The 43,024-nt window shown below is 54.1% G+C and carries 42 protein-coding genes; 17 read left to right on the top strand and 25 right to left on the bottom strand.

Annotated elements, in window-relative coordinates:
- Nucleotides 1–30 precede the first annotated feature (30 nt).
- The 3 genes from prc to HB631_RS25400 all read right to left on the bottom strand — a co-directional run bounded on the left by prc (nt 31) and on the right by HB631_RS25400 (nt 3,396).
- Entirely contained in the window at nt 31–2,082 is a 2,052-nt protein-coding gene (prc, locus tag HB631_RS25410) for a carboxy terminal-processing peptidase (protein ID WP_213993973.1), read from the bottom strand.
- A gap of 19 nt (nt 2,083–2,101) precedes the next feature.
- Entirely contained in the window at nt 2,102–2,803 is a 702-nt protein-coding gene (proQ, locus tag HB631_RS25405; protein ID WP_213993972.1) for an RNA chaperone ProQ, read from the bottom strand.
- A gap of 95 nt (nt 2,804–2,898) precedes the next feature.
- Nucleotides 2,899–3,396 (bottom strand): GAF domain-containing protein, encoded by a 498-nt coding sequence (locus HB631_RS25400; protein WP_213993971.1) that lies wholly within the window; start codon nt 3,394–3,396, stop codon nt 2,899–2,901.
- A gap of 234 nt (nt 3,397–3,630) precedes the next feature.
- Here HB631_RS25400 and yebS point away from each other — a divergent pair, with 234 nt between their 5' ends.
- The 4 genes from yebS (at nt 3,631) to HB631_RS25380 (ending at nt 8,712) form a co-directional block, all read left to right on the top strand.
- Entirely contained in the window at nt 3,631–4,878 is a 1,248-nt protein-coding gene (gene yebS / locus HB631_RS25395) for a paraquat-inducible protein A (RefSeq protein WP_213993970.1), read from the top strand.
- Entirely contained in the window at nt 4,850–7,477 is a 2,628-nt protein-coding gene (locus HB631_RS25390; protein ID WP_213993969.1) for a PqiB family protein, read from the top strand. Before yebS ends, HB631_RS25390 begins: the two co-directional genes overlap by 29 nt.
- Nucleotides 7,478–7,651: 174 nt before the next feature.
- Entirely contained in the window at nt 7,652–7,897 is a 246-nt protein-coding gene (locus tag HB631_RS25385; RefSeq protein WP_213993968.1) for a DUF1480 family protein, read from the top strand.
- 311 nt (nt 7,898–8,208) lie between these two features.
- On the top strand, nt 8,209–8,712 hold the full coding sequence (locus HB631_RS25380; protein WP_213993967.1) for a hypothetical protein: 504 nt from the start codon (nt 8,209–8,211) through the stop codon (nt 8,710–8,712).
- 467 nt (nt 8,713–9,179) lie between these two features.
- Here HB631_RS25380 and fbaB read toward each other — a convergent pair whose 3' ends face one another.
- Complete coding sequence (fbaB, locus tag HB631_RS25370) at nt 9,180–10,232, bottom strand: class I fructose-bisphosphate aldolase (protein ID WP_213993965.1); 1,053 nt, start codon at nt 10,230–10,232, stop codon at nt 9,180–9,182.
- 409 nt (nt 10,233–10,641) lie between these two features.
- Between fbaB and HB631_RS25365 the strand changes: the two genes are divergently transcribed.
- Complete coding sequence (locus HB631_RS25365; RefSeq protein ID WP_213993964.1) at nt 10,642–10,902, top strand: DUF6429 family protein; 261 nt, start codon at nt 10,642–10,644, stop codon at nt 10,900–10,902.
- A gap of 257 nt (nt 10,903–11,159) precedes the next feature.
- Here the strand turns inward: HB631_RS25365 and HB631_RS25360 are convergent, their stop codons facing one another.
- The 3 genes from HB631_RS25360 to HB631_RS25350 form a co-directional block, all read right to left on the bottom strand.
- Complete coding sequence (locus tag HB631_RS25360; protein WP_213993963.1) at nt 11,160–11,444, bottom strand: hypothetical protein; 285 nt, start codon at nt 11,442–11,444, stop codon at nt 11,160–11,162.
- 94 nt (nt 11,445–11,538) lie between these two features.
- On the bottom strand, nt 11,539–11,880 hold the full coding sequence (locus HB631_RS25355; RefSeq protein ID WP_213993962.1) for a hypothetical protein: 342 nt from the start codon (nt 11,878–11,880) through the stop codon (nt 11,539–11,541).
- Between the two features lie 666 nt (nt 11,881–12,546).
- Entirely contained in the window at nt 12,547–12,765 is a 219-nt protein-coding gene (locus HB631_RS25350; protein WP_213993961.1) for a hypothetical protein, read from the bottom strand.
- A gap of 435 nt (nt 12,766–13,200) precedes the next feature.
- On the opposite strand from HB631_RS25350, the gene HB631_RS25345 reads away from it, so the two are divergent.
- Nucleotides 13,201–13,398 carry a hypothetical protein gene (locus HB631_RS25345; RefSeq protein ID WP_213993960.1) on the top strand — a complete coding sequence of 66 codons (198 nt, stop codon included), beginning with the start codon at nt 13,201–13,203 and terminating at the stop codon, nt 13,396–13,398.
- A gap of 51 nt (nt 13,399–13,449) precedes the next feature.
- On the opposite strand, the gene HB631_RS25340 is transcribed toward HB631_RS25345, so the two are convergent.
- From HB631_RS25340 to ftnA, 5 genes are all read right to left on the bottom strand, one after another.
- Entirely contained in the window at nt 13,450–13,749 is a 300-nt protein-coding gene (locus HB631_RS25340) for a hypothetical protein (RefSeq protein ID WP_213993959.1), read from the bottom strand.
- 806 nt (nt 13,750–14,555) lie between these two features.
- Complete coding sequence (locus tag HB631_RS25335; protein WP_213993958.1) at nt 14,556–14,900, bottom strand: YebY family protein; 345 nt, start codon at nt 14,898–14,900, stop codon at nt 14,556–14,558.
- A gap of 45 nt (nt 14,901–14,945) precedes the next feature.
- Nucleotides 14,946–15,830: a copper homeostasis membrane protein CopD gene (gene copD, locus HB631_RS25330; RefSeq protein WP_213993957.1), complete on the bottom strand. Its 885-nt coding sequence runs from the start codon at nt 15,828–15,830 to the stop codon at nt 14,946–14,948.
- Nucleotides 15,831–16,202, bottom strand: coding sequence for a CopC domain-containing protein YobA (yobA, locus tag HB631_RS25325; protein ID WP_213993956.1), 372 nt, complete (start codon nt 16,200–16,202; stop codon nt 15,831–15,833).
- Between the two features lie 187 nt (nt 16,203–16,389).
- On the bottom strand, nt 16,390–16,905 hold the full coding sequence (gene ftnA / locus HB631_RS25320; RefSeq protein WP_213993955.1) for a non-heme ferritin: 516 nt from the start codon (nt 16,903–16,905) through the stop codon (nt 16,390–16,392).
- A 369-nt stretch (nt 16,906–17,274) separates the two neighbouring features.
- On the opposite strand from ftnA, the gene HB631_RS25315 reads away from it, so the two are divergent.
- Together HB631_RS25315 and exoX are read left to right on the top strand one after the other, a co-directional pair.
- Nucleotides 17,275–17,502, top strand: coding sequence for a DNA polymerase III subunit theta (locus HB631_RS25315; protein WP_213993954.1), 228 nt, complete (start codon nt 17,275–17,277; stop codon nt 17,500–17,502).
- 434 nt (nt 17,503–17,936) lie between these two features.
- A complete protein-coding gene (gene exoX, locus HB631_RS25310) occupies nt 17,937–18,620 on the top strand; it encodes an exodeoxyribonuclease X (protein WP_213993953.1) in 684 nt (227 codons plus the stop codon).
- 26 nt (nt 18,621–18,646) lie between these two features.
- On the opposite strand, the gene HB631_RS25305 is transcribed toward exoX, so the two are convergent.
- Nucleotides 18,647–20,686 (bottom strand): prolyl oligopeptidase family serine peptidase, encoded by a 2,040-nt coding sequence (locus tag HB631_RS25305; RefSeq protein WP_213993952.1) that lies wholly within the window; start codon nt 20,684–20,686, stop codon nt 18,647–18,649.
- 382 nt (nt 20,687–21,068) lie between these two features.
- On the bottom strand, nt 21,069–21,911 hold the full coding sequence (locus tag HB631_RS27240) for a YebF family protein (RefSeq protein ID WP_213993951.1): 843 nt from the start codon (nt 21,909–21,911) through the stop codon (nt 21,069–21,071).
- Between the two features lie 230 nt (nt 21,912–22,141).
- Here HB631_RS27240 and purT point away from each other — a divergent pair, with 230 nt between their 5' ends.
- Nucleotides 22,142–23,320: a formate-dependent phosphoribosylglycinamide formyltransferase gene (purT, locus tag HB631_RS25295; RefSeq protein ID WP_213993950.1), complete on the top strand. Its 1,179-nt coding sequence runs from the start codon at nt 22,142–22,144 to the stop codon at nt 23,318–23,320.
- 34 nt (nt 23,321–23,354) lie between these two features.
- Here purT and HB631_RS25290 read toward each other — a convergent pair whose 3' ends face one another.
- Nucleotides 23,355–23,996: a bifunctional 4-hydroxy-2-oxoglutarate aldolase/2-dehydro-3-deoxy-phosphogluconate aldolase gene (locus HB631_RS25290; protein ID WP_213993949.1), complete on the bottom strand. Its 642-nt coding sequence runs from the start codon at nt 23,994–23,996 to the stop codon at nt 23,355–23,357.
- Between the two features lie 48 nt (nt 23,997–24,044).
- A complete protein-coding gene (gene zwf / locus HB631_RS25285) occupies nt 24,045–25,520 on the bottom strand; it encodes a glucose-6-phosphate dehydrogenase (protein ID WP_213993948.1) in 1,476 nt (491 codons plus the stop codon).
- 325 nt (nt 25,521–25,845) lie between these two features.
- On the opposite strand from zwf, the gene HB631_RS25280 reads away from it, so the two are divergent.
- Nucleotides 25,846–26,715, top strand: a complete 870-nt coding sequence (locus HB631_RS25280) for a MurR/RpiR family transcriptional regulator (protein ID WP_213993947.1) — start codon at nt 25,846–25,848, stop codon at nt 26,713–26,715.
- 233 nt (nt 26,716–26,948) lie between these two features.
- Entirely contained in the window at nt 26,949–28,391 is a 1,443-nt protein-coding gene (pyk, locus tag HB631_RS25275; protein ID WP_213993946.1) for a pyruvate kinase, read from the top strand.
- 230 nt (nt 28,392–28,621) lie between these two features.
- Here pyk and lpxM read toward each other — a convergent pair whose 3' ends face one another.
- The 3 genes from lpxM to znuA form a co-directional block, all read right to left on the bottom strand.
- Nucleotides 28,622–29,578 carry a lauroyl-Kdo(2)-lipid IV(A) myristoyltransferase gene (lpxM, locus tag HB631_RS25270; RefSeq protein WP_213993945.1) on the bottom strand — a complete coding sequence of 319 codons (957 nt, stop codon included), beginning with the start codon at nt 29,576–29,578 and terminating at the stop codon, nt 28,622–28,624.
- Nucleotides 29,579–29,707: 129 nt separating this feature from the next.
- The gene (gene mepM / locus HB631_RS25265) at nt 29,708–31,036 is read right to left on the bottom strand and encodes a murein DD-endopeptidase MepM (protein ID WP_213993944.1); all 1,329 of its coding nucleotides are present in this window, start codon (nt 31,034–31,036) and stop codon (nt 29,708–29,710) included.
- 12 nt (nt 31,037–31,048) lie between these two features.
- Nucleotides 31,049–31,993: a zinc ABC transporter substrate-binding protein ZnuA gene (gene znuA / locus HB631_RS25260; protein ID WP_213993943.1), complete on the bottom strand. Its 945-nt coding sequence runs from the start codon at nt 31,991–31,993 to the stop codon at nt 31,049–31,051.
- A 74-nt stretch (nt 31,994–32,067) separates the two neighbouring features.
- Between znuA and znuC the strand changes: the two genes are divergently transcribed.
- Both znuC and znuB read left to right on the top strand, forming a co-directional pair.
- Entirely contained in the window at nt 32,068–32,826 is a 759-nt protein-coding gene (gene znuC / locus HB631_RS25255; RefSeq protein ID WP_213993942.1) for a zinc ABC transporter ATP-binding protein ZnuC, read from the top strand.
- Complete coding sequence (gene znuB, locus HB631_RS25250; protein ID WP_213993941.1) at nt 32,820–33,605, top strand: zinc ABC transporter permease subunit ZnuB; 786 nt, start codon at nt 32,820–32,822, stop codon at nt 33,603–33,605. The genes znuC and znuB overlap by 7 nt, the downstream gene beginning before the upstream one ends.
- 125 nt (nt 33,606–33,730) lie before the next feature.
- On the opposite strand, the gene ruvB is transcribed toward znuB, so the two are convergent.
- The 6 genes from ruvB to aspS all read right to left on the bottom strand — a co-directional run bounded on the left by ruvB (nt 33,731) and on the right by aspS (nt 39,284).
- Nucleotides 33,731–34,738, bottom strand: a complete 1,008-nt coding sequence (gene ruvB / locus HB631_RS25245) for a Holliday junction branch migration DNA helicase RuvB (RefSeq protein WP_213993940.1) — start codon at nt 34,736–34,738, stop codon at nt 33,731–33,733.
- Nucleotides 34,739–34,746: 8 nt separating this feature from the next.
- A complete protein-coding gene (ruvA, locus tag HB631_RS25240) occupies nt 34,747–35,364 on the bottom strand; it encodes a Holliday junction branch migration protein RuvA (protein ID WP_213993939.1) in 618 nt (205 codons plus the stop codon).
- A gap of 350 nt (nt 35,365–35,714) precedes the next feature.
- Complete coding sequence (gene ruvC, locus HB631_RS25235; RefSeq protein ID WP_213993938.1) at nt 35,715–36,236, bottom strand: crossover junction endodeoxyribonuclease RuvC; 522 nt, start codon at nt 36,234–36,236, stop codon at nt 35,715–35,717.
- Between the two features lie 46 nt (nt 36,237–36,282).
- Nucleotides 36,283–37,026 (bottom strand): YebC/PmpR family DNA-binding transcriptional regulator, encoded by a 744-nt coding sequence (locus HB631_RS25230; protein ID WP_213993937.1) that lies wholly within the window; start codon nt 37,024–37,026, stop codon nt 36,283–36,285.
- 23 nt (nt 37,027–37,049) lie between these two features.
- Nucleotides 37,050–37,493, bottom strand: coding sequence for a dihydroneopterin triphosphate diphosphatase (gene nudB / locus HB631_RS25225; RefSeq protein ID WP_213993936.1), 444 nt, complete (start codon nt 37,491–37,493; stop codon nt 37,050–37,052).
- A complete protein-coding gene (gene aspS, locus HB631_RS25220) occupies nt 37,494–39,284 on the bottom strand; it encodes an aspartate--tRNA ligase (protein WP_213993935.1) in 1,791 nt (596 codons plus the stop codon).
- 509 nt (nt 39,285–39,793) lie between these two features.
- Here aspS and HB631_RS25215 point away from each other — a divergent pair.
- The 4 genes from HB631_RS25215 (at nt 39,794) to cmoB (ending at nt 43,023) form a co-directional block, all read left to right on the top strand.
- Nucleotides 39,794–40,363, top strand: coding sequence for a hydrolase (locus tag HB631_RS25215; protein ID WP_213993934.1), 570 nt, complete (start codon nt 39,794–39,796; stop codon nt 40,361–40,363).
- A gap of 42 nt (nt 40,364–40,405) precedes the next feature.
- Complete coding sequence (locus HB631_RS25210) at nt 40,406–41,221, top strand: DUF72 domain-containing protein (protein ID WP_213993974.1); 816 nt, start codon at nt 40,406–40,408, stop codon at nt 41,219–41,221.
- 78 nt (nt 41,222–41,299) lie between these two features.
- A complete protein-coding gene (cmoA, locus tag HB631_RS25205; protein ID WP_213993933.1) occupies nt 41,300–42,055 on the top strand; it encodes a carboxy-S-adenosyl-L-methionine synthase CmoA in 756 nt (251 codons plus the stop codon).
- Nucleotides 42,052–43,023 (top strand): tRNA 5-methoxyuridine(34)/uridine 5-oxyacetic acid(34) synthase CmoB, encoded by a 972-nt coding sequence (cmoB, locus tag HB631_RS25200; protein WP_213993932.1) that lies wholly within the window; start codon nt 42,052–42,054, stop codon nt 43,021–43,023. The genes cmoA and cmoB overlap by 4 nt, the downstream gene beginning before the upstream one ends.
- Nucleotide 43,024: the final 1 nt, after the last annotated feature.

Raw genomic sequence — 43,024 nt, 5'->3', positions numbered from 1 at the left:
AAAAAGGCGCCGGGGAGGCGCCTTGATAATTTATTTAACTGCCGCCGGTTGCAGAGGCTGCTGGCCGCTTTGCACTCTGGCCAGATCCAACGCGATATGTACGCTCTCGTCCAGATAGGGATCGGGCTCGTGGTAATCTTTCGGTATATCATCCAGGGATTTCACCGGTTTTTTCCCTTCCCGCTGCAAGCGATCATTAATACGCTGCAAGCGGATGGCGTCATCCTCATGATTTTCCTTCTCGCGCTGCACCAGATTCAGGGACGCAATATTGCGTTTCTCCTTCATGGCATTGAGACGGGCAATGTCCTGGGCGATATACTGGAACTCAGGGTCCGCCGCGATGCGCGCCTGATGCGCCTTCAACAGTTCGGCGGCAAAGGGCTTCAGATCGCCGGCCTTGGTGTAGGTTGCCGCGTTGATGCTGTCCCAGGGTAAGGCGTTATCTTCGAATTTCTCGCCGGTTTCAATGTCGGTCTCATAGCCGGTTGGCATGATGATATCCGGCACAACCCCTTTACGCTGGGTACTGCCGCCATTGATCCGGTAGAATTTCTGGATGGTGTACTGGATGGAGCCCAGCGGCGGCCAGTCGGGACGCAGCATCTGATCGTAGATGCGGTTAAGGGAACGGTACTGCTGCACCGTGCCTTTGCCGAAGGTCGGCTCGCCGACTATCAACGCCCGGCCATAATCCTGCATGGCGGCGGCGAAAATTTCCGACGCCGAAGCGCTGAATCTGTCCACCAACACCACCAGCGGTCCCTTGTAGTAAACAATGCCGTCATTATCGCTGTCTTCGCGAATCTTGCCGTTATTGTCGCGGACCTGGACTATCGGTCCGCTGGGAATGAACAGCCCGGACAGCGACACGGCCTCCGTCAAGGCGCCGCCGCCGTTGGTGCGCAAATCGATGATCACGCTGCTGACGTTCTGTTTTTCCAGTTTTTGCAGCTGGACTTTAACGTCATCGGTCAGTCCCACGTAGAAACCGGGAATATCCAGTACGGCAACCTTTTGCTGACCCACTTCCTTGATGGTCATCTTCACCGCGCGATCCTCAAGACGAATACGCTCGCGGGTGACGGTTACGATACGCGTCTTGGTACCCTTGCCGGCCGGTAAAATTTCCAGACGGACCTTACTGCCTTTCGGGCCTTTGATCAGTGAAACAACATCGTCCAGGCGCCAGCCGATGACGTCGACCATGGGTTTGCCGGTTTGGCCGACGCCCACCACGCGATCGCCTACCGTGATAACCTTGCTTTTCGCTGCCGGCCCGCCCGGCACCAGCGAATTGATGACGGTATAATCGTCGTCCATTTGCAACACCGCGCCAATCCCTTCCAGCGATAAGCTCATTTCGGTATTGAACTGTTCGGTATTGCGCGGAGAAAGGTAATTGGTATGGGGATCGATTTCATGCGCGAAGGCATTCATCACCATCTGAAACACGTCTTCACTGTTGCTTTGCGCCAACCGGCGAATCGCGAACTGGTAGCGTTTAGTCAGAATGTCTCGTATTTCATCGTCTTTTTTGCCGGTAAGTTTAAGGCTTAGCTCATCGTACTTGACCTTGGCATCCCAGAGCTTGTTGAGTTCGGCTTCGCTTTGCGGCCAGGGTGCTTTGCTGCGATCGAGATCAATGGTGTCGTTACCGGTGAAGTCCATGGGTTTGGCTAATTGAGCCAATGCGTATTCATAACGCTCGAAGCGCCGTTGCTGCGCTAAATTATACAGCGCAAAAGGAACATCCAGTTTTCCGCTTTTAAGCTCGTCGTCAAGTTGATCTTTTTTATCCGAAAATTGGGCAATGTCCGATGCCAGCAACACATTGTGGCTGTAATCCAACATATTAAGATAACGAGCGAAGATTTTCTCCGAGAAGGCATCGTCCAAATCAAACTGACGATAATGAGAACGGGTAAAACGCGCCGTGACACGTTCACTGACCGTTTCTTGCTGTGCTTCTTCGTGAAGCTGGGGAATCTGATCGGCGCGGGTAATCTTTACCTCTGCCGCCACCACCGATCCCGCCAGTAACAACCCTGCAAGCGCAGTTACTCTGACAAATTTGTTCATGCCCTGGTTGGCCTCCGTATCAGAACTGCAGGTGTTCTGCGCGCACTATCAAAGCCATCCCGGAAGAAAGCTGCACACGTACCCCTTCTTTGGCAATTTCCATCACTGTCGCTTCCATGGGATCTTTGCCTACCTTGATTTTAATGGCCTGACCGATTTGCAGTTTGGAAATATCGGTAACCTGCACCTGACGAGCGGGGGCGGGTTTTTTAACCTCTTGAGACGGACGGTCGCTTTTTGGCCGACCGGCGGGACGCGGCCTGCGAGGCGTATTCGCCCCATCGGCTCCTTTGCGTTCGACCGCGGCCGGATTGGCGGGGGCGCCGCGCCGCGGGGCGGGAGCTTCACCATTTTCGCGTTTTTTAGCCTGCTGAGCAGCGCGTTGCTGCTGCACGCGGGCTTTGGCTTCCTCAAGCTGCTTGCGGGCATGTTCCACATGCTGTGCTTCCAATTCTCCGCAGGGATTGCCGTCGAGATCCACACGCTGGGCGCCGAGCTTTATGCCATACAGATAGCGCCAGCTAGAGGTATAGAGCCGCAATGCGGAGCGCAGCTGTGTTTTGCTAAGGCTATCCTCCCCCTGAATGCGGGCGACCAAATCCGCAAAAATACCGATTTTTAACGGCCGCGCCTCGCCCTCGGCGGTAAAGCAGAGCGGAAAGCGCTCCGCCAGAAAGGCAATCACTTCTTTATTACTGTTCAACTTGGGTTGATTTTCCATGAAATTTCCTGATTACAACGGGTTTGCCAACCAGCGCAGGCATGAACAGGCGTCATTATAATGACGCCATCGGCAAATGCCACGTTATCCGTATATCAATATAAGGTATTATTGATAAATCTTCGCAGATCAGTGTGATTTAATTGCTGGCAAAGCCGCTCCGCCAAAGCTTTCAGGCCTTCTTCGTCCTCTTGATCGAAGCGATGATAAATCGTGCTATCGATATCAAGTACGCCAACCACCCTGCCATCCAGGGTAATAGGCAAGACGATTTCAGCAAGGCTTGCGGCGTCGCAAGCGATATGTCCGGGGAATTGGTGAACATCGTCCACCCGCTGAATACGGTTCTCCGCAACCGCCGTCCCGCACACCCCCTTACCCACCGGAATGCGCACGCAGGCGATTTTTCCCTGGAACGGCCCCAGCACCAGTGTATCACCGTCCAGCAGATAAAAACCGGCCCAATTAACGTCTTCGAGGTATTCGAACAGCAAGGCGCTGACATTCGCCATCGCCGAGATAAAATGGGTTTCGCCGTCAATCAACGCCGACATGTTTTGTAGTAATTCACTATAGAATTGTTGTTTTTTCATATGTAAACCAATAAATGAGCTAATCTGTTTGATATCAGCCGAAAAGCCAGCCTCTTTAAAATAAGCAATAAATGCCCAAGGCCACAAGATTAATCCTTTATTGCTTCACAAAGCCAGTCTCCGCAGGTATGTTTGCGCAACGTCGCCGGTATTAAATCCCCGCCGGCACTCGCGGCACTGGTGTTTTAAAAGGCAGGAAGAAAGGCGTGTGAGTGAGTTCAGCGTCCCTGGAATATGAAAATAAAGCACATTCATTATGCCTTGCCCCAAGGCCGTTATCAGCGTTGCGCCCAATGCGATACCTTATTCATTTTGCCGACGTTAAATCAATATCAGGACGCTTTTTGCCCGCGCTGTCGGGCCAAAGTCGCCCACGGCCATGAGTGGACGATAAATCAGCTGGCGATCCTGGCCCTGACCATGGTGGTATTGATGCCCTTCGCCTACGGCGAGCCGTTAATCAGTATTCGCCTGCTGGGTACCTCGATCAATGCCACTTTGCTGCACGGCATCTGGCAAATGGCCATTCAGGGCTCCCCGATCACCGCCAGCATGGTAGCCTTTTGTACCGTCGGCGCCCCCTGCACGCTGGTGTTATCCCTGCTGTATCTGAACGTCGGTGAACGGATGGGCATGAATTTGCGGCCGGTGTTGCTGATGCTGACCCGCCTGAAAGAATGGGTCATGCTGGATATCTACCTGATCGGCATGGCGGTGGCGGCCATCAAGGTGAAGGATTATGCCGATGTAAATACCGGATTGGCGCTGCCGGCATTCATTGCGCTGGCGTTGCTCAGCGTGGTGACCATGACCCATCTGAATATCGGCCAGTTATGGGAGCATTTTTATCCTCAGCCCGCGCCCCCCTTTCGCACCAACACCGCGGGCCTGAAGGTCTGCCTGGGCTGCAATTTCACCGGTTACGCCGATGAACGGGGCCGCTGTCCGCGCTGCCACACGCCCCTGCGGCTTCGACGCCGTCAAAGCCTGCAGAAATCCTGGGCGGCGTTAATCGCCTCGGTAGTCTTGCTTATCCCGGCCAATATCTTGCCTATTTCCATTATCTATATCAACGGCAGCCGCAATGAAAGCACTATACTTTCCGCCATCGGATCCTTGGCGAACGATAACATACCGGTGGCGGCGGTGGTTTTTATCGCCAGTATTCTGGTGCCGTTCATCAAGGTCATCGTCATGCTGACATTATTGCTGAGCATTCATTTTAACGTTCGGCACGGATTAAAAACCCGCATCCGCCTGTTGCGCTTTGTCAGCTGGATTGGCCGTTGGTCGATGCTGGATTTATTTGTTATCTCCATTACGATGTCGCTGGTGGATCGCGACCAGCTGTTGGCTTTTACTATGGGACCGGCGGCGTTTTATTTTGGCTCCGCCGTTATTTTGACAATTCTTGCTGTCGAGTGGTTAGACAGCCGTCTGATATGGGATGCACATGCAGCAAACGCCGACTACACCGACTAACGCGGAAGTCAAAAACAAGCGCCGCATTTCGCCATTTTGGCTGTTGCCGTTTATTGCTCTGCTGATTGCCGGTTGGCTGGTTTACAGCACGGTCCAGGAGAAAGGCGCCACGGTGACCATTGATTTTATCTCCGCCGACGGCATTGTAGCCGGCCGGACTCCGGTGCGTTATCAGGGAGTGGAGGTCGGCACGGTGCAAAACATCAAATTAAGCGACGATTTGCGTACTATCAAGGTGGAAGTCGGCATCAAGCGCGATATGCGCGATGCCCTGCGCCAGGGTACCCAATTCTGGCTGGTGACGCCCAAGGCGTCCCTGGCGGGGATTTCAGGACTCGATGCCCTGGTGGGGGGCAACTATATCGGCATGATGCCCGGCAAAGGTGACCCGCAGACCCATTTCATCGCCCTGGATACTCAACCGAAATATCGGGTCAATACCGGCGAATTGCTGATTCACATGCATGCGCAAAACCTGGGGGCGCTCAATACCGGCTCCCTGGTGTATTACCGCAAGTTACCGGTGGGTAAAGTGTATGACTATGATATTTCGCGGGAAAAGGGCGACGTCAATATTGATGTCCTGATCGATCGGCGTTTTACCGATCTGGTCAAAAAGGACAGCCGTTTCTGGAATGTTTCCGGCATCAGGGCCAGTGTGGACTTCCATGGCGTCCAAGTGGATATGGAGAGCATGGCGGCCCTGGTAAACGGCGCCATCGCCTTTGATTCGCCGCCAAACAGCGAGCAGGCGCGTACCGACGATACCTATACCCTTTACCCCGATCTCGCCCACAGTCAGCGGGGGGTGATTATCACCGTGGACCTGCCCAATGGGGATAATCTCAGCGAGGGCCATACTCCCCTGCTCTATCAAGGGCTGGAAGTGGGCACCTTGACCAAACTGACTCTGGGCAGCGATAACAAGGTCACCGGGGAACTGGCCATCAATCCGTCCATAAAGGATTTGATGCGCAGCGGTACCCGCATTGAAATGGAAACACCGCAGGTCTCTCTTAATAACGTCAACCTGAGCAATCTGCTCACCGGCACCACGCTTAATCTTATTCCCGGCGGCGGAGACCCTCAGCAGCACTTCACCGTGCTTGACAGCAACCATCGCCTGCTGCAGGAACCGGGAGTGAAAACCTTTACCCTGTCGGCGCCGGAAAGCTATGGCATTGACGGAGGACAGCCTCTGACGTTGTATGGCGTTGAAGTCGGCAAAGTCATCAGCCGCAAACTGGAAGGGAACGGTGTGCTGTTTGAAGCGGCAATTGAGCCGGAATACGCCGGCCTGCTGCATAAAAACACCAAATTCGTCGTTAACAGCCGAGTGGACGTTAAATTCGGACTGGACGGCGTTCGGGTGCTGGGCACCAGTGCGCAAGAGTGGCTGGACGGCGGCATTGTGATGATCCCCGGCACGCAGGGCGCGCCTTTAAACAATTACCCTCTTTACGGCAACCGTGAATTGGCCGAACAAGGCATTCAGGGGGAAAAGGCCGCCCCGACGCTGACGCTCACCGCCGACAGCCTGCCGGATATACAAGCCGGTTCCATCGTGATGTACCGTAAATTCCAGGTGGGGGAAATCATTGATGTCCGCCCCACCACGAAAAGCTTCGATGTGGATGTGTACATCCATCCGCAATACCGCAAGCTGCTCACCGAAAACAGTATCTTCTGGGCGGAAGGCGGCGCCAGAGTGCAGATAAACGGCAGCGGCATCAGCGTGCAGGCGTCCCCCCTCGATCGCGCGCTAAAGGGTGCTATCAGCTTCGATAACCTGGAAGGCGCTGTTCAGTCCAAAGGCCAGCCGCGCAAGTTATATGCCTCGGAAAACGCGGCGCGGGCGGTGGGCAGCCAGATAGTGTTGCAGACCTTTGACGCCAGCAAACTCTCGCCGGGCATGCCCATTCGCTATCTGGGCATCGATATCGGACAGGTGGAAACCCTTAAACTTTCGCCCCAGAACAGTGAAGTGCTGGCGCAGGCGGTGCTCTATCCGGAGTATGTCCAGGCCTTCGCCCGGGTGGGAACTCAATTCTCGGTGGTGACGCCGGAAATTTCCGCCGCCGGCGTCACTCATCTCGAGACCCTGTTCCAGCCTTATATCAACGTCGAACCGGGCAAAGGGCAAACAACGCGCAACTTTACTTTGCAACAGGCCACCATCAGCGATTCCCGCTATCTGGACGGTTTGAACATCGTGGTGGATACACCGGAAGCCGGTGCGTTGCAGGTGGGTACGCCAGTGCTGTTCCGCGGCATCGAAGTCGGCACCGTCACCGGCATGTCCCTCGGGCCGTTAGCGGATAGGGTGTATGTGTCATTGCGGATCAGTAAACAGTACCAACATCTGGTGCGTGACAATTCAGTATTCTGGCTGGCGTCGGGATATGATTTGAAGTTCGGATTAACCGGCGGGTCGGTGAAAAGCGGCACCTTTCAGCAGTTTATCCGCGGCGGCATCGCGTTCGCCACACCGCCCACCACGCCGCTGGCGCCTAAAGCCAACGCCGGTAAACATTTCTTGCTGAACAACGAAGAGCAGAAAGAGTGGCAAAACTGGGGCACCGCCGTGCCGCAGGAATAAAGGGTATGGCGCTGTCGCGCGGTTTCGCCGGGATGCCTGTCAGGAACCGGATGCCGGCGCCGTCCCTTTTGCGTGTGGCCGGGGGCTTTGAGCAATTCGTGTGATTTTGGCTATGCTTAATACGTGAGAAGCCAAGGGAAATTGCTCCGGGCATGAAAAATGTAGGGCGTAGCCATGACCAAGACCACAGTCAGAATAGGAAGTTTTAAAGTTGACGATGCGGAATTATCGAGCGGAACAAATCATGCCGTCGAGAATATGCTGAGCATCCCCTGCAAATCGGATCCCGATCTTTGCAAGCAACTGGACGGCTGGGACGAACAAACCAGCATTCCCGCTTTTCTTGACGGCAAAGAGCATGTTCTTTACCGGCAGCATTACGACCATGACAACGACGCCTGGGTCATGCGGCTGGAATAGCCCGACATGAATGCCAATGCCCCTGCCCCTGACACCGGACCAGTGATTCGTCGACTGTCCTTTGAGCGGACGGGGCCGCCGGGAACCCGCTTACACTTCGGTTTGCCACTCCTGACAACGTATCGGCGCGATAATTGAATATGCTGACTTTTAATAAAAAAAAATCAGCCCGAAGGCTGATGACTGAAAATACGTCAGAAATGACTCGTACCGAGGGTAGTGAGGCTATTATAGGACCTGACGCCCCTATAGCGACCTATCACTCCAATAGCCGGCATCCGTCTCAAGAGAAAGGCCAAAGGAGAGATAACGTGATTCAAACGCTGGAAGAGTTGGAACAGGTACGCCGTGAGTGCCGCAAAATGGTGACCCGGCGTGCCGGATTATCCGCCGGGGCGGCGGTCATTCCGATTCCGGGCCTGGATATCGGCACCGATGTTTCATTATTAATGGCTTTATTACCGGCTATCAACGAGAAATTTGGCTTAACGCCGCAGCAAATAGATGCCCTGCATCCGAACCGAAAAAAATACACCCTGGTGGCCATCACCGGCATCGGAAGCCGCGTTATCGGCAGCACCATTACCCGGAAAATCGTCTCACTGTTGCTCAAACGGGTGGGGATCAAAATCGCCGCCAAAACGGCGCTGCGTTATGTGCCGATCGTCGGCCAGGCCGCCGCGGCCGGCTTGAGCTTCAGCGCCATGAAATTTTTGGGGAACGCGCATATCGAGGATTGCTACCAGGTCATAAAGCAGGTGCTGGCGTCGGCGAAGACAGAAGCCGGACCGGTGGTGGAATCGAAGACAATCTGAAGCGGTGGCGGCGTTTGCAAAATTCCCGTAGGGTCGCCCATTGCAATACGTTTTATCCTGCCTGACAAATTCCTCCACATCACCGATTATTTTGTTAAAAAAAGCGCTGGCGAAACTTTAATCATGATCTCAGACAAAGTCGCCGCGTTAAAAATGCCCTAGGATTTTCTTAAGGTTGTCTCTTATAGCGGGGGAATAGCACGTGGAACGTCAACGGGTAGTATCTGAAGATATCCAGTCCGTAGGATATGATGTCGCTCATCGTCTGCTTGAAATAAAATTTCAAACCATCGGGACTTACCAATACCCCGGGGTTTCATTAAATGTTTATCATTCTTTGATGGAAGCGCCATCAAAAAGCGAGTGTTTCAAGAGCCTTATCAAACATAGATACCTGTGCCGAAAAGTAGGTTGAGTTTAGGGTGAACCGGTCGGACCTTCAGGCCCGACCTTTTCATGGATAGCCATCAGGCAATGGTGATGGATTTATCCAGGTAGACGTCCTGCACCGCATTAATCAGGGCGACTCCGTCCTTCATGGACCGTTTGAATGCTTTTCTTCCCATAATCATTCCCATACCGCCGGCTCGCTTATTGATTACCGCCGTACGAATAGACTCCGCCATATCCGTTTCGCCCACCGACGCACCGCCTGAGTTAATCAGCCCGGCGCGGCCCATATAGCAGTTCGCCAGTTGGTAACGCACCAGATCGATGGGATTATCCGAGGTCAAGGTGCTATACACCCGCTCATCCGTGTAACCGAAGTTGATGGCCTTATATCCGCCGTTGTTCTCGGCCAATTTCTGCTTAACGATATCGGCACCGATGGTGGCGGCTAAATGATTGGCCTGGCCGGTCAAATCGGCGCTGGAGTGATAATCCACCCCGTCTTTCTTGAAGGCGGAGTTACGCAGATAGGCCCACAGCACCGTAACCAGGCCCAGTTCGTGAGCGCGCGCAAAGGCGGCGGAGACTTCTTCTATCTGGCGGCGGGACTGCTCCGAGCCGAAATAAATGGTGGCCCCAACCGCTACCGCCCCCAAATCAAACGCCTGATCCACGCTGGCATAAAGCGTTTGATCATATTGGGTGGGATAGCTCAGGGTTTCATTATGATTAATTTTAACCAGAAACGGAATGCGATGAGCATAACGGCGAGAAACCGCCGCCAGCACGCCATAGGTGGAAGCCACGCAGTTACAGCCGGCTTCCAACGCCAGTTCGACAATGTTTTTCGGGTCGAAATATTGCGGATTGGCGGCAAACGACGCGCCGGCGGAGTGTTCCACCCCCTGATCAACCGGCAGGATGGAGAGATAGCCGGTACCCGCCAGGCGGCCTGTGTTATACAGCGTCTGCATGTTACGCAACACCACCGGTGAACGGGCGTTGTCGATCATTACCCGGTCGACATAGTCACCGCCGGGCAGGCACAGATGTTCTGCGGGGATAGTGGTACAGCGATGCTCCAGCAGCATTGCGGCATCTTTACCCAGCAATGATGTAATATCGGTCATGATAGCCTCCTTTGATTGATGCTATACCCTTCATCTTGCGAGCTGCGGCTGTGTTGGCTGCAACTCGAAATCTATTGGGTATAAAGTACGGCATATAACTGTCGACGAGTCATAACGGGGAAACGTTCGCAACGAGAAATTTTCCCTGCTAAGCAGTGCAAGGGTAGTTCTCATCGCCGCCGGTTGCCATAAATAGATCGTAAGCGCGCGTTTTTGAAGCGGGTTCCGGGCGTTTATAGAGCAGTGTCGGTAGGATTCCAGGCTGTCGGCAAATCACCTATGAGCCGGTGATTTTGCTGGTTCTCAATGGACATTTATTGAATTATGATTGCAAAATTGTAATGTATTCAGTGTCGGCGCTGAGATGAATTTTTCGGCGCGCGGTTCAACAAAACTCCGAGGAAACGCCATGAACATCAATACTAATGCCATCGATGAATCCGTCCTTGCGCTGCTCTATCTGACTCTCCACGAATTTGACCGGGCCTGGAAAGGCCATGACTGGGACGCGTTGGACCGGCTCTACGAGCGAGGCCTTATTAGTAATCCCGCCAACAAAACAAAATCCGTTGTATTTACCGATGAGGGCCTGCGAGAATCCGAACGGCTTTTCAAGCAGCTCTTTGTTATTGCTGATGTTAAAGGAAAAAAAGAAAAGAAAGAAAAATAATTTGAATTCAAGACATTAAACCAGCCATCTTGAATCCGGTAACTATAATGAAAAAACCTGGAAAGATGATTACCTATGGGAAATTTTAAGATAAGCAGCAGGCACGTTCCGAATCATGCTCGCCGCCGCCGCTTAGTACGAGTTGCGCGTAGTACGAATAGCGTTTTACGAATAAAGAGTGCGGATAGGGCGGCGGCGAGCAGTTTCAACGACACAGCCGTAAACAAAAACAGAGAAACCGACTACCGTTCTGTCTGTTAAGCGTTGACTTGCGAATGAGCCGCCATTCCCTGGATATGTCGCTTTTCAAAGCTGATTCGTTCTTCTCGATGAAAATAATCACCTGGTTTATCGTGATCATCCGCATTTTCAACCGACGAAATGAAACCCTGGTAAATTCCGTCATGTATGGACGAAATTCTGACGCTTAATCTATATCTTTTTCGAGGTTCTCCTAGGGGTGTTGATACTAAAATCACATGGTCGTTGCGTTTGAAAACGTTACCTAAAGGCAGCGGCGCTTCCTGAAAGTTTTCACCCATGATTTCATTCTCCTATTTTGCCAACATTCGATATTTGGCATTCATTTTCTTGCAGACTTTTTTTGGAAAAAAATCTGCTTGAAAGAGATGTATTCTATTCCTGACGCTTAGGCTTATAAGCTAAATACACTTTTGACTTTTTAAATTCAGCTCTATTATAAGGATAAGCACTTATTATAAAATCAGTAGTCTCTTTTCTTAATACAGTTATTATTGGGAGTTTTTCCCTTATGATCCATTCAATATAAAGTCTATCTTCAAGAGTAGACTCGTTCCCACTACTCAATGTCCATTTATTGATATATGGGAGAACCTCATACCCCTCGTGACGATCAATTTTCGTTACATCAATCTCCCGATTCTGCGGGTCATCACTTGGCTTATGCGTCCACCGATAATCCTTATAAAGCATTGTTTCTTTGGTTAATTCTTCCATTTTAGCCTCATTAGAGTCGTCTAGCATCTCAATTTTTATCGATATGCCCCTCAAACATTTGTACGATACAATGAGCAAGAAAAAACCTTGCAACCTCTCACTTTTCATCATTTAGATGAAATATTTATCATGCAAAGGGTGTCGTCGCTTGAATCAAGTCTTACCGCGTAATGCACTCTGGTAAAATACAACCAATGAATGTGCCTCATGAAGAAAGCGCGTTTACTGAAACTCATATCCTCTTGTCACAAAAAAAGTAATGTAGCCAGCATGTGAAATGGATGTGCTAAAAAATGGTGTTTAGCAGCCGCGGCTTAAACCTGAAGTTCAAAGAAGTCGGGGCGATACCAAGACAGTTCGGCACCGGCTTCGTCTGTTCAAGAATATCGACAATATTAACGACAAGGCGCGGGCCATCGATGTTGAGTAGAATATTTCGCGATGCGGGGTACTCAAACCCGTGCTGGAAAAAATTTTAACAGCTTTGTTTCATGCATTTATCAGACGGTCATCAACCAAAAATTCAAAGGGAGATTTACAGCGATACTATTCCCGGTGTAGGCGTGATATCCAAAGTCTATGACAGAAGTTGCCCAAAGCTATCATCACAGTTTTCACATCGAAGCCCGCCATTGGCGGGCTTGATATCAGCCTTATTTATCATGATCACGTCATTTGAGAAAATAGAGCGTGTTTTCTGACATAGTCATAGAACGGTTTTTCATCCTTGACACCCTCTACCTTTTTATCTTTTTTATAGTCGTTTCCGATTTTTACCAATAACGCTCTGTTGCCTTGGTTTTCATCACGCGCCAAGTGATGACCTAAAAGGTAGTCCACCTTTTTGTCTTGTGAGAAGTCAATAATATCTCCATCTTTTGGCATAATTTTTCCCTTGTGATACGCATCGATTTGGTGCCCTTTAGCTATAGGACAATATTCTGTTCCGCGCCAAGAAAGCGCCGTCAATTTAATTTTTATTCGACGAAGCTAGATTCAATATCAATTTTTCGCTGATATTATTCTTGACGTAATTTTTATGGCATGAAAAATGTTTGTCGGTCATAGCCTGGATGCACTGATAGCATGACGGCGAGCGACAAAAGAAACGGAGCTCCAGACATTTCCTGTAATCCAAAAACTGGTGGTGCTGACGCGATAAAAGCCTCCGCCACATTAGTACTATTCGCATTGCATAGTTTTGCTCCTGAAGCGAGTATTCATATGACATTTCGAAGGAGCTCAGTATGCGACGTTTTTTAATGATGATAGGTATCATTACGTTCAGTGTGGCATTAAGCGGCTGTCTATGGATGCCAGGTGATGGTGGTTACGGTGGTGACGGTGGGCCTGACGGCGGACAGATGGGAGGACCTGGCGGTGGCGGTGGACCCGATGGTGGCGGTGGACCCGGTGGTGGCGGTGGACCCGGTGGTGGCGGCCCTGGTGGCCGTGGCTAAGGCTTCACCGAATTGTGTTTGTGTACAAAGCCCCCATATGGGGGGCTTTTTATCTTGAGCTTAAAACTTTGCTTACGTGTTAAAGAAACCGCCCGGGGGAGGTTATTTCTTAATCAATGGGCTTTACAGGAGGGTCAGATTGATGCAGTAGGTTTTCAATGTCGTACCCTGCCCTTGATTTCAGTATCGCAAGAAGATACGTCCTTCCGCTGTATACGAACCTTTCGACCTTGTGAAATTCCCCGGCTTTTTTGCTTAATTTTTCAGCGATAGAAGGTGCAATAAATTCTAAGAGTGGCTGTATCTTTGCTTTTACATAGACTTGATTTTCTTCCTGTAGCTCTACATACCTTTCCCCATGACGTTTTCCGCCGATGACTAAATAATCCACCCAAAGTTTCTGACTCATGATTGATTCCTTTTTTCATTTATCTACACACAACGCAGTATATTTTAATCATGGCTTAATTTTAGAAGTAGTATGGTGTGCACACTTTCCAGTCGCAGTTTGCGTAACTGTTATGATACTGTAACGGGCGGCATAAGCTGATTGCTTAAATCGCAACACGCCGCAACATAAAAGGGGATGAACTGGTAATGTAACATTGGTGACAGTTTTTGAGTGTTGCCAGAACCGCTCTGCTGAGTCATTTGGTGCCAACCCGCCGTTGTAATTATGCGGCCTGAGCTGACCTTGATAAGCCGTGGTGGAATGTGTGATTGACTACTTAACATCTGCCCGTAGGACACCCCCTCTTCTCACATAATGAGGGGCTTGGCCGGGCAACTCCATGAAGCGAAGTTTGGGGAGGAATTTTCCAGAAGATTACTCAAGCATAAGCCGATAAGATGACCAGTTTATATTTAGACTCGCGAGGGACGGAGTGGGTGGAGATTTAGGCCGGATATCAGATTTCGGACATTTTCGGACAACCGAAAAAATATCCTTTAAAATCAATAAGTAAAAAAAAGACCGAATACGATTCCTATATTCGGTCCAGGGAAATGGCTCTTGGATAGAGCCGTGCGCTAAAAGTTGGCATTAATGTAAGCTGTTTAGTCTTACGTTAATGAGTATAGAAGTTTGTATCGGGTTTTCCATCGGCAGTGTCGCATTAGGCGCCTAATTAATTCACAAAATCATAACTTTGTGATATCACGCACGATTATAATTATTAACACGATTAACTATTAACATAGTAATCACGTAGGGTATTATTGCGGCGTATCGCAAAGCTGCTCGGCGCGGGCCGCGAAGGGAGCAATGCTCATCTTTTGGCCGGGTTTTGCCGGGTCGTCCAGGAGAATGGTTTCGACGGGCACCGCTTTGACCTGACCGGACTGCATTTCGCTGTTGGCCTTTTCATTGAGTGGGTATTGCATCAGGGTGCTCATGTTCAGGGCGAATAATGATCGATCCCCCCGGCAAAGCAGCTGTAGCTCCTCTTTGTCAAAGGCCCATTGTTTGCCGTACTGGAACTTGCTGATAGTCACGATTTGCGCCGCCCCTGCCGATTGGGCAATCAAGGCGAATAAAACGAAGAGAGACTGGATTTTCATGATCAAACCTATTCTTGATTAAAAGCCAAACGCCGAAACGGTTGCCTAGGGTTCCAAGGTGGCAAATATACTCACTAAAATCAGTACCACATTTCCCAGCACCAGCTCCGCCAGGGTTAACATCGTCAAATAACGAATAGCCTGCGGATGGTGGCGCGTCATCATCGGCACGACCCGGTAACGGTTGGTCACCGCCAATAGCACCATTATGACCACCACGGTGATTTTAATCATCAACATGCGCTGATAAAGAGAAGAGAAATCAAGGGGCCATTGCCCGACGATCAGGCAGCTATTGATAATGCCGGTCAATATCACCAGCGCTACCGCGCCATGGGCGCTCTGGGAAAAATGGATCAACGCCCGCATGGCATCGGCACGTGCGGCCTGGCGCAGCAGCGGCAGGCACCAGATTAAGGGGATTAGGCTGCCGAGCCACCAGGCGGCGGAAAAGAGATGAATCACCTGGTTGATTCGTTGCAGAACGCCGCGCAGACCTTGGCTCATGGCGCTGTGGCCGGTGAGGGCCAGGGTAACCAGTAACGCGCTCGCCGCCACCAGAAGTAAGCGCTGGCGCCAAGGGGATAAGTCGGAACGGCCGATAATCAACACGGTGGCGAGGGTAATGGACAGATGCCAGATCCACACCGTGCCGAAATCGGTGTGGATGACCGCCAGCCAGACGCTTGGGCGCAGCGTATCAGGCCACCCCTGCCCCATTTGCCCGCTCTGCAGCGCCAGGATAACCGCGGCGGTCAGCAGGCAAAGCCAGCCCAGCCTTCGTACCGTGCGGGTAAAAGCGCTGCGCAAGCGCTGCCGTAGTCCCGGCGGCGCTAAATACTCGCTAAACAGGGCGATACCGAACAGTTGCATGACTGACGCAACATGAATAAAACGACCGGCCGAAAAACAGGCCGCCAGTGTCAGCATTTATTTGACGTTGAAACGATAGTCGCCCTGGGTTTTATGGCCGTCCACGGAAACCGCGTGCCATTGCACCTGATAGCTTCCGGCTGTCAGCGGCTTTTCAATAGGCACGATGATTTGCGCGGGGTTGGCCGGGTCGGTTTTAATCTTGCCGGTGGGAATAACGGCGTTATCGGGGCCGATGAGCGACAATCCACTGAAACCGGGTTCGATCCCTTCGCTGAAATTGAGCGTCAATGCCTGGGGGGCGGCGGTCATATCCGCGCCGGCCGCCGGATATTGAGATTTAAGATGGGCATGGGCCTGAGCTTGTTGCATACCGAAGCCGACGAGCAACAGTGCGAAGACCGGCAAAGAAATACGTTTCAATGACATCTGCGGCAGTTCCTTAAATTGATGTCGGATCAACCGACGCTATGTCGTCCAAAGCGCCATTATCGGTTTTCCGTCAGTATGTCAGAAACGAAAAAGCCCCGGCAATGTTATTCCGCTTACCTGGACGCAAGCAGATAATAACGATTGCAAGGACTTAAGTCGAGCAAACCCGTGGGAGAATGCGCGTTTAAACCGGCGTGGCGGAGCTATCGCCACCATTCATTTTTTTCAAATCCTGATCGATAAAGAACAGGCCGCTGCTATTGGTATTCACTAAAGAGAGTTTATCCAAAATGGACTTGAAGAGTTTTTCTTCTTCATGCTGTTCGGAAACATACCATTGCAGGAAATTGAAGGTGGAGTAATCCTGTAGGGTCATGGCCGCATGGGCCAGTTCGTTAATCTTGAGCGTGATCATCTGTTCGTGTTCGTAGGTACGCTTGAACAGTTCCGCCAATGAGGCAAAGCCGGTTGGAGGCGCTTCAATGGCACCCAAAATCGGCATGGAGCCGGTGTCGTTGAGATAATCGAACAGTCTGCGCATATGATCCATCTCTTCAAGAGATTGGGTTTTCAAAAATGCGGAGGCGCCTTCATAACCTTTATCGCTACACCAGGCGCTCATCTGCAAATAGAGATTGGCGGAAAAGAATTCCAGATTTAACTGCTCGTTAAGTTTTTTTGCCATTTCTTGTTTTAGCATGGGCCCGTTTCCTGTAATCCGTTAAAAGAATATCTACCCTTTCATTATGCCTAGGTGGTAACAATTTTTAAACCTTAAAGTAACTCAATGAGTAAAATAATAAAATAACTATAACTATCATATAGTTAAAATTAAGACACTGGAAGGAATGTTCTATAATGTACAAAATATTGATTGATAGTGATTAGTATTATGATTAAGAACATAAAATACCTTAAAAATAACGATCTGATTAATAAATCATATTTTAGCCCTATCTTTTAATACAAACGATTATTATTTGTATTGTCAGCTGGCATGACACCTTGCATTTTGACGTCGAGTCCTTTATTTTTAGCTGCGCTCCCAAAGGGGCTTTCAGGAGGGGTGATGGAATATAATTTGGCTAATCTTGACAGCGAAACGATGGACAAGATCAACGTTGATTTGGCCGCTTCCGGGGTGGCGTTCAAGGAACGTTACAATATGCCGGTGGTTGCCGAACAGATTGAACGGGAACAACCGGAGCATTTGCGTGCCTACTTCCGCGAACGGGTGGCATTTCATCGTAAAGCCTCCCTGGGGTTTTCTCGCTTGCCTTATGAACCTAAAAAATGATGTGCCGGCGTTTATCGTCGTCAGTGGTGATGTCCCCCGGCGGTGAGGATAACCAGCATTGCTGTTTTCTTCGCCAGCCCCTGCCGGACGGCGCCTCGTTGAAAATCCGGCTATACTTTAGGAAGGGTTTCGACGGGGTGAAATAGCACGATTTGACTTGATTAACGAGGCCAACAGGCAGTTAATCATGACTGCATTTCCGATTCTTTTACAGAGAGGTAAATCATGAGTAAGGGAATGGATCGTAAGAAAGACGCAAAAAAGAAACCGCAGAAGTCACCTGAAGAAAAGCGTGCCGAAAAGCGCAACAAGAAGGTCCAGCCTGATATCGTTTAAGGCTAACCCAACTTAAACTAAACCCGCATCTGATGCGGGTTTTTTGTTTTTGTCGATGAGGTCATAATAGGGCCTTCATTCTTAAGATAGGAAAAACCATGCCCTTTCGTGTCATCGATACAGAAACCTGCGGCCTCGACGGCGGCGTGGTGGAAATCGCCTCGGTGGACGTCATCGACGGAAAACTCGCCAACGCAATGAGTGACCTGGTCAATCCTGACCGGCCGATTGGGGTCGAGGCCATGGCTATCCATCACATCACCGAAGAGATGATTGAGGATAAACCCCGGATCGCCAAGGTCATCGGACGTTATCACGGCAGTCCCTATTATGTCGCGCACAATGCCGCCTTTGATCGCCGTATGCTGCCCGAAATGCACGGTCAGTGGATTTGTACGGTTAAATTGGCGCGCAAGCTGTATCCCGGTTTGAAATACAGCAATCAATATTTGCGCTACGCCCTTAATTTATCGGTTACGGTGCCGGAGGGGCTGTATCCTCATCGCGCCCTGTATGACTGTTACGTCACCGCGGCGCTGCTGATGAAAATCATCAATGATTCAGGCTGGAGCGCGGAACAAATGGCGGCCATGAGCAATGAAGCCACGTTGGTGACCACGTTGAAGTTCGGTAAATACCGGGGACAATCCATGGAGCGTATCGCCCGGGAGGACCCGGGCTATCTTAACTGGATGCTGAAAAACCTGAAGGATTTATCGTCGGATATGCGTTACAGCATTAACCATTTTCTCACCGCGACGTCCCGAGACCGGGACATTTGACGGCAACGGTCTTTTACCGGCATGGGTTATTCCACCAGGGAAAGGATAAAAGCATATTCCATCGATACGCCTTCATAGCCCTTGAAACGGCCTGATTTACCGCCATGGCCTGAGTCCATGTCGGTACAGAGCAGCAGCAGATGGTCGTCGGTTTTATTGGCCCTGAGCTTGGCAACCCATTTGGCCGGTTCCCAATATTGTACCTGGGAATCATGCAGGCCGGTGGTCACCAGCAGGTGCGGGTAGGCCTGGGGTTTGATCTGGTCATAGGGACTGTATTGCTTCATGTAGTCGTAATACGCCTTCTCTTCCGGATTGCCCCATTCATCATATTCGCCGGTAGTGAGTGGGATGGACTCATCCAGCATGGTGGTGACCACATCTACAAACGGAACCTGCGCCACCACGCCTTTAAACAGATCAGGCGCCATGTTGATAACCGCGCCCATTAACAGCCCGCCGGCGCTGCCGCCCATGGCAAAGGCCTGTTTGGTATCGCCGTAACCCTCGGCAAGCAGCGCCCGGCTGACATCGATGAAATCGTTGAAGGTGTTCATTTTATTGAACAGCTTGCCGTCGTCATACCATTGCTGGCCGAGTTCGCCGCCGCCGCGAATGTGCGCCAGGGCAAAGACAAAACCGCGATCCAGCAGGCTGAGCCGGCTGGCGCTGAAATCAGGGTCCATGCTGCTGCCGTAAGAGCCGTAACCGTAGACCAGCAGCGGGTTATGCCCGGCGTTGAACAGATCCTTACGGTACACCAGCGAGACCGGAACATCGATCCCGTCACGGGCGGCAATCCAAAGCCGTTCGCTTCGATAATTTTCCGCCTCGAAATTCTTGACCTGGGATTGTTTAAGCAATGTGCGCTCGCCGGTATCCATGTTCAGTTCAAACAGCGTGGTGGGCGTGGTCATGGAAGAGTAGCCATAACGCAGCCATGCCGTTTCCGGGTCAGGATTGTATGCCAGCCAGGTCACATAGGTGGGGTCATCAAATGCGATGCCCTTTTCTTCGCCGCTTTGCCAATGGATCTGGCGCAGGCTGGTGAGTCCTTGATGGCGCTCTTCCAGTACCAGCCAGTCGCGAAACAGCGTGAAGCTCTCCAGCACCACGTCGTCCCGGGCCGGAATCAGGGTTTCCCAAAAGGCTTCATCCGCGGTCTCGCTGCGGTAGAGGGCGAAGTTTTTACCCTCCCGATTGGAACGCAGGTAAAAATGTCCCTGGAAATGATCCAGCGAATATTCATGATCGTGGCGGCGCGCCAGGAACAACTGCGGCCGGGCATGGGGATCTTCGGCGTCCAGCAGCAGGATTTCGCCGGAAGTGGTGCTGCCCAGGGCAATGATGATGTAGCGTTCGGAGGTGGTTTTATGAACGCTGACATAAAAGGAGTCGTCTTCCTCCTCGTAGATCAATTCGTCATGCTCGGCGGCGGTTCCCACCTTGTGGCGGTAAACCTGGTAGGGCAACAGCGTTTTTTTATTTTTACGCACGTAATACAGGTATTGGGAATCGTTGGTCCATTCAAAGCTCGACGACGCGTTTTCGATAACTTCCGGATACCAGGAATCCTTTGCCAGGTTTTTGAAACGAATGCCGTAAAGCCGCCGCGACAAAAAATCTTCGGCGGCGGCGATAATCGTATTGTCCGGACTGACCTCCAGCGAACCCATGGTGTAGAACTCGCTTTGAGCCGCGCGTTTGTTGCCGTCAAGCAGAACCTCCCACTCGTCATTTTCGCCCAGATCCGCCGACTGGCGGGTGTAGACGGCATATTCGTTGCCCTCTTCATAACGGCTCTGATAGCGATAACCGCGCCGAACGTAAGGCACGGATCGGTCCTGTTGGGGAATACGCTCAACCATTTCTGTGAACAACTTGTGGCGCAGTTCTTCATGGCCGGTCATCATGGCCTCGCCGTAGGTATTTTCTTTGGCAAGGTAATCAAGCACCGCCGGGTCTTCGCGCTTATCATCGCGAAGCCAGTAATAATCATCCACTCTGGTATCACCGTGCATCTGGAGGCGGTGAGGTCTTTTATCGGCTACTGGAGGAAAAATCATACATACCCTTCCTTAATTCTGCATAAGAAACAGAGTGGCACGAATATTCCAGGATGCCAAGCGGTGCCGGGCCACATGTGATGCGTCGGGGGTATTAAGGCCCGGGAAGCCGCCGGATTCACCTCCATGACACCGGGGAATCCGGCGGCTTCCGGTTTATACCCGTCATACTTCAAGTTACAGATGCGTTGGCAATACTCGGCCCCTCCCTGGCCTCGCCCCTTCGGGGCCGCTGCAAGCAGCGTTCAAATCTGCTCCAGGCAGATTTGTCCTCACTCACCCCAGTCACTTACCTGAGTAAGCTCCTGGGGATTCGCTGCGTCGCCGCCTTCCTTCAACTCGAATTATTTAGGGTATTGAGACGATCAATGGGAAAATTAACTCATTTACCCAAGGTATAGCTGATGACGCCTTTCTGGCAGTCAAGGGTAACGCCGTAGCTGCGATCGGCGGTTTGGCCACGGATTTTTAACGGTGCCTGCCAGCTGTCGCCGGTACCCGTCACCTCTTCCGGATTAATCCAGGCCACAATTGTGTCGCCCCCCAAGGCCTGTTTATCATCGGCAAACCGTGGGAAGCGGTTTTGGGTATAATCCTGCTGGATCAATTCCGCCACCTGTGTGGCATTCAAATCCGGGCAAGGCGCCACGGCGAAGGTCTGTACCGGCGGATTTTTGGCGCCGGCGGTTTTAGCTTTCTCCGCGGCGGCGGCTTTGACTTTCTCCGCAGCGACGGTTTTGGCCGAGGACGATTTCTCGTTGCCGGCCTTTTTGACCGGAGCCGGTTTGGTCGGCGCGGGAGGGTTCTGGGCTGGAGCCGGGGATTGAGACGGCACGGGAACGGCATTGGAGTTTGCCGGAGGTTGAGCCGGCGCGGCATTGCCCGCCGGAGGCGTCTGAGGCGCAGGAGACGGTGCGTTGTTGTCAACAGGCGGCGTCTGAGGCGCAGGTGGCTGAGCCGGCGCGGTGTCCGCAGGCGGCGTCTGGGACGCCGCGGCAGGCGCGCTACTTTGCCCGCTCGCCGGTTGCTGCGGGGTGGCGGTGGCGTCCGGCGTGGTTTGCGACTGGTCTGCGGTTCCTTGAGCCACAGAGCCGGTGTCGGACGCTGACTGGGTGGCGGTGGGTGCCGCCGTGCCCGACTGAGCCTGATCGGCCGCCGTTACAAGGGGGGATAATACCAATCCCAGCACCAATGCTCCCAGCAGACCGGGTCCCGTTTTATGCATAAAGCCTCCACATGTACTGTTTTTCCGTGTTTCAGGGTATTAGATGATAATAGCCTGTTAAAATTCGCTTGAGAAAGGGATTTATAGCAGCCGTTGCAAAAGATGACACTTTAACCGTTTGGCTTAGCCATTGATACAAAGAGGTTTACCGGCATGCTACTTGGTCCTGCTGCATAGGCAAACGTTTTCGTTTATACTGCGCGCAATTTTTATCAGGTCAGGGGAAAAAAATGGTAACTATCGGAACCGCATTACGTCCCGGCGCAACCAAAGTCATGCTGTTGGGTTCCGGCGAGCTTGGCAAAGAGGTGGCCATTGAATGTCAACGGCTGGGGGTGGAGGTGATTGCCGTCGATCGTTATGCCGATGCCCCGGCGATGCATGTGGCCCATCGTTCCCATGTGATTAATATGCTGGACGGCGACGCGCTGAGAGTTCTTGTCGAGCGGGAACAACCGGATTTTATCGTACCGGAAATCGAAGCCATCGCCACCGATATGCTGGTTACCCTTGAACAGCTCGGCCACCACGTTGTCCCCTGCGCCCGCGCCACCCGGCTGACCATGAACCGCGAAGGCATACGCCGTCTGGCGGCGGAAACCCTGGGTCTGCCCACCTCCGCCTATTGTTTTGCCCAGGATCCGGATGAGCTTTTACAGGCCGTGGCGACTATCGGCTATCCGCTGATTATCAAGCCGGTGATGAGTTCCTCCGGCAAGGGCCAAAGCCTGGTGCGGGATGCCGATACATTGGACGCCGCCTGGCGTTATGCACAGCTCGGCGGCCGTGCCGGCGGCGGCAAGGTGATTGTGGAGGGACTGGTGGAGTTCGATTTTGAAATTACCGTGCTGACCGTCAGCGCCGTCGACGGTATTCACTTTTGTCAGCCCATCGGCCACCGTCAGGAAGACGGTGATTACCGGGAGTCCTGGCAGCCGCAGTCCATGAGCGCCCTGGCCTGGCAACGGGCGCGGGAGATCGCGGAAAAAGTGGTTACCGCCCTCGGCGGCCTGGGCCTGTTCGGCGTCGAGCTGTTTGTGCGCGGCGATGAGGTGATTTTCAGCGAGGTTTCGCCCCGCCCGCACGATACCGGCATGGTCACCTTGATCTCCCAGGATGTATCGGAATTCGCCCTGCACGTGCGGGCTTTTTTGGGACTGCCGGTGGGTACCGTCCGGCAATACGGTCCGGCGGCCTCGGCGGTAATTCTGCCTGAGCTGGAGAGTGATAATATGACGTTCAGCGGCCTGGAGCAGGCGCTATCCAATGGAGCGCAAATCAGACTGTTCGCCAAACCGACCATCAGCGGCAAACGCCGTCTCGGTGTGGCCCTGGCCATGGCGGATAGGGTTGAAGACGCCGTGCGCGACGCTAAAGCTGCCGCAGCGGCGATTAACGTGCAGGGATAAGAAGGGGAAGGCTCCCATTAGGGAGCCTTTGTTATTATGCTTTAGCGCCGGCGACCGCTTCTTTCGCCAGTTCGGTGATGCGCGCGTAGTCACCCGCTTCCAGGGCATCATTGGGCACCAGCCAGGAGCCGCCGATGCACAGCACACTTTTCAGCGCCAGGTAATCGCGGTAATTTTTCGGTGAAATCCCGCCGGTGGGGCAGAACCGGATCTGGGAGAACGGTCCGGCAATGGCTTGCAGCGCTTTTACACCGCCATTGGCTTCGGCCGGGAAGAATTTGAACTCCCGTAAACCGTATTCCATGCCCAGCATCAGTTCGGACACGGTAGCGATACCCGGAATCAGCGGGATATTGCCTTCGGTGGCGGCTTTCAACAGCGGTTCGGTTACCCCGGGGCTGATGATAAACTGCGCGCCGGCGGCGGTGACTTCAGCCAATTGCTGAACATTGGTGACGGTGCCAGCGCCCACGATGGCTTCCGGTACTTCTTTGGCAATAGCGCGAATGGCATCGATGGCGCACGGGGTGCGCAAGGTCACTTCCAGCACCCGAACGCCGCCGGCCACCAGAGCCTTCGCCAACGGCACCGCCTGTTCCAGCTTATTGATAACAATAACCGGCACGACCGGGCCCGCTGTCAGGATGGTTTCCGCGCTTGTTTTCCAATTCTTCATTACTTGGTGTCTCCTGTCTTGCCTGTAAGGCAACAATAATACGTTAACTTATTCGAATTCATTCCAGGAGCGTCCGTCACGGGTTATCATGGCCACCGAGGCCACGGGGCCCCAAGTACCCGCCTGATAGGGTTTCGGCGCTTCATTGTCCGACTCCCAGGCTTCCATGATGGAATCAACCCATGTCCACGCTGCCTCCACTTCATCACGGCGAACAAAGAGTGCCTGGATGCCGCGCATGGTTTCCAGCAGCAGCCGTTCATAGGCGTCCGCCAGATGCTCCTGGTTGAAGGTCTCGGTGAAGCTCAGATCCAGTTTGGTGGTTTGCAGGCGATGCTTGTGATCAAGACCAGGGACTTTATTGAGGATTTGAATATCCATCCCTTCGTCCGGCTGTAGACGGATGGTCAATTTGTTTTGCGGCAACTGTTGATAGGAGTCGCGGAACAAATTAAGCGCCGGATCCTTAAAGTAAATCACCACTTCGGAACTTTTGGTGGGCAGGCGTTTACCGGTACGCAGGTAAAAAGGAACCCCCGCCCAGCGCCAGTTGTCGATATCCACCCGGATTGAAACAAAGGTTTCGGTATGGCTGGCTTTGTTGGCCCCTTCTTCTTCCAGGTATCCCGGTACTTTTTTACCCTGGACAAACCCCGCGGTATATTGTCCCCGTACGGTGGTGTCGCGCACATTGTTATGATCAATGGGCCGTAGGGAACGCAAGACTTTCACTTTTTCGTCGCGAATGCGGTCGGTGGTTAAATCCGACGGCGGCGACATGGCAATCATGGTCAGAATCTGCAGCAAATGGCTTTGAATCATATCGCGCATCTGGCCGGCTTTATCGAAATAGCCCCAGCGCCCTTCAATGCCCACTTCTTCGGCCACGGTAATCTGCACATGATCGATGGTGCGATTATCCCAGTTGCTGGCGAACAGCGAGTTGGCAAAACGCAGCGCCAAGAGGTTCAGCACGGTCTCTTTACCGAGATAATGGTCGATACGGTAAACCTGGCACTCTTTAAAATACTGCGCCACCTGATCGTTGATGACCTTGGAGGAGGCCAAATCGGTACCAAGAGGTTTTTCCATAACGACCCGGCTTGGCTCTTTATTGAGTCCGGCTTCCCCCAGACCCTGGCAAATGGCGCCGAAGGTATTGGGAGGCATGGCGAAGTAATTGATGGTTACACGGTTTTCCTGGTCGAGCTTTTCGCCCAGGCGGGAAAAATGTTTGGTTTCATTCACATCGAGATTACAAAAATCCAGGCGCGCGCTGAGCGTCTTCCAGAGCTTTTCGTCGATAGTCTCTTTCATGAAGGTTTCCAGCGCTTCGCGAACCACCTTGGTATAAGCTTTCACGTCCCAATCGGCACGGCCTACCCCGATAATGCGGGTTTCTGGGTTGATGGATCCGGCTTTCTCCAACTGATACAACGAAGGCAACAGTTTTCTCCGGGCCAAATCGCCCTTTGTGCCGAAAATCACCAAATCGCATGCCTGGGCAATGGATGTTAACGCCATGTTCCTCTCCTCGTGCAGGATGTTTGTAATTTTATTACATTTTAAAAGGTTTTATTTGACGCCAACCAGTTAATCACCAGAAAGATCGCTTAAAATCACATTTTTTAGCATGACACATCTTACTTACCGCGAACAAAATGTAATTTACAAACAATAATGTCAATATATTACACTTCTGAAAGTTAGACACGGGTCATAGTCTGGTAAAAAACTCGTTGCGTTCGCCGGATTCGCTGCCTTTGCCTCCCGGCTCGTAGTATATTTTATCAAATCAGTAATAATTTCTCCTTTGTGTGAAATCGGTTAAATCCATGAGCAATTCATTATGAACATGCTGGAAAAGATTAATAGCCATATGGAGTTGCTGAGTAAGTCTGAACGTAAAGTGGCGGAAGTCATCCTTGCCACACCCCAGACCGCTATTCATGCCAGCATCGCCATCCTGGCCCGAATGGCCGCTGTCAGCGAGCCCACAGTTAACCGTTTTTGCCGTCGTTTGGATACTAAAGGTTATCCTGATTTCAAATTACAGCTTGCTCAGAGTTTGGCTAATGGTACACCTTATGTAAACCGCAATGTGGATGAAGACGACAGCGTCGATTCCTATACGCTGAAAATTTTCGAATCCACCATGGCCAGTCTGGAGCAGGTAAAAACCCGGTTGGATATCGCCGCCATCAACAGGGCGGTGGATTTGCTCACCCAGGCAAAAAAAATCTCCTTCTTCGGTCTGGGGGCTTCCGCCGCGGTCGCACATGATGCGATGAACAAGTTTTTTCGCTTTAATATTCCCATTGTCTATTCCGAGGATATTGTCATGCAGCGCATGAGTTGCATGAATTCCAGCGAAGGGGATGTGGTGGTGCTGATATCCCATACCGGCAGAACCAAAATGCTGGTAGACCTGGCGCAACTGGCGCGCGAGAATGATGCAACCGTCATCGCGGTAACCTCGCCTTACTCACCGCTGGCCCGTGAAGCTTCACTGACGCTGGCCCTGGATGTGCCCGAGGATACCGATGTCTTCATGCCGATGATATCGCGGATTGCGCAATTAACGCTGATAGATGTCCTGGCCACCGGCTTTACCTTGCGCCGCGGGGCCAAATTCAGGGATAACCTGAAGCGGGTCAAGGAAGCCTTGAAGGAATCACGCTTTGATAAGGTAGATTCCGCAGCATATAAATTTGATTAGTACGGTATTATATGAAAAATAACCTCTCTCTGGGTTACTAAAAAAGCTACTAAAAAAGCTACTAAAAAAGCTGCGACAAAAGCTAAGGAAAAAGCTTCCGAAGCCAAAAAGATGAGAGATTCAACACAGCCGGATCAGTTCAAATCCGCGACCGGTAATGACCGTGAACCGCGGTGAAAGGATGATACGACGTTTTTGCTACACCAATACTGCCCAAGTCAACGGAGTTATCCATGTCCAGACGGCTCAGAAGAACCAAAATTGTAACCACGCTGGGGCCAGCCACCGACCGTGACAATAATCTTGAAAAAATTATTGCCGCCGGCGCCAATGTGGTTCGCCTTAATTTTTCCCACGGGACTGCTGACGATCACCTGATCCGGGCCAACAAGGTACGCGAGATCGCCGCAAAGTTGGGACGGCACGTGGCGATACTGGGGGATCTACAGGGGCCCAAAATCCGCGTGTCCACGTTCCGCGAAGGCAAAGTGTTCCTGAGCTTGGGCGACAAGTTCATACTTGACGCCAATCTGGGCAAGGGCGAAGGCGACAGGGAAAGGGTCGGCATCGATTATAAAGGGTTGCCCGCGGATGTGGTGCCCGGCGATGTCCTGCTGCTTGATGACGGACGTGTACAGCTGAAAGTGCTGGAGGTTCTCGGCTCGCAGGTCTTTACCGAGGTCACCGTGGGCGGCCCGTTGTCCAATAATAAAGGCATCAATAAAATGGGCGGTGGACTGTCGGCCCCGGCTCTGACAGAAAAAGACAAGCTCGATATTCTTATCGCCGCAAAAATCGGCGTGGATTATCTGGCGGTTTCTTTCCCGCGTACCGGGGAAGATCTTAATTACGCTCGCCGCCTGGCACGCGATGCCGGCTGTAACGCCAAAATTGTTTCCAAGGTGGAACGCGCCGAAGCGGTGGCCAGCGATGAAGCCATGGACGATATCATCCTGGCTTCAGATGTGGTCATGGTGGCCCGTGGCGACCTGGGGGTGGAAATCGGCGATCCGGAGCTGGTGGGTATCCAGAAGAAATTGATCCGCCGCGCCCGTAAATTGAATCGCGCGGTGATAACCGCCACCCAGATGATGGAGTCAATGATCACCAACCCGATGCCCACGCGCGCCGAGGTGATGGACGTGGCCAACGCCGTGCTGGACGGTACCGACGCGGTGATGTTATCCGCCGAAACCGCCGCCGGGCAATATCCGGCGGAAACCGTGGCCGCCATGGCCAGGGTCTGTCTTGGCGCCGAAAAAATCCCCAGCATCAATGTGTCGAAGCACCGTCTGGACGTGCAGTTCGATAACATCGAAGAAGCCATTGCCATGTCCAGCATGTATGCGGCCAATCATCTGAAAGGGGTGAGCGCCATTATTACGCTGACGGAATCCGGCCGCACGCCGCTGATGATGTCTCGTATCAGCTCTGGTCTGCCGATCTTCGCCTTGTCCCGGCATGAACATACGCTGAATCTCACCGCGCTGTATCGCGGCGTCACGCCGGTGTATTTCAATAGCGACGGCGATGGGGTGTTTGCCGCCACCGAGGCGGCTAATCTGCTGAGGGATAAGGGCTTTTTGATGTCCGGTGATTTGGTGATTATCACCCAGGGTGATGTCATGAGTACCGTGGGCACCACCAATACCAGCCGGATCCTGCGGGTGGAGTAAGCGGATTTTATGACTGTGCCAAAATAGGGAAAGTGCCTGGCCGGGACAAAGTGCTGGATCGTAAACACGCCGTGAATCCGTCCCTGGAGGCTCGATCCGCGCCATCCCTGGCGCGGACGGTTTACTCTTCCAGCATGTTGTCCTGGCCTTATTGACTCCAAGTAGCTTTGTCGACAATCTGAAACCGGCATTAGCCGGCTTTTTTTTGTCCGCTTGCCGCCGCGCCGTGATTAGCGTTTATAGGGATCCGGGTCGCCGGGTTTGCGGGTTTTGAGTAATTTTAGGATCCAGGTGTATTGTTCCGGGTTCGGCCGCACCAGTATTTCGACTTCTTCATTCATTCGACGGGCGATATCACGATCGCTGGCATCGGCGATATCATCCATCGGCGGGCGAATATGGATGTCCAATTCTCCGGTTTTGCTGTTGTACACCGGAAAGAGAGGAATCACCGCCGCCCGGCAGATCTTCATCATGCGCCCGATGGCCGGCAGGGTGGCTTTATAGGTGGCGAAAAAATCCACAAACTCGCTGTGTTCAGCGCCGTGATCCTGATCGGGCAGGTAATAGCCCCAGTAACCATGGCGGATTGAAAATATAAAGGGTTTAATACCGTCGTTACGGGCGTGCAGGCGACCGCCGAAACGACGGCGCACCCGGTTCCACATATAGTCCACCAGCGCATTGCGCTGATTGTGGAACATCGCCGAGACCTTTTGGCCGGTTGAGGACATGAGAATGGCCGGCACATCCACCGCCCAGCCATGGGGCACTAGAAAGATGATATTGCGCTGCTCGGCCTGTGCCGCCTCTATAACTTCCCTGCCGTGCCAAATGACCTTCTTTTGCAGCCGATCGGGGCTGCGGCAGGCCAGTTCAGCCAGCAACACCGTTGATTGCGGCACCATGGCAAACATGCCGTCAATGATGTTTTCCCGCCGGTCATCGGGCAGCTCCGGCAGGCAGTAGCGCAAGTTAACCCGCGCGCGATGACGGGCCCCCTTGGCCACGCGTCCCACCAAGCGTCCCATCGCGCCCAATATCGGATCCCGCAAGCGGGCCGGCACAAATGCCGCGCCGGTAATCAACGCGATGGCGCACCAGACACCCCAGTAACGGGGTAAGAAGAACTCCCTCTTGAACTCAGGGACAAATTCCACCACGGTGGTTTTATTATTCTTTTCCATGCAAATCTCAACTGTCTTTGGTCTACTGTCGATTGCCAGAGGGTTCCAGCCCCTTCTACCTTTTACGCCGCTTGGTTGATAAACATCTTATGGCAACCAATGGTTTGTCGGTCGCCATAAGATACCATATCAATTGAGTTGCAGCTGCGGCATTGCTTCTCTGACCTGCGCCAGATAATCAAGCCGGTCCTGGCCGGCCAATCCCTCGGTAAGCGGCAGTTTTGCCGTCAGCGGATTCACCGCCTGCTGATTTATCCAGATTTCATAGTGCAGATGCGGTCCGGTGGAACGCCCGGTATTGCCGGACAATGCGATGCGATCGCCGCGCTTTACCTGCTGGCCCGGTTTTACCAGCAGCTTTTTCAAGTGCATATAGCGGGTCATGTATTGCCGCCCATGGCGAATGGCCACATAATTACCCGCGCCGCTGCCGTTTTTACTCACCACCACTTCGCCGTCCCCCACCGCCAATACCGGCGTACCCACCGGCATGGCGAAATCCACGCCGCGATGGGGGGCGATATGACCGGTAACCGGGTTCAGGCGACGGGGATTAAAATTGGACGATACCCGGAATTGCTTGAAGGTGGGGAAACGCATAAAACCCCGTGCCAGGGCGGCGCCGTCACTATTGTAAAATTTTCCGTCGCTGGCGCGAAACGCGTAAAAATCCTTATCGCCGGTGCGCAGTCGCACCCCAACCAATTCGCTCTGTTCGCTGCGACCGTCAAGCATTTCCCGGGATGCCAGCACGGCAAATCGGTCTCCCTGGCGTAATTTGCGGAAATCCAGCTGCCACTGCAGCGCTTTTATGACCGAATTGATTTCCGGGCCGGACAAGCCGGCGGCGCGCGCGCTGGTGACGAAACTGCCGTCAACCGTACCGGTCAGGGTGGTATTGCTCCACTCGCCGGCCTGATTGGCCACGCTCTCTTTAAAACTGCCGTTAAGGCGATCGTAGGTATGGGATTCCCGACGCGACATCTCCCAGGTCAGGCGTTGCAGATCGCCGTCATTATCCAGTGTCCAGGAGATTTTCTGGCCGATTTTCAGGTTGCGCAGTTGCGGAAATTGCTGGGCCAGCAGCGAGACGTCCGACATATCGATGCCGTATTGCGTCAGGATGCTGCCCAAGGTATCGCCGGCTGAGACGACATATTCATGCACCCCGGTTTCCCCCGCGACCTTTTCGTCGAGATCGTCCTCGGGGGGAACCTCGTCGTCATTATCGGCGGCAGATTGATCGATGGGTTCGCTGGCTTCAGGCGCCAGGTCATGGGCGGGCTGTGTTGCCACCGGTACGGTGCGAGTGACGGAGGGCCCCATAACGGGAGAGTAGACATAAGGCCGCCATACGGCCACGGCGAGAGTTACCACGGTTAATGACCCCAGCATCACGCGATGGGGCCTGGGCAGATTATTATACGCCAGGGTGAGAGAACGAACGAACTGCTGCACCGATTCCTATCCTCATGATTTTTTATTCAGGCAGCTCATGTACTGATTCGTCAATTGAAACAAGAAATGGCTATAGCTGTCCTTGCCCAAAGCGATACCGCTGCCCAAAGGATCCAGCGTGCCCATGCGCACGTCCGTTCCGCGGGCCACAGCACTGATGACGGCCGGCCTGAATTGTGGCTCAGCAAAAATGCATAGGGCTTTATGCTCAACCAACTGAGTTCGAATGTTGTGTAATGCCTGAGCGCCGGGCTGTATCTCGGGATTGATGGTGAAATACCCTAACGGCGATAAACCGTAGTGTTTTTCAAAATAACCATAGGCATCGTGAAACACGAAATACCCCCTACCGCTCACAGGCGAAAGCATTATAGCGATTATTTTGTCATTTTTTGTCAAGGATGTGGTGAAAAATAGCAGGTTTTCGTCTAATTGCGCTTTCTTATCCGGCCTGAGCTGCAACAACCGATCGTGGATGGCAATGGCGGTTTGAGTGGCGATTTCCGGCGATAGCCAGATGTGCATGTTATATTCGCCATGATGGTGATCCGCATCATTCGATCGGGCATGGGAAGCGGGGGCATCGTCATCGTGGTCGCCGCCCTTCATCAACAGCGGCATAATGGCGGGAGTGGCGGACAATGTCAGCGCCTTGGCCGCGGGCAACGCCGCCACCGGCCTGGCCATGAACGCTTCAAGTTCCGGCCCTACCCACACCACCAGGTCGGCACCGCGTATACGGCCGATATCGGAAGGTCGCAGGGCATAGTCGTGGGGCGATGCGCCGTTCGGCAAAAGCACGTCGGTGTCCATAACGCCTTCACCGATAGCCGAGGCGATGAACCCCAACGGCCGGATGGAGGTCACCATATTCGCCCAGGCTTGGCCGCCGGTGACGGACAGGATGACAATGCCGGCCAGCCACAGACGGAACCCTTTTTTACGACATGGATACATAGCGATAATTCTCTTCGGCAACACTTGGGCGTGTGATATTATAACATCCTAGCCGTTTCGCAACCGTAATCATCATGTCTACTCTGGTCACTCTCAAACATATTTCCGTCAGTTTCGGCGCCAGGCGAGTCCTCAGCGATATCTCCTTTTCCCTGCGCGCCGGGCAGATCCTGACGCTGGTGGGTCCCAACGGCGCCGGCAAATCCACGCTGGTGCGGGTGGTGCTCGGCCTGATACCCGCCGACCAGGGCACGCTGCTGCGGGATGACAGACTGCGTATCGGTTATGTCCCGCAAAAAATCTATCTGGACACTACCCTGCCCCTGACGGTGGAGCGTTTTATGCGCCTGCGGCCGGGGGTGAAAAAACAGGACCTGCCCGAGGTGCTGGCGCGGGTGCACGCGGGCCATCTGCTGGCGCAACCGATGCAGAAACTGTCCGGCGGCGAGATGCAGCGGGTGCTGTTGGCCCGCGCCCTGCTTAACCGACCGCAGTTGCTGGTGCTGGATGAACCGACCCAGGGCGTTGATATCGCCGGTCAGGTGGCGCTCTATGATCTCATCCATCAAATTCGCCATACCCTGGGCTGTGGGGTCCTGATGGTTTCCCATGACCTGCATTTGGTTATGGCCAAAACCGATGAAGTGTTGTGTCTTAACCAGCATATTTGCTGCTCGGGCACGCCGGAAATCGTTTCCGCCCATCCCGAATTTATCGCGATGTTCGGCTATCAGGGCGCGGAGCAGCTGGCGGTCTACCGCCATCACCACAACCATGGTCACGATCTGCAAGGACAGGTGGTGGCGGAGCAGGAGAGCTGCCGGATATGCTAGCGCTGTTATTGCCGGGCTGGCTGGCCGGCGTGCTGCTGGCCATGGCGGCGGGTCCGTTGGGGTCGTTCGTGGTCTGGCGCAAGATGTCCTATTTCGGCGATACCCTGGCCCATGCATCGTTGTTGGGGGTGGCTTTCGGATTGTTGCTGAATATCAATCCGTTTTACGCGGTGATCGGGGTGACGCTGGCATTGGCGTTGGGCCTGGTGTGGCTGGAACGCTTCCCGCAGCTGGCCATTGACACCGTGCTGGGGATAATGGCGCACAGCGCGCTCTCACTGGGGCTGGTGGTGGTCAGTCTGATGTCCAATGTGCGGGTGGACTTGATGGCCTATCTGTTCGGCGATTTGCTGTCGGTGACACTCGACGATATCGTGCTGATTGCCTGCGGTGAGGCGGTGGTGCTCGGATTGCTGGCCTGGCAGTGGCGGGCGCTGCTGTCGGTCACCATCAGCCCGGAGCTGGCCCATGTGGACGGCATCCGCCTGCCCCGGGTCAAGCTGCTGCTGATGCTGCTGACCGCGCTCACCATCGGGCTGGCGATGAAGTTTGTCGGCGCCCTTATCATCACATCGTTGCTGATCATTCCGGCCGCCGCCGCCCGCCGGTTTTCCCGCACCCCCGAACAGATGGCGTTATTGGCCGTAGCCGCCGGCATGATTGCCGTCACCGGCGGACTGACCTTCTCCGCCTTTTACGACACCCCCGCCGGTCCGTCGGTGGTGCTTTGCGCCTCGGTGCTGTTTTTGCTCAGTTTGTTCAGCCGCCAGCGGGCCTGAATCCCGTCGGAGTGGAGACATATAGCCTTGAGAAGCGGCTTCCAGGCTGAAAGACCCTCAAGGTGAGCCCCGCCGTTCCAGCGCGCGTTTTGCAGCGCGATGGCAATGAAACCGGCGACCGGCCTTTACAGCTCGTCGCGCACGATGCCGAAATGCTTATAGGCATGGGCGGTGGCGATACGCCCCCGCGAGGTGCGCTGGATAAACCCCTGCTGGATGAGAAACGGTTCCAGCACATCTTCAATGGTTTCCTTCTCTTCGCCGATGGCCGCCGCCAGGTTATCCAGTCCCACCGGGCCGCCGACGAATTTATCGATTATGGCCAGCAGCAGCTTCCGGTCCATAAAGTCGAACCCTTCAGTATCCACGTTCAGCATATCCAGGGCATTCACCGCCACATCATCGGTAATGATGCCCTGGGCGCGCACTTCTGCAAAATCCCGCACCCGCCGCAGCAGCCGATTGGCGATACGAGGCGTACCCCGCGCCCGTTTGGCGATTTCATGGGCGCCGGATTCGGTGATGCTTAATTCAAGGCAATCTGCGCTGCGTTTCACGATATGCTGCAGATCGGCGACCTGATAGAACTCCAGGCGCTGCACGATACCGAAACGATCGCGCAGGGGCGAGGTCAGGGAACCGGCCCGGGTGGTGGCGCCCACCAGGGTAAACGGCGGCAGCTCAATCTTAATCGACCGGGCCGCCGGGCCGTCGCCAATCATGATATCCAGCTGATAATCTTCCATCGCCGGATACAGAATTTCCTCCACCACCGGGGAGAGGCGATGGATTTCATCGATAAACAGCACATCGTGAGGTTCAAGATTGGTGAGCATGGCCGCCAGATCGCCCGGTTTTTCCAGGATCGGTCCGGAAGTGGTGCGTAGATTCACACCCATTTCATTGGCGACGATATTGGCCAGGGTGGTTTTACCCAGCCCGGGGGGGCCGAATATCAGCAGATGGTCCAATGCATCGCCGCGCAGCTTCGCCGCCTGGATAAAAATCTCCATTTGCTCGCGCACGTGCGGCTGCCCGATGTAATCGTCGAGGGTTTTCGGGCGAATGGCCCTATCCACCACCTCGTCAGGGATCACCACGGAAGGGGACATTAAACGATCTGCTTCAATCATCCTTTACCTCACAGCGCGGCACGCAAGGCGTCGCGGATCAACGATTCACAGTCGGCATCCGGCCGCGCCACTTTGCTCACCATCCGGCTGGCCTCCTGAGGTTTATAACCTAATGACACCAAGGCGGCAACCGCTTCGGATTCAGGATCGTCCGCCGACTCGGCGGCAGCGGGCGTGCTGAGAGGAATATCGCCGCCGCCGAGGGCGAATAATTCGCCGTTCATGCCTTTAAAGCGGTCTTTCATTTCCACCACCAGCCGCTCGGCGGTTTTGGTGCCGACGCCGGGAAGTTTGATCAAGGCGCTGATTTCCTGGCGCTCCACCGTATTGACAAACTGTTGAGCCGACATGCCGGAGAGAATAGCCAGCGCCAGCTTCGGACCGACGCCGTTGACTTTAATCAGTTCGCGAAATAAGGCGCGCTCCTGCCGGTTGGTGAAACCAAACAGCAGCTGCGCGTCCTCCCGCACCACAAAGTGGGTATACACCACCGCTTCCTTTCCGGTTTCCGGCAGGACGTAAAAGCAGGTCATGGGCATTTGCACTTCGTAGCCCACTCCCTGAACCTCAAGCAATACCTGCGGGGGCTGCTTTTCCAGAATGATGCCTCTCAGGCGTCCAATCACGTTGACCTTCCTTTAGTTTGTCGTTTTGTCAGCGACCGATGGGTAACACTTATAACATAATAAAGGCTGGATGAATATCCAGCCTCATACTGCTGACAAACGTGTTCGGAGTTAATAAGGAGGGACAGGCTGCTAGAAGAGTAAACCGTCCGCGCCAGGGATGGCGCGGATCGAGCCCCCAGGGAAGGGTTCACGGCGTGTTTACGATCTAGCAGCCTGTCTCGACCGGGCACTTTGTCAATAAACTCAGGCTGTTTGAATATACAGCCTTATAGCATGGTAGGCCCGCTGCGCGCCGGATTTAAATCGTGCCCGGCCGGCATGGCCCGCCTCCGGGCTGGCGACAGCCCTCAGCTTAACCGACCGCGGGCCAGATTCAACCGGCTGTTGCCCGCCCGTATGGCGTTCTGGCTGACATGGCAATGGGTAATGGCGATGGCCAGCGCGTCGGCGGCATCCGCCTGCGGGCTGGCGGGCAGCTTGAGCAATACCCGCACCATATGCTGCACCTGGCTTTTATCCGCCGAGCCATTGCCCACCACGGTCTGTTTAACCTGGCGGGCGGCGTATTCGAACACCGGCAGCGACTGGTTCATGGCCGCCACGATGGCCACCCCGCGCGCCTGGCCGAGTTTTAGCGCCGAATCGGCATTTTTCGCCATGAATACCTGCTCTATGGCGAAAAAATCCGGTTGAAACTGCGTGATGATCTCACTGACTCCGGCATAAATCAGCTGCAGCCGGGTGGGCAAATCATCCACCTTGGTGCGGATACAGCCGCTGCCAAGATAGGTAAGCACCCGCCCCTGCTGACGAATGATACCGTAACCGGTAATACGCGAACCGGGGTCGATACCGAGAATAATTGTCATCGTCCGGTACCGGCCGCCGGTTTCGGCGGCCATGGCCGCATGCCGGTCACAGGGTCGCCGCCACCTCGTCGGAAATTTCGCCGTTGTGATAGACTTCCTGCACATCGTCCGAATCTTCCAGCAAATCTATCAGTCGCAGCAGCTTGGGCGCGGTCTCCTCGTCCAAATCCGCCTTGGTGGACGGAATCAGCGCCACCTCGGATTCCTCGGCGCGCAAACCGGCCGCTTCCAACGCATCTTTCACCGAACCGAAGGTCTCCGGCGTGGTGTACACGTCAATGGCGCCGTCGTCATAGGTGACCACGTCGTCCGCCCCGGCTTCCAGCGCCGCATCCATCACCCGATCTTCGTCCATGCCCGGCGCAAAGGAGATAACGCCTTTTTTGGTGAACAGATAAGAAACCGAGCCGTCGGTACCGAGGTTGCCGCCGGTTTTGGTAAAGGCGTGACGCACCTCGGAAACGGTACGGTTGCGATTGTCGCTCAGACACTCCACCATTACCGCCGTCCCACCGGGGCCATAGCCTTCATAAACGATGGTTTCCATCGGGGTATCATCTTCGCCGCCCACGCCCCGGGCAATGGCTCGGGTCAGGGTGTCGCGCGTCATGTTATTGGCCAGGGCCTTATCCACCGCGGCGCGCAGTCGGGGATTGGATCCCACGTCGCCGCCGCCAAGCCGTGCGGCGGTCACCAATTCACGGATGATTTTGGTGAAAACCTTGCCGCGTTTACTGTCTTGGGCCGCTTTGCGATGCTTGGTATTGGCCCACTTGCTATGACCTGACATAACTCTCTCCGAAATAAGCCTTTTCAGGCCGGATAAATAACAAATTCTTCAATCGCCTGCCGATTACTCCAGGATTTGGTCAGTAAAGCAGCCTGCGCGGCATTGAGCCATTGAAAAGCAAGATGCTCGCTTATCTCCGGCTTACGCTCAGAGGGTAGCGTCAAACTGAACCAATATTCTGTATTACGCGTCACTCCCGGCGCATATCGGTGGCGCAAATGACTGAAAATTTCAAACTCGACGCAACGCTCACAATCCAGCAGTTGCAGACACTCGGCATCAATATTGATGCCGGTTTCCTCGCAGACTTCCCGTTTTGCCGCCTCAGCGGGAGTTTCATCCCCTTCCAAGCTGCCGGTGACCGACTGCCAGAACTCGGGGTCGTCCCGGCGCTGCATCATCAATACCCGGCCGCTATCCCGGGCGTAAATCACAATCAACACCGAAACCGGACGCTTCCAGGTCATTTATTGCCGTCCGCGTTCCGCCGCTTCCTTGCCTTTGCCGATAAAGGCGATAGACAATTCCGCCAGCGCGTCGGGATTACCGAAACTCGGCGCATCGGTCATGGGATCGGCCGCGGCGGTGGTTTTGGGGAATGCGATGACGTCGCGGATATTGTCGGTGCCGGTCAGCAGCATCACCAGGCGATCCAGGCCGAAAGCCAGTCCCGCATGAGGCGGGGTACCGTATTTCAGCGCATCCAGCAGGAAGCCGAACTTGTCCCGCTGCTGCTGTTCGTCGATGCCCAGGATGCCGAACACCGTTTGCTGCATTTCGCTGCGATGGATACGCACCGACCCCCCCCCTACTTCATAGCCGTTTAATACCATATCGTATGCATTGGCCACCACCGACAGCGGATCGGCCGCCAGCGCCTGCGGGTCGATATCCAGCGGCGCGGTAAAGGGGTGATGCATGGCGGCCAGTCCGCCTTCGTCGTCCTGTTCGAACATCGGGAAATCAATGACCCACAGCGGCGCCCAACGCTGTTCGTCGGTGATATGCAGGTCGCGACCCAGTTTCAGGCGCAGCGCCCCCAATGCATCGGTGGTTATCTTGGCGCGATCGGCGCCGAAAAAAATCATGTCGCCGTCCTGGGCTTCGACGCGCGTTAAAATCGACTCCAGCACGCCGGCGTCGAGGAATTTGGCGAGGGGACTTTGCACCCCTTCCAGACCCGCCGAGCGCGTATTAACCTTAATATAGGCCAGACCTTTGGCGCCGTAAATTTCGATAAACTTGGCGTACTCGTCAATATTTTTGCGGCTTAACTTCGCGCCGCCGGGTACGCGGATCGCCGCCACCCGCCCTTTATCGTCATTGGCCGGACCCGAGAAAACCTTGAATTCAAGATTTTTCACCAGATCGCCGACATCGACGATTTCCATCGGGTTGCGCAAATCGGGTTTGTCTGAACCGAAGCGGCGCATGGCTTCGGCGTAGGTCATTACCGGGAACGCACCCAGGTCAACGCCTTTGATTTCCTGCCAGAGTTCGCGGATTAACCGTTCCATGACTTCCCGCACCTGGGGCGCGGTCATAAAGGAGGTTTCCACGTCAATCTGGGTGAATTCGGGCTGTCGGTCGGCTCGCAGGTCTTCGTCGCGGAAGCATTTGACGATTTGGTAATACCTGTCGAAGCCGGACATCATCAGCAGCTGCTTGAAGAGCTGCGGAGACTGCGGCAATGCGTAGAATTTGCCTTTATGAACCCGGCTGGGCACCAGATAATCGCGCGCGCCTTCAGGCGTCGCTTTAGTCAGCATCGGCGTTTCAATATCCAGAAATCCCTCGCCGTCCATAAACCGGCGCACAAAGGCGCAGATGCGGGCGCGGGCTTTCAAACGCGCCGCCATTTCCGGACGGCGCAAATCCAGGTAACGGTATTTCAGCCGCTGCTCTTCGGTATTGTTTTGATTGGAATCCAGCGGCAGCGGCTCGGAACGGTTAAAGACGGTCAGCGACGTTGCCAGCACTTCTACTTCGCCGGTGGCCATTTCGCTGTTGATTTGACTGTCGGGCCGCGCCCTTACCGTACCGGTAAGCTGAATACAAAATTCGTTGCGCAGTTCCGCCGCGCGGGCGAACGCATCCTGTCGATCGGGATCGAAGAAAACCTGCACCAATCCTTCACGATCACGCATGTCGATAAAAATCAGCCCGCCGAGGTCCCGGCGACGGTTGACCCAACCGCACAAGGTTACTTCCCGGCCAACATGGGACAGATTGAGCTGTCCGCAATATACAGTACGCATCACATATCCTTAAAATTAAGCCAATGCCGTCCTGCCATCTTAAGCGGGTAAAGGCCGTTATACCTGCATCTTTCAAGCTGCGGCTGTGTCGGCTGCAACTTGAAAGCTATTGGGTATATTCATTAATTGGGTCTGACGGCTGTGCCTTGGCATTGTGCCGGCAATAGAAAGGCGGCCATTATAAAGTAATTTCATTCATAGGATAAGCCCGAAGGCCATCCCCCCGCATGGTCAGGACAAATAATTAATCATTAAATACCTATCATACTTCAAGTTACAGGTACGTTGGCCTTCCTCACTCACCCCAGTCACTTACTTGAGTAAGCTCCTGGGGATTCGCTGCGTTGCCGCCTTCCTGCAACTCGAATTATTTAAGGTATATATTTATTAACAAAATTTTTCCCTCGAGGGCTATTCCCATACCCTTCGACTAACATACCCTTTCCCGGTCACAAGCTGAATAGACCGACACCCCTTGGTACGGTTTTGTTAATTACAGGAGAGGTATTATGCTGGAACTCGATCCCAAAGGTAGCGCACTGGTATTGATTGATTTACAACAGGGTATACTGCCCTTTGCCGGTGGTCCGCATAGCGCCCAGCAGGTGGTGACCAAAGCCGGGCAGTTGGCCCAGCGCTTCCGTGAGATCGGCGCGCCGGTGTTTCTGGTGCGGGTGGGCTGGTCGCCGGATTTCGCCGAAGCCTTGAAACAACCGGTGGACGCCGTTATGGGCGGCAACGGATTACCGGAAAACTGGTGGGAATTTCCCGATGAGCTGAAGGTGCGGGATAGCGATATCCGCATCATTAAACGTCAGTGGGGCGCGTTTTACGGCACCGAACTGGAGATGCAGCTGCGTCGCCGCGACGTCGACACCATTGTACTGGCGGGCATTTCCACCAATATCGGCGTGGAATCCACCGCGCGCAACGCCTGGGAAATGGGTTTTAAGCTGGTTTTGGTGGAAGACGTGTGCAGCGCTCAAAACAAGGAGCAGCATGATAATAGCTTCGCGAACATTTTCCCGCGCATCGGCCGGGTACGCCGCAGCGACGAGGTGCTTGCCGCCCTGGCGTAGGTTATGCCTCGCGGGATATGGCCGGCCCGGGGCCAGGCCATGATGTATGTCGGCTTGCCGCAATGGCAGCACAGCGGCTGGGGCAAATTAGGCATGCGCACCCTGGCGGATTACGCGCGTTATTTCAACTGCGTGGAAGGGAATACCACGCTTTATGCCCTGCCGGCCCTTAATCGGGTCTATGACTGGCGCGACATGACGCCGGAAGGTTTCCGGTTTTGCTTTAAATTCCCGGCCGCCATCAGCCATCAGGGCGGGCTGCACGATTTTCAGCAACCCCTGGCGCAGTTTTACCAGACGCTGGAACCTCTGGCGGATCGTATCGGCCAGTACTGGCTGCAACTGCCTGCGGCCTTCGGGCCGCAGGATCTTCCCGCCCTGTGGACCTTTCTCGAGGCACTCTCTCCGTCATTCAGTTATGGCGTGGAAGTGCGCCATGAGCGGTTTTTCGCCAAAGGCGAGGATGAGCTGGCGTTAAACCGCGGCCTGCGGGAGCGGGGGATAAACCGGGTGATTCTCGACAGCCGTCCGGTTCACCTTGCCCGCACCCTCAGTCCGGCCCTGCTGGCGGCGCAACGGCAAAAACCCAAGGTGCCGGTGCATGCGCTGCTTACCGCCGACCGGCCGCTGATTCGTTATATCGGCGGCGACGACATTGATGACAGCCTGCGGCTGTTTCAGCCCTGGCTGGATAAGCTGCCGGAATGGCAACGGCATCAGACGCCCTATCTGTTCATCCATACGCCGGATATTGCCCAGGCCCCGCGCCTGGCCCAGCGGCTGTGGCCGCGGCTTGAAGCAAAGATACCCGCCATCGGTTCGTTCCCGGGCTGGCCGCAGCAAGACTCGTTATTTTAACCGATGCATACCGCCGCATGCTTTGTATCCGGGATCTGATAGAATATTGCCTTTCCATAAATAACCCCCGATATTGCCATGACTAATCCAGATAAGCTTTTCTCGACGCCCATCGCCAAACTGGGCGACTGGACGTTCGATGAACGTGTTGCCGAAGTCTTTCCCGACATGATCCAGCGTTCGGTGCCCGGCTACGCCAGCATCATTTCCATGATAGGCATGCTGGCGGAACGCTTCGCCCGCCCCGGCTCCCGGATTTATGATCTCGGTTGCTCCCTCGGCGCCGCGACCCTGGCCATGCGGCGCACCGTGACCGCCGAGGATTGCCGGATTATCGCGGTGGATAATTCCGCCCCGATGGTGGATCGCTGCCGGCGGCATATCGAGTCCTTTCGCGCCGCAATCCCGGTTGACGTCGTGCAGGCCGATATTCGCGATGTACCCATCGCCAACGCCTCGCTGGTGGTGCTGAACTTCACTCTGCAGTTTCTCGAACCGGAAGATCGCCAGCAGATGCTTAATCGCGTTTTCGCCGGGCTCAATCCCGGCGGTGCCGTGGTATTGTCTGAAAAATTGAGTTTCCAGGACGTGCAAATCGGCGAACTGCTGTTCAATATGCATCATGACTTCAAACGCGCCAACGGCTACAGCGAACTCGAGATCAGCCAGAAGCGCAGCATGTTGGAAAACGTCATGTTGACCGATTCGGTGGAGACCCACAAAGCCCGCCTGCGGCAGGCCGGTTTCGGCCATGCGGAAATATGGTTTCAGTGTTTCAATTTCGGTTCACTCATCGCTATCAAACCTGCAGTCAAGCCGGAGAGCGTCGGATGACCGATTTTGGTGATTTTTATCAGCTGATCGCCAAAGGCCCCCTCAGTCACTGGCTCAATACCCTGCCCGCTCAGTTAAGCGCCTGGCAGCAGGAGTCTCTGCACGGCAAATTCAGGCAATGGTTTAACGCCGTGGATCGATTACCGCTGATGACGCCGGCACGGCTTGATTTGCTGCACGGGGTCATCACACAGGGGGAGACGCCGCTCACCGTCGGCCAAAAAGAGGGGATTGAAGCCTTGCTGCGGCAATTGATGCCCTGGCGCAAAGGCCCCTTTTCCCTCTACGATATTGAAATAGATACCGAATGGCGTTCGGACTGGAAATGGGAACGGGTCTTGCCCCATATCGGTCCTCTGGCCGGACGGCTTGTCCTTGATGTGGGCTGTGGCAGCGGTTATCACCTGTGGCGCATGGTGGGCGCCGGCGCCCGGCTGGCGGTGGGCATCGATCCGATGCAGCTGTTTTTATGCCAGTTCGAGGCGGTGCGTAAACTGCTCGGCGGCGATTTGCGGGCGCATCTGCTGCCGTTGGGCATCGAGCAATTACCTGAGCTGGGGGCGTTCGATACGGTGTTTTCCATGGGCGTGCTTTATCATCGCCGCTCGCCGCTAGATCACCTGTTGCAGTTGCGTAACCAATTGGCGAACGACGGAGAGCTGGTGCTGGAAACCCTGGTGATTGAAGGGGATGACCGCCAGGTACTGGTGCCTGGGGAACGTTACGCCCGGATGCGCAACGTGTATTTCCTCCCCTCGGTGAACGCGTTGACGGCCTGGCTGGAAAAATGCGGCTTCGGCCAAATCCGGCTGGTGGATATGACGGTCACCTCCACCGAGGAACAACGCCGCACCGCCTGGATGACCAGCGAATCGCTGGAGGATTTTCTTCACCCGGACGACCCGCGTAAAACGGTAGAGGGGTATCCCGCGCCGCTGCGGGCGATAGTGGTTGCGCGCAAATCCTGAT

It is taken from the genome of Sodalis sp. dw_96 (assembly GCF_018449575.1).
Classification (GTDB): domain Bacteria; phylum Pseudomonadota; class Gammaproteobacteria; order Enterobacterales; family Enterobacteriaceae; genus Acerihabitans.
Note: the sequence above shows the minus strand (reverse complement) of the source record. Positions and strands in the feature narration are given on the sequence as shown.

Excerpts from the sequence above, each read along its gene's own strand:
- zwf (WP_213993948.1), bottom strand. The coding sequence starts at position 25,520 with ATGGCGTTAACATCCATTGCCCAGGCATGCGATTTGGTGATTTTCGGC.
- yebS (WP_213993970.1), top strand. The coding sequence starts at position 3,631 with ATGAAAATAAAGCACATTCATTATGCCTTGCCCCAAGGCCGTTATCAG.
- nudB (WP_213993936.1), bottom strand. The coding sequence starts at position 37,493 with ATGACCTGGAAGCGTCCGGTTTCGGTGTTGATTGTGATTTACGCCCGG.
- HB631_RS25215 (WP_213993934.1), top strand. The coding sequence starts at position 39,794 with ATGCTGGAACTCGATCCCAAAGGTAGCGCACTGGTATTGATTGATTTA.
- HB631_RS25360 (WP_213993963.1), bottom strand. The coding sequence starts at position 11,444 with ATGGGTGAAAACTTTCAGGAAGCGCCGCTGCCTTTAGGTAACGTTTTC.
- HB631_RS25340 (WP_213993959.1), bottom strand. The coding sequence starts at position 13,749 with ATGAGTCAGAAACTTTGGGTGGATTATTTAGTCATCGGCGGAAAACGT.
- copD (WP_213993957.1), bottom strand. The coding sequence starts at position 15,830 with ATGCTGACACTGGCGGCCTGTTTTTCGGCCGGTCGTTTTATTCATGTT.
- lpxM (WP_213993945.1), bottom strand. The coding sequence starts at position 29,578 with ATGGAAAAGAATAATAAAACCACCGTGGTGGAATTTGTCCCTGAGTTC.
- HB631_RS25365 (WP_213993964.1), top strand. The coding sequence starts at position 10,642 with ATGAACATCAATACTAATGCCATCGATGAATCCGTCCTTGCGCTGCTC.
- fbaB (WP_213993965.1), bottom strand. The coding sequence starts at position 10,232 with ATGACCGATATTACATCATTGCTGGGTAAAGATGCCGCAATGCTGCTG.
- ruvC (WP_213993938.1), bottom strand. The coding sequence starts at position 36,236 with ATGACAATTATTCTCGGTATCGACCCCGGTTCGCGTATTACCGGTTAC.
- pyk (WP_213993946.1), top strand. The coding sequence starts at position 26,949 with ATGTCCAGACGGCTCAGAAGAACCAAAATTGTAACCACGCTGGGGCCA.
- HB631_RS25315 (WP_213993954.1), top strand. The coding sequence starts at position 17,275 with ATGGAATATAATTTGGCTAATCTTGACAGCGAAACGATGGACAAGATC.
- proQ (WP_213993972.1), bottom strand. The coding sequence starts at position 2,803 with ATGGAAAATCAACCCAAGTTGAACAGTAATAAAGAAGTGATTGCCTTT.
- HB631_RS25290 (WP_213993949.1), bottom strand. The coding sequence starts at position 23,996 with ATGAAGAATTGGAAAACAAGCGCGGAAACCATCCTGACAGCGGGCCCG.
- znuB (WP_213993941.1), top strand. The coding sequence starts at position 32,820 with ATGCTAGCGCTGTTATTGCCGGGCTGGCTGGCCGGCGTGCTGCTGGCC.
- HB631_RS25400 (WP_213993971.1), bottom strand. The coding sequence starts at position 3,396 with ATGAAAAAACAACAATTCTATAGTGAATTACTACAAAACATGTCGGCG.
- cmoA (WP_213993933.1), top strand. The coding sequence starts at position 41,300 with ATGACTAATCCAGATAAGCTTTTCTCGACGCCCATCGCCAAACTGGGC.
- HB631_RS25385 (WP_213993968.1), top strand. The coding sequence starts at position 7,652 with ATGACCAAGACCACAGTCAGAATAGGAAGTTTTAAAGTTGACGATGCG.
- HB631_RS25280 (WP_213993947.1), top strand. The coding sequence starts at position 25,846 with ATGAACATGCTGGAAAAGATTAATAGCCATATGGAGTTGCTGAGTAAG.
- HB631_RS25230 (WP_213993937.1), bottom strand. The coding sequence starts at position 37,026 with ATGTCAGGTCATAGCAAGTGGGCCAATACCAAGCATCGCAAAGCGGCC.
- ruvB (WP_213993940.1), bottom strand. The coding sequence starts at position 34,738 with ATGATTGAAGCAGATCGTTTAATGTCCCCTTCCGTGGTGATCCCTGAC.
- HB631_RS25350 (WP_213993961.1), bottom strand. The coding sequence starts at position 12,765 with ATGCCAAAAGATGGAGATATTATTGACTTCTCACAAGACAAAAAGGTG.
- HB631_RS25390 (WP_213993969.1), top strand. The coding sequence starts at position 4,850 with ATGCAGCAAACGCCGACTACACCGACTAACGCGGAAGTCAAAAACAAG.
- znuC (WP_213993942.1), top strand. The coding sequence starts at position 32,068 with ATGTCTACTCTGGTCACTCTCAAACATATTTCCGTCAGTTTCGGCGCC.
- cmoB (WP_213993932.1), top strand. The coding sequence starts at position 42,052 with ATGACCGATTTTGGTGATTTTTATCAGCTGATCGCCAAAGGCCCCCTC.
- HB631_RS25355 (WP_213993962.1), bottom strand. The coding sequence starts at position 11,880 with ATGGAAGAATTAACCAAAGAAACAATGCTTTATAAGGATTATCGGTGG.
- exoX (WP_213993953.1), top strand. The coding sequence starts at position 17,937 with ATGCCCTTTCGTGTCATCGATACAGAAACCTGCGGCCTCGACGGCGGC.
- ftnA (WP_213993955.1), bottom strand. The coding sequence starts at position 16,905 with ATGCTAAAACAAGAAATGGCAAAAAAACTTAACGAGCAGTTAAATCTG.
- prc (WP_213993973.1), bottom strand. The coding sequence starts at position 2,082 with ATGAACAAATTTGTCAGAGTAACTGCGCTTGCAGGGTTGTTACTGGCG.
- aspS (WP_213993935.1), bottom strand. The coding sequence starts at position 39,284 with ATGCGTACTGTATATTGCGGACAGCTCAATCTGTCCCATGTTGGCCGG.
- HB631_RS25305 (WP_213993952.1), bottom strand. The coding sequence starts at position 20,686 with ATGATTTTTCCTCCAGTAGCCGATAAAAGACCTCACCGCCTCCAGATG.
- purT (WP_213993950.1), top strand. The coding sequence starts at position 22,142 with ATGGTAACTATCGGAACCGCATTACGTCCCGGCGCAACCAAAGTCATG.
- znuA (WP_213993943.1), bottom strand. The coding sequence starts at position 31,993 with ATGTATCCATGTCGTAAAAAAGGGTTCCGTCTGTGGCTGGCCGGCATT.
- HB631_RS25210 (WP_213993974.1), top strand. The coding sequence starts at position 40,406 with ATGTATGTCGGCTTGCCGCAATGGCAGCACAGCGGCTGGGGCAAATTA.
- HB631_RS25335 (WP_213993958.1), bottom strand. The coding sequence starts at position 14,900 with ATGAAAATCCAGTCTCTCTTCGTTTTATTCGCCTTGATTGCCCAATCG.
- yobA (WP_213993956.1), bottom strand. The coding sequence starts at position 16,202 with ATGTCATTGAAACGTATTTCTTTGCCGGTCTTCGCACTGTTGCTCGTC.
- HB631_RS27240 (WP_213993951.1), bottom strand. The coding sequence starts at position 21,911 with ATGCATAAAACGGGACCCGGTCTGCTGGGAGCATTGGTGCTGGGATTG.